At 68.8% G+C, this 43112-nt stretch carries 41 protein-coding genes; 27 read left to right on the forward strand and 14 right to left on the reverse strand.

All coding sequences use genetic code 11. The annotated features are described in order from the left end of the window. Nucleotides 1–207: 207 nt before the first annotated feature. The 3 genes from AC6LJ2_RS22950 to AC6LJ2_RS22960 all read right to left on the reverse strand — a co-directional run bounded on the left by AC6LJ2_RS22950 (nucleotide 208) and on the right by AC6LJ2_RS22960 (nucleotide 2420). The gene (locus tag AC6LJ2_RS22950) at nucleotides 208–852 is read right to left on the reverse strand and encodes a VTT domain-containing protein (RefSeq protein ID WP_498152252.1); all 645 of its coding nucleotides are present in this window, start codon (nucleotides 850–852) and stop codon (nucleotides 208–210) included. Nucleotides 853–1014: 162 nt separating this feature from the next. Continuing rightward, nucleotides 1015–1815 carry an ABC transporter permease gene (locus tag AC6LJ2_RS22955; RefSeq protein WP_263915080.1) on the reverse strand — a complete coding sequence of 267 codons (801 nt, stop codon included), beginning with the start codon at nucleotides 1813–1815 and terminating at the stop codon, nucleotides 1015–1017. After that, entirely contained in the window at nucleotides 1806–2420 is a 615-nt protein-coding gene (locus tag AC6LJ2_RS22960; protein ID WP_498152253.1) for an ABC transporter ATP-binding protein, read from the reverse strand. The genes AC6LJ2_RS22955 and AC6LJ2_RS22960 overlap by 10 nt, the downstream gene beginning before the upstream one ends. Before the next feature lie 394 nt (nucleotides 2421–2814). On the opposite strand from AC6LJ2_RS22960, the gene AC6LJ2_RS22965 reads away from it, so the two are divergent. From AC6LJ2_RS22965 to AC6LJ2_RS23020, 12 genes are all read left to right on the forward strand, one after another. Then, a complete protein-coding gene (locus tag AC6LJ2_RS22965) occupies nucleotides 2815–4212 on the forward strand; it encodes a lysine N(6)-hydroxylase/L-ornithine N(5)-oxygenase family protein (RefSeq protein WP_445656413.1) in 1398 nt (465 codons plus the stop codon). A 13-nt stretch (nucleotides 4213–4225) separates the two neighbouring features. Further along, entirely contained in the window at nucleotides 4226–4831 is a 606-nt protein-coding gene (locus tag AC6LJ2_RS22970) for a GNAT family N-acetyltransferase (protein WP_498152254.1), read from the forward strand. After that, nucleotides 4828–6681 carry an IucA/IucC family protein gene (locus AC6LJ2_RS22975; RefSeq protein ID WP_263915084.1) on the forward strand — a complete coding sequence of 618 codons (1854 nt, stop codon included), beginning with the start codon at nucleotides 4828–4830 and terminating at the stop codon, nucleotides 6679–6681. The genes AC6LJ2_RS22970 and AC6LJ2_RS22975 overlap by 4 nt, the downstream gene beginning before the upstream one ends. Further along, nucleotides 6678–7427 (forward strand): siderophore ferric iron reductase, encoded by a 750-nt coding sequence (locus tag AC6LJ2_RS22980; RefSeq protein ID WP_445656416.1) that lies wholly within the window; start codon nucleotides 6678–6680, stop codon nucleotides 7425–7427. Before AC6LJ2_RS22975 ends, AC6LJ2_RS22980 begins: the two co-directional genes overlap by 4 nt. Nucleotides 7428–7468: 41 nt before the next feature. Beyond that, complete coding sequence (locus AC6LJ2_RS22985; RefSeq protein WP_263915086.1) at nucleotides 7469–8635, forward strand: aromatic ring-hydroxylating oxygenase subunit alpha; 1167 nt, start codon at nucleotides 7469–7471, stop codon at nucleotides 8633–8635. A gap of 205 nt (nucleotides 8636–8840) precedes the next feature. Further along, nucleotides 8841–9755 (forward strand): helix-turn-helix transcriptional regulator, encoded by a 915-nt coding sequence (locus AC6LJ2_RS22990; RefSeq protein ID WP_445659168.1) that lies wholly within the window; start codon nucleotides 8841–8843, stop codon nucleotides 9753–9755. A 102-nt stretch (nucleotides 9756–9857) separates the two neighbouring features. Further along, nucleotides 9858–11093 carry a multidrug effflux MFS transporter gene (locus AC6LJ2_RS22995; RefSeq protein ID WP_498152255.1) on the forward strand — a complete coding sequence of 412 codons (1236 nt, stop codon included), beginning with the start codon at nucleotides 9858–9860 and terminating at the stop codon, nucleotides 11091–11093. 116 nt (nucleotides 11094–11209) lie between these two features. Continuing rightward, the gene (gene fauA, locus AC6LJ2_RS23000; protein WP_498152270.1) at nucleotides 11210–13432 is read left to right on the forward strand and encodes a TonB-dependent alcaligin siderophore receptor FauA; all 2223 of its coding nucleotides are present in this window, start codon (nucleotides 11210–11212) and stop codon (nucleotides 13430–13432) included. 37 nt (nucleotides 13433–13469) lie between these two features. Further along, a complete protein-coding gene (locus AC6LJ2_RS23005) occupies nucleotides 13470–14540 on the forward strand; it encodes an ABC transporter substrate-binding protein (protein WP_445656417.1) in 1071 nt (356 codons plus the stop codon). Beyond that, nucleotides 14537–15541 carry a FecCD family ABC transporter permease gene (locus tag AC6LJ2_RS23010; RefSeq protein WP_498152256.1) on the forward strand — a complete coding sequence of 335 codons (1005 nt, stop codon included), beginning with the start codon at nucleotides 14537–14539 and terminating at the stop codon, nucleotides 15539–15541. The genes AC6LJ2_RS23005 and AC6LJ2_RS23010 overlap by 4 nt, the downstream gene beginning before the upstream one ends. Continuing rightward, entirely contained in the window at nucleotides 15538–16596 is a 1059-nt protein-coding gene (locus tag AC6LJ2_RS23015; protein ID WP_263915091.1) for an iron chelate uptake ABC transporter family permease subunit, read from the forward strand. Before AC6LJ2_RS23010 ends, AC6LJ2_RS23015 begins: the two co-directional genes overlap by 4 nt. Then, nucleotides 16593–17399, forward strand: coding sequence for an ABC transporter ATP-binding protein (locus AC6LJ2_RS23020; protein ID WP_498152257.1), 807 nt, complete (start codon nucleotides 16593–16595; stop codon nucleotides 17397–17399). The genes AC6LJ2_RS23015 and AC6LJ2_RS23020 overlap by 4 nt, the downstream gene beginning before the upstream one ends. A 54-nt stretch (nucleotides 17400–17453) precedes the next feature. Here the strand turns inward: AC6LJ2_RS23020 and AC6LJ2_RS23025 are convergent, their stop codons facing one another. The 4 genes from AC6LJ2_RS23025 to AC6LJ2_RS23040 form a co-directional block, all read right to left on the reverse strand. After that, a complete protein-coding gene (locus AC6LJ2_RS23025) occupies nucleotides 17454–18206 on the reverse strand; it encodes an amino acid ABC transporter ATP-binding protein (RefSeq protein WP_263915130.1) in 753 nt (250 codons plus the stop codon). A gap of 25 nt (nucleotides 18207–18231) precedes the next feature. Next, nucleotides 18232–18885, reverse strand: coding sequence for an amino acid ABC transporter permease (locus tag AC6LJ2_RS23030; RefSeq protein ID WP_183005576.1), 654 nt, complete (start codon nucleotides 18883–18885; stop codon nucleotides 18232–18234). 70 nt (nucleotides 18886–18955) lie between these two features. After that, complete coding sequence (locus AC6LJ2_RS23035; RefSeq protein WP_263915093.1) at nucleotides 18956–19750, reverse strand: amino acid ABC transporter substrate-binding protein; 795 nt, start codon at nucleotides 19748–19750, stop codon at nucleotides 18956–18958. Between the two features lie 127 nt (nucleotides 19751–19877). Next, the gene (locus AC6LJ2_RS23040; RefSeq protein ID WP_498152258.1) at nucleotides 19878–20789 is read right to left on the reverse strand and encodes a LysR family transcriptional regulator; all 912 of its coding nucleotides are present in this window, start codon (nucleotides 20787–20789) and stop codon (nucleotides 19878–19880) included. 147 nt (nucleotides 20790–20936) lie between these two features. On the opposite strand from AC6LJ2_RS23040, the gene AC6LJ2_RS23045 reads away from it, so the two are divergent. The 6 genes from AC6LJ2_RS23045 to AC6LJ2_RS23070 are packed head-to-tail and all read left to right on the forward strand — an operon-like array spanning nucleotide 20937 to nucleotide 25323. After that, nucleotides 20937–21788: a transporter substrate-binding domain-containing protein gene (locus tag AC6LJ2_RS23045; RefSeq protein ID WP_263915095.1), complete on the forward strand. Its 852-nt coding sequence runs from the start codon at nucleotides 20937–20939 to the stop codon at nucleotides 21786–21788. A gap of 13 nt (nucleotides 21789–21801) precedes the next feature. Continuing rightward, entirely contained in the window at nucleotides 21802–22482 is a 681-nt protein-coding gene (locus tag AC6LJ2_RS23050) for an ABC transporter permease subunit (RefSeq protein ID WP_263915096.1), read from the forward strand. Then, nucleotides 22472–23134, forward strand: coding sequence for an amino acid ABC transporter permease (locus AC6LJ2_RS23055; RefSeq protein WP_263915097.1), 663 nt, complete (start codon nucleotides 22472–22474; stop codon nucleotides 23132–23134). Before AC6LJ2_RS23050 ends, AC6LJ2_RS23055 begins: the two co-directional genes overlap by 11 nt. A 26-nt stretch (nucleotides 23135–23160) precedes the next feature. After that, nucleotides 23161–24120, forward strand: a complete 960-nt coding sequence (locus tag AC6LJ2_RS23060; protein ID WP_263915098.1) for an agmatinase — start codon at nucleotides 23161–23163, stop codon at nucleotides 24118–24120. A 14-nt stretch (nucleotides 24121–24134) separates the two neighbouring features. After that, nucleotides 24135–24860: an amino acid ABC transporter ATP-binding protein gene (locus tag AC6LJ2_RS23065; RefSeq protein WP_175193799.1), complete on the forward strand. Its 726-nt coding sequence runs from the start codon at nucleotides 24135–24137 to the stop codon at nucleotides 24858–24860. Between the two features lie 40 nt (nucleotides 24861–24900). Further along, nucleotides 24901–25323: a RidA family protein gene (locus AC6LJ2_RS23070; RefSeq protein ID WP_175193705.1), complete on the forward strand. Its 423-nt coding sequence runs from the start codon at nucleotides 24901–24903 to the stop codon at nucleotides 25321–25323. A 7-nt stretch (nucleotides 25324–25330) separates the two neighbouring features. Here AC6LJ2_RS23070 and AC6LJ2_RS23075 read toward each other — a convergent pair whose 3' ends face one another. Next, nucleotides 25331–26407 (reverse strand): NAD(P)H-dependent flavin oxidoreductase, encoded by a 1077-nt coding sequence (locus AC6LJ2_RS23075; RefSeq protein WP_498152259.1) that lies wholly within the window; start codon nucleotides 26405–26407, stop codon nucleotides 25331–25333. A gap of 208 nt (nucleotides 26408–26615) precedes the next feature. Between AC6LJ2_RS23075 and AC6LJ2_RS23080 the strand changes: the two genes are divergently transcribed. Together AC6LJ2_RS23080 and AC6LJ2_RS23085 are read left to right on the forward strand one after the other, a co-directional pair. Further along, nucleotides 26616–27437, forward strand: a complete 822-nt coding sequence (locus tag AC6LJ2_RS23080; protein WP_498152260.1) for a TlpA family protein disulfide reductase — start codon at nucleotides 26616–26618, stop codon at nucleotides 27435–27437. 30 nt (nucleotides 27438–27467) lie between these two features. Continuing rightward, complete coding sequence (locus AC6LJ2_RS23085) at nucleotides 27468–28841, forward strand: S41 family peptidase (RefSeq protein WP_498152261.1); 1374 nt, start codon at nucleotides 27468–27470, stop codon at nucleotides 28839–28841. Between the two features lie 63 nt (nucleotides 28842–28904). Here AC6LJ2_RS23085 and AC6LJ2_RS23090 read toward each other — a convergent pair whose 3' ends face one another. Genes AC6LJ2_RS23090 through AC6LJ2_RS23105 form a run of 4 tightly spaced genes read right to left on the reverse strand, consistent with a single transcriptional unit; the run spans nucleotide 28905 to nucleotide 33336 of the window. Further along, nucleotides 28905–29219 carry a PhlB family protein gene (locus AC6LJ2_RS23090; protein ID WP_498152262.1) on the reverse strand — a complete coding sequence of 105 codons (315 nt, stop codon included), beginning with the start codon at nucleotides 29217–29219 and terminating at the stop codon, nucleotides 28905–28907. After that, nucleotides 29216–30367, reverse strand: a complete 1152-nt coding sequence (locus AC6LJ2_RS23095) for a thiolase family protein (RefSeq protein WP_498152263.1) — start codon at nucleotides 30365–30367, stop codon at nucleotides 29216–29218. Before AC6LJ2_RS23095 ends, AC6LJ2_RS23090 begins: the two co-directional genes overlap by 4 nt. Then, on the reverse strand, nucleotides 30364–31677 hold the full coding sequence (locus AC6LJ2_RS23100; RefSeq protein ID WP_263915104.1) for an MFS transporter: 1314 nt from the start codon (nucleotides 31675–31677) through the stop codon (nucleotides 30364–30366). The genes AC6LJ2_RS23095 and AC6LJ2_RS23100 overlap by 4 nt, the downstream gene beginning before the upstream one ends. Before the next feature lie 21 nt (nucleotides 31678–31698). After that, complete coding sequence (locus tag AC6LJ2_RS23105; protein ID WP_498152264.1) at nucleotides 31699–33336, reverse strand: ATP-dependent acyl-CoA ligase; 1638 nt, start codon at nucleotides 33334–33336, stop codon at nucleotides 31699–31701. A gap of 138 nt (nucleotides 33337–33474) precedes the next feature. Here AC6LJ2_RS23105 and AC6LJ2_RS23110 point away from each other — a divergent pair, with 138 nt between their 5' ends. After that, nucleotides 33475–34392 (forward strand): LysR substrate-binding domain-containing protein, encoded by a 918-nt coding sequence (locus AC6LJ2_RS23110; protein WP_263915106.1) that lies wholly within the window; start codon nucleotides 33475–33477, stop codon nucleotides 34390–34392. Nucleotides 34393–34433: 41 nt separating this feature from the next. Here the strand turns inward: AC6LJ2_RS23110 and argC are convergent, their stop codons facing one another. Continuing rightward, nucleotides 34434–35378: an N-acetyl-gamma-glutamyl-phosphate reductase gene (gene argC, locus AC6LJ2_RS23115; protein WP_498152265.1), complete on the reverse strand. Its 945-nt coding sequence runs from the start codon at nucleotides 35376–35378 to the stop codon at nucleotides 34434–34436. A gap of 170 nt (nucleotides 35379–35548) precedes the next feature. Between argC and AC6LJ2_RS23120 the strand changes: the two genes are divergently transcribed. Continuing rightward, nucleotides 35549–36451 carry a LysR substrate-binding domain-containing protein gene (locus AC6LJ2_RS23120; protein ID WP_263915108.1) on the forward strand — a complete coding sequence of 301 codons (903 nt, stop codon included), beginning with the start codon at nucleotides 35549–35551 and terminating at the stop codon, nucleotides 36449–36451. A gap of 66 nt (nucleotides 36452–36517) precedes the next feature. Here AC6LJ2_RS23120 and AC6LJ2_RS23125 read toward each other — a convergent pair whose 3' ends face one another. Further along, nucleotides 36518–38323: a chloride channel protein gene (locus AC6LJ2_RS23125; protein WP_498152266.1), complete on the reverse strand. Its 1806-nt coding sequence runs from the start codon at nucleotides 38321–38323 to the stop codon at nucleotides 36518–36520. A gap of 114 nt (nucleotides 38324–38437) precedes the next feature. Between AC6LJ2_RS23125 and AC6LJ2_RS23130 the strand changes: the two genes are divergently transcribed. From AC6LJ2_RS23130 to AC6LJ2_RS23150, 5 genes are all read left to right on the forward strand, one after another. Beyond that, the gene (locus tag AC6LJ2_RS23130) at nucleotides 38438–38890 is read left to right on the forward strand and encodes a MarR family winged helix-turn-helix transcriptional regulator (protein ID WP_498152267.1); all 453 of its coding nucleotides are present in this window, start codon (nucleotides 38438–38440) and stop codon (nucleotides 38888–38890) included. An 89-nt stretch (nucleotides 38891–38979) separates the two neighbouring features. After that, nucleotides 38980–40146 carry an HPP family protein gene (locus AC6LJ2_RS23135; protein ID WP_445656429.1) on the forward strand — a complete coding sequence of 389 codons (1167 nt, stop codon included), beginning with the start codon at nucleotides 38980–38982 and terminating at the stop codon, nucleotides 40144–40146. 113 nt (nucleotides 40147–40259) lie between these two features. Beyond that, a complete protein-coding gene (locus AC6LJ2_RS23140) occupies nucleotides 40260–41768 on the forward strand; it encodes a sensor histidine kinase (RefSeq protein WP_498152268.1) in 1509 nt (502 codons plus the stop codon). After that, entirely contained in the window at nucleotides 41765–42379 is a 615-nt protein-coding gene (locus tag AC6LJ2_RS23145; RefSeq protein WP_498152269.1) for a response regulator transcription factor, read from the forward strand. The genes AC6LJ2_RS23140 and AC6LJ2_RS23145 overlap by 4 nt, the downstream gene beginning before the upstream one ends. 158 nt (nucleotides 42380–42537) lie before the next feature. After that, the gene (locus AC6LJ2_RS23150; RefSeq protein WP_263915112.1) at nucleotides 42538–43026 is read left to right on the forward strand and encodes a GlcG/HbpS family heme-binding protein; all 489 of its coding nucleotides are present in this window, start codon (nucleotides 42538–42540) and stop codon (nucleotides 43024–43026) included. Nucleotides 43027–43112: the final 86 nt, after the last annotated feature.

Below are 43112 nucleotides of genomic sequence, written 5' to 3' on the forward strand. Positions count from 1 at the left end.
TATTGATTATAGTGCCAACCCCCGAATCCAACCATAGGCCCGTTTGGTGGGCAGCGTAAGATGGATTTAAGGGACGCGGGCGGTCCCTTGCGGGGCCGCCGGTTTTTTCCATGCCCAAACCTCCGGGTCGTCCCCGCCTGCGCACCCCGTGAGAGCCGATTCTCGAACCCCAGCCGCTCTGCGCAAGCCCCTGGCGGCATCCGCCTCTTACGACTGCTGCGCCAGCTTGCGCGCCCGGCGCAGATGCAGCCACTGCCACACGACCGGTATCAACGACAGCCCGATGATGATGACGGATACCCAGTGCAGGTTGGTGCGGACCCAGGCGATGGAGCCCAGCCAGTAGCCGGCCAGGATCATCGAGCCGACCCAGACGATGCCGCCGACGATGTTGTAGGCAAAGAACGTGTGGCGCGGCATCTGCGACAGGCCGGCGACGAACGGGGCCACGGTGCGCACGATGGGCACGAAACGCGCCACGGTGATGGTCATGGCGCCGTAGCGGGCGAAGTAGGACCGCGCCCGTTCCAGGTGGTCGGGCTTGACCCATCGACTGTGCGCGAGCTTCTGGCCCCACCTGTATGAAGCGATGGCGTAGTTGAGCGCGTCGCCGGCGATGGCGGCCGCGGTGATGGCGGCGATGGACACGATGGGATCGATGCCGGCCAGGCCCAGGAAGGCGCCGGCAGCGAACAGCAGGGAATCACCGGGCAGGAACGGCATGACGACGAGGCCGGTCTCGATGAAGATGATGGCGGCGATGATGCAGGTGCCCAGCACCCAGTTCTGCGCCAAGAGGGCCATCAGGCCCTGTTCGCTGGTCAACCACGCGAACATCTCGGTAATACTCATTCGAATTCCTGTGCGGGGCCGGCGGAGCCGGCGTTGATGTCAGGGGCGCATTATGCAGGATGCCCCGTTGATATTTCATCAAATCGGCCAACAATGCCGCCCCGCCAACATCCGAGCCGCGAGGCGATTGCGCCCGGCGGTCGATCCGACCAGCCCAGGCGCTCAATGGTCCGCGTTCAGGCGGTCCAGCCGCAGCCGGCCGCGCTCGTCCGTCAGGCGTCGCATGGCGCCGTAGGCGGCGCCCATGGCGGCCATGCCGCTGGCGCCGCAGAGCAGGAACATGAGCAGGATCTGGTACTTGGCGGCATCGATGGGGTCCATGCCGGCGATGATCTGGCCGGTCATGATGCCGGGCAGCGTGATGATGCCGGCTGCCGACATCTGGTTGATGCTGGGCACGATGCCGCGGCGCACGGATTCGCGCAGCAGCGAGGCGAAGGCCTGGTGCGCGGTGGCGCCCAGCGACAGGCGCGCTTCGATGGCGAGCTTTTCGCGGCGCACGCCGGACAGCACGCCGTCCAGCGCCAGGCTGGCGGCGTTGAGCACGCTGCCCAGCACGATGCCGACCAGGGCGATGGTGTAGCGCGGGTCGTACCAGGGCTCGGGCCGCAGCGCGGTCGACAGGATGAACAGCGCGGTGATGACGGTGGTGGCGACCACGGCCAGCGTGCCGACATAGCCGTTGCCGTGGCCGGCCAGGCGCGCCTTGGGCCGGGCGGCGACCTCGCGGGCGGCCAGCGCCATCATCACGGCCACCACCAGCGCGGTCAGCCAGGGCGCCGCGTGCGCGAACACGATGCGCAGGATGTGGCCCACCAGCAGCAACTGCACCACGGTGCGCAGCGCCGCCCACAGCACCTGCTTTTGCAGGTTCAGGCGCAGCGCAAACGAAATGCCGGCCGACAGCACCACCAGCAGCGAGGCAATGATCAGGTCGGTAGCCTGCAGTTTGATTACGTCCATTGCGGCTCCAGCCTGCCCTGCTCCATGCGCCAGCCACGGCGGGCCATGCGCCGGGCCTGGTCGGGGTTGTGCGTGACCATCAGGATGGCCGCGCCGCCGTCCAGATAGCGGCGCAATTCGGTTTCCACCAATTCGGTGGCGGCGGGATCGAGCGCGGCGGTGGGTTCGTCCAGCAGCAGCGCGCGCGGCGACAGCGACAGGGCACGCACCAGGGCAGCACGTTGGCGTTCGCCGGTGGATAGCTCCTGCACCAGCGCATCCATTTTCTCGGCGGCCAGGCCCATGCGCTGCAACAGCTCGGCAGCCCGCGCGCGGTCGGTGAAGTGCGGGGCAACGCGGTCGTCCCACCAGCCGGCCTCGGCCTGGCAGTAGATCACCTGGCGGCGCCATTGATAACCGCGCATGCCGGAACGCGGCGCGCCGTCGAGTTCGATTTCGCCATGGCCGGGGTCCAGGTCGGCGACCTGGCGCAACAGCAGCGATTTGCCCGACCCCGAGGGGCCGGTGATGGCGGCGCATTCGCCCGCCGCGAGGTCCAGGCTGACGGGCGACAAGCGCTCGCTATAGACACCGCGCAGCCTGAGCACGGGACGTGTATCTGACATGGCGGCAAGCATAACCCGCGCAGGTTCACGCGGCACCCTCGTGCGGCGCCCTGTCCTGGTGCGGGGTCGCTTTCACGCCATAACGATATGCCCGTCGGCCGTGTCCCTATGCGCTTTGCCACCCTGCATATGGGCGCCGCCTGCATGGGGCGGCCGATGCGTCGCACCCAAAAACCATTTGCTAGAGTGTCTATATTGCAAATGAAAATCATACCTATACAGATGTTCAATTCATGCAATACCGGCGATGGACATGTTTTGTGCTTGCAGTGGACCGACGGCCCAACGAGTCGGTCGCGTCCCGTTCCGCCTGATTAGCCGGCCCTGTTCCGAGTATGCCCTGCCCCGGGCATCGTCCGTGCAACGAGAGACTCCGCAAAAAGGCGTAACCATCATGAACCGTGAAATCTATGACTTTGTCGCGATCGGCCTAGGCCCCTTCAATCTCAGCCTGGCGTGCCTGTCGGCGCCGCTGCCCGGCGTGCGCGCCCTGTTCCTGGACAAGAAGCCGGGCTTCGATTGGCATCCGGGCATGCTGATCGAGGCGTCCACCTTGCAGAACCCGTTTCTGGCGGACCTGGTCAGCCTGGCCGATCCGCGCAGCGAATACAGCTACCTGAACTACTGCAAGCAGACCGGTCGCATCTACTCGTACTACATGCGCGAGAACCACTACCTGACCCGCGCCGAGTACAACCGCTATTGCAAATGGGTGGCGGCCCGCCTGCCGAACCTGCGCTTCAACAGCGACGTGCAAAGCGTGCTGCACGACCCGGAAACCGACACCTACCTGGTGACCGGCCAGCACACGGTCAACGGCGAACGCTTCATGGTCCGCTGCCGCAAGCTGGTGCTGGGTCTGGGCTCGCACCCCGTGCTGCCCTCCTGCTGCGACCGGCGCGAGGCGCCGTACATCCATAGCGCCGATTACCTGCGCCACAAGACCGAGTTGCAGCGGCGCGCGTCGATCACCGTGATCGGCAGCGGCCAGAGCGCGGCCGAGGTGTTCCACGACCTGCTGCGCGACAGCGACGAGCACGACTACAGCCTGGCGTGGATCACGCGGTCGCCGCGGTTCTTCCAGATGGAGAACACCAAGCTCACGCTGGAACTGATCTCGCCGGACTACACCAACTATTTCTACGACCTGCCGGAAACGCGCCGCCGCGAGATCCTGGCCGAACAGAGCAGCCTCTACAAGGGCATCAACGCGTCGCTGATCAACCAGATCTACGACCTGCTGGACGAGAAGATCCACAACGGCGACAAGCGCTACACGCTGTTGACCAACGCCGAACTGCGCGCCAGCCGTCACGATCGCGCCAGCGGCCGCTACCAGCTGGAATTCCGCCACGTCGATACCGGCCAGCCGTTTTCGCACGCGACCGACGGGCTGGTGCTGGCCACCGGCTATGCCCGCAGCATTCCCGCGTGCGTCAACCCGATCCACGACCGCATTGCCTGGGCCGAGGACGGCGGCTACCAGATTGCGCGCAACTACACGATCGACCACGGCGGCAACGAGATCTTCGTACAGAACAGCGGCCTGCTCAGCCATGGGGTGACCAACCCCGACCTGGGATTCTGCTGCTACCGCAATTCGCAGATCCTGCGCGACCTGACGGGGCACGAGCATTACGCGATCGAACCGCGCACCGCCTTGCAGGAATTCCGGCCGCCGGCCAATGGCGTGCTGGCCCACCGCGCGCCGCAAGCCGCGCCCGCCTGCCGCGGCAGCATCGCCCCTGAACTGATGCCCATGCTGGACGGGCATCGCGCCGCCACCGTCTGACCCCGGAGCCGCCATGATCACCATGACATCCGCCTTTCTGGGCGAAATCGACCGCCAGGCGCGCAGCCACTACGACGAAGGCCAGGGCCTGGCGCTGCGCCCGCTGGACCCGGCCAAGGACGCCGCCCTGCTGCGCCAGTGGTTCTCGATGGATTACGCCCGCTTCTGGTCGATGCAGGAATTCTCCGAAGCGCAGGTGCGCGAATTCTACGAAGCCCTGCAAGGCAGCGGCCACGCCGGCGCCTGGCTGGGCAGCCACGACGGCCGTCCGGCGTTCCTGGTGGAGTGCTACGACCCGGCGCACGACCAGGTCGGCGAGCATTACCCGGTACGCGACGGCGACCTGGGCATGCACATCTTCATCGGCCCGCCCCAAGTCCGCATTCCCCACTTCAGCCGCAACGTGCTGGCCTTTGTGATGCGCTTCATGTTCGAGCGCCTGCAAGCCCGCCGCGTGGTGGTCGAACCCGACAGCAACAACAGCAAGATCCATGCGCTGAACCTGGCCATGGGTTTTGTCTACGCCGGCCAGGCGCGTTTTCGCGAGAAGACCGCCAGCATCGCCTTCTGCACCCGGCAGCAGTTTGAACAGGCCCAACTCCAGGAGTCCACCGTATGAGCACCCAACCCCACCCCGCCCAGATCGCCAGCCACCTTGCCCCCGAGGTCTGGGAAAAAGCGAACCGCCTGCTGGTGAAGAAGGCCATTTCGGAATACGCCCACGAATGGCTGCTGCAACCCGAGCGCCTGGGCCCGTCCGAGGCGCCCGGCTTTGACCGCTACCGCCTGGTGCTGGCCGACGGCCATGCCGAATACCAGTTCGATGCCCAATTGATGGCAATGCGCCACTGGCGCATTCCGGCCGAGTCGATCAGCAAGACCATGGCCGGCACGCCGGCGCCGCTGGACGCCTTGCAGTTCGTGATCGAGATCCGCGACAAGCTGGGCATGCCCGAAGACCGGCTGCCGATCTACCTGGACGAAATCACCAGCACCCTGCACGGCAGCGCCTACAAGCACACCCGCGCCGCGCTGCCAGCGGCCGAGCTGGCGCTGGCCGACTACCAGACCATCGAAACGTCGATGATCGAGGGCCACCCCAGCTTCGTGGCCAACAACGGCCGGCTGGGCTTTGACGCCGAGGACTACCACGTCTATGCACCCGAGTGCGCCAGCCCGATCCGCGTGATGTGGCTGGCAGTGCACAAGGACAACGCGCACTTCGCGTGCCTGTCGACCATGGACTACGACAGCCTGCTGCGGGACGAACTGGGCGCGGCCACCGTTGCCCGCTACACGCAGGCGCTGCGCGACCAGGGGCTGGACCCGGCCGACTACTTCTTCATGCCGTCGCACCCGTGGCAGTGGTTCAACAAGCTGTCGCTGGCGTTCGCGCCCTATGTGGCCACGCGCAAGATCGTGTGCCTGGGCTATGGCGACGACGAATACCTGGCGCAGCAGTCCATCCGCACCTTCTTCAACATCAGCCAGCCGGGCAAGCACTATGTGAAGACGTCGCTGTCGATCCTGAACATGGGCTTCATGCGCGGGCTGTCGCCGTATTACATGTCGGGCACGCCGGCCATCAACGAATACCTGCACGGGCTGATCGCGTCCGACCCGTGGCTGCGCGAGAACGGCTTCACCATCCTGCGCGAAGCGGCGTCGCTGGGGTTCCGCAACTACTACTACGAAGCGGCCATTTCGGTCGATACGCCGTACAAGAAGATGTTCTCGGCGCTGTGGCGCGAGAACCCCACGGAACTGATCGGGCCGCAGCAGCGCCTGATGACCATGGCGGCGCTGCTGCACGTGGACCCGGACGGCCGCGCGCTGCTGCCGGCGCTGATACGCGCCTCGGGCCTGGACGCGGCCGCGTGGCTGGAACGCTATGTGGACGCCTACCTGACGCCGCTGGTGCATTGCTTCTATGCGCACGACCTGGTGTTCATGCCGCACGGCGAGAACGTGATCCTGGTGATCGAAGACCACGTGCCGGTGCGCGCCTTCATGAAGGACATTGCCGAGGAATCGTCGATCCTGAACCCGAACGCCGTGCTGCCCGAGAACGCGCGCCGCCTGGCCGCCGACGTGCCCGAGGAATTCAAGCTCTTGACCATCTTCGTGGATGTGTTCGAAGGCTATTTCCGTCACCTGTCGCAGGTGCTGGCCGACAGCGGCGTGATGCAGGAAGACGCGTTCTGGAAGCTGGTGGCCGGCCGCGTGATCGCCTACCAGGAGGCGCACCCCGAGCGCCTGGACAAATACCGCCAGTACGATCTGTTCGCGCCCGAGATGATCCATTCGTGCCTGAACCGCCTGCAGCTGGCCAACAACCTGCAGATGGTCAACCTGGCCGACCCCATCGGCAGCTTCCAGATGGCGCCCAACCTGGCCAACCCCATTGCCCCCTATCGGCCCCAGTGGCTGGGCCAGGGCGTGGGCGACACCGCGCGGGCGCTTGCGTGAACCGCGACCTGGACGATCTGCTGGACCTGACCGACCGCCTCGTGCCCGGGCTGTCGGGCCAGGTCGCGCCGGCGGCGGCCCCGGGCATTCGCCCGGGCGCCGACAACGGCGCGCTGATCGTGCAACTGCGCGACTGCTGGCAGCGCCGCTATCCCGAGGCCGGGCCGCACTACCTGGCGCTGCGCTGCTGGGGGCTGCTGATCTGGCAGCCGGTGTACCTGAGCGTGTTCGCCGCGCACCGCAGCCCGATCGTGCCGGACCTGTCCCGCATGAGCCAGCCGGTGCCGCCCGACGGCTTCGTCATCGGCTACACGCTGGACCGCCATGAACCCCTGCGCGGCAACCTTCGCGAACGCATGCAGGCCGCCGCCGCACAGTTGCGCAATATCTGCGCCACCTTCTATCGCGAGCTGACCCAGGTGCTGCGGGTCAGTCCGCGCGCCGCCGAAAGCATGCAGGCCGATTGTGTGCTGTACGCCCTGCTGGCCGCGCGCCAGGGCGACTGCGCCGCGGCCAATGCCTGGGCCCAGGAACAGGCCGGCCATTGGCTGGGCCTCTTGGGCATCGACGGACGCAGCGGCTACCTGACCTACGAGCGCGCAACGCTGCCGGTCATTGCTGTCGACCGGCAGGTCTGCTGCCACTATTTCCGCAGGCGCGACGGCGACTATTGCAGCACCTGCCCCAAATTGGATCTTGCCGAACGCATCGCCCGGATCGACGCCGAGAGCGCCGTGCCCGCCTGAGAGGCGGGCCGGGCCTTGCGCGACGGCACAAGGAGTCGGATATGACGGACATTGGCCGCCTGGAGCACGTGCAACAGGCGTTGAGCCCGCTGCACGTTCGGGCCTATTTCGACGAAGCCCTGTTCGCCCGCGAACAGGAAATGATATTCAAGCAATCGGCCCTGTACGTGGGCCACGAGAAAGGCGTGCCCGAGCCGGGCGACTGGCGCCGCCTGCCCCACGAGGAAGGCGGCCGGGTGCTGGTGCGCAATGCGCACGGCGTGGAACTGGTGTCCAACGTGTGCCGCCACCGCCAGGCGCTGATCCTGGGCGGCGAAACGGGCGCGGTGACCGGACCGGCCAACCCGGCGGGCAATCTGTCGGCCACCGGCGGCAACATCGTCTGCCCGCTGCACCGCTGGACCTACGACAACCAGGGGCAGATCCTGGGCGCGCCGCAGTTTCCCAGCACGCCGTGCCTGAACCTGCCGCGCTTTCCACTGAAGCACTGCCACGGCCTGCTGTTCGAGGGCCCGCGCGATCCGCAGCGCGACCTGGGCAATCTGTTCACCCGGCCCGAGTTCGATTTTTCGGACTACGTGCTGGACCACGTCGAGGTGCACCAGTGCAACTACAACTGGAAGACCTTCATCGAGGTGTACCTGGAGGACTACCACGTCGGCCCGTTCCACCCTGGCCTGGGGCGCTTCGTCACCTGCGACGATCTCAGTTGGGAATTCGGCCAGCAGTACAGCCTGCAACGCGTGGGCGTGCACGACGCGCTGGAAAAGCCGGGGTCTGACGTGTATGCCGACTGGCACGACACGCTGATGCGCTACCGCGGCGGCTCAGCGCCCGATTTTGGCGCGATCTGGGTGACGTACTTTCCCACCCACATGATCGAGCTGTACCCGCACGTGCTGGTGCTGTCGACGCTCTACCCCAAGAGCCCGCAGGAAACCATCAACATCGCCGAGTTCTACTACCCGGAAGAGATCGCGCTGTTCGAACGCGAATTCGTCGAGGCCCAGCGCGCGGCCTACATGGAAACCGCCATCGAAGACGACGAGATCGGCGAACGCATGGACGCCGGCCGGCTGGCGCTGCTGCGTCGGGGCGTATCGGAAAGCGGACCGTACCAGTCGCCCATGGAAGACGGCATGCAGCACTTTCACGAGTGGTACCGCGACATCATGGGAGATCAGCTGGGCGACTGCGCGGCGCCTTGAATCCGGGCCGGGAGGCAGGCCGCTGCCGGCAAATCGGTGGCGGAACGAGGGGCGAATTTGCCGGCAACAATGCGAATATATGTTATTCTCATTTGCACATTTGGCGGTGCTTTCCGCGCCGCCAAGGGCTCATCCCGTAACGCGAGTGACGATCTTGAACCCATCTGCCTCCCCCGCCCAATTCACCGTCGCCGACTTCAACCGCATGGGCGACCAGAGCGGTTTCCGCTATCGGCTGCCGCAGCTGGACCGCGCGGTGCGCGGCGACCCCGACCATCTTTGCATCGCCGAGGGCCGCGTCGAGAAATGCGCCATCCGTCCCGGCCTGACCCTGGTGCTGTCCGACGTGCGGGTGCACCAGCACTACGAGGCCACATCGATGATGTCGCCGCGCTTCTCGGCCATCGTCATGCTGCAAGGCCATGCCCGCACCCGCATCGACCGCCACGACGACGTGCGCCTGGCCGCGCATAGCGGCGTCAGCGCGCTGTATGGCGATACCGTCGCCATGACCGGCATCCATGAACCCGGGCAGCGCCTGCGCAGCGTCAACCTGTCGCTGTCGGACCCTGACAGCGCGGGCGACGACCGCACCAGCGAGATGATCTGGAAGGCGCTGCGCTCGCCTGCCCTGCGGCTGCGCCGCTGGCAGGTGCCGGGCCACCTGCTGCAGGCCATCGAGCACCTGCTGGACTGCGCCTGGGACGGGCCGCTGCAGGACATGTTGCGCGAAGGCGTGGCGACGCAGCTGCTGGCCCACGCCCTGGCCTCGCTGGAATCCGGCGCGCCCACGGAAAGCGCGGTGTCCGAACGCGACCGACTGCTGCTGGAACGGGTACGCGAACGCCTGCACAACGCGCCCGGCGAAGAACACACGCTGGACGACCTGGCGCGGCTGGCCTGCATGAGCCCCAGCACCCTGCGCGCCAAGTTCCAGGCCACCTACCAGCGGTCGGTGTTCAGCTGGCTGCGCGAACGCCGGCTGGAGGTGGCGCGCGAACAATTGGCCCAGGGCTGCAGCGTGCAGCAGGCGGCACATTTCGTGGGCTACCGCCACGCCACCAACTTCGCCACGGCGTTTCGCGAACGCTACGGCATCGCGCCCAGCGAGCTGAACTGAACGTCCGGCGCTGCCCATTGCTCTTGCAGCGTTCCCCATTCATGCCCGGGCGCCGGGCAGGCGACCATGCGGCAGAGCCTCCCATCCCGGGAGGCGCCTGCCATGGATGCCGTCGTGCCGCACCCCGAATCCCCGCCGTCTTTTCCCGTCATGGTGCTGATGCTGGGCCTGTTGGCCTGCGTCGCGCCCGCCACCATCGACGCCTACCTGCCCGCCTTCGGGGCGCTGGGGCGGGAATTTTCGGTGTCCCAGGAAACCGTGCAGCTGACGCTGGGGGTCTACATGGCCTGCTATGCGTCGATGCTGCTGCTGCACGGCACGCTGTCGGATTCGCTGGGGCGGCGGCGCATCGTGCTGACGGCGCTGGGGGTGTACATCTGCGGGGCGCTGATGGCCGCGCTGGCGCCCAGCTTCGGCTGGCTGCTGGCCGGGCGCGCCGTGCAGGGCCTGTCGGCCGGCGCAGGCATCGTGGTGGGCCAGGCCATCATCCGCGACTGCTACGACGGGGTGCCGGCGCGCCGGGCCATGTCGTACCTGATCCTGGTGTTCAACCTGTCGCCCGCGCTGGCGCCCATCATCGGCGGCTACCTGGCGGCGCACCAGGGCTGGCGGTCGGTGTTCCTGCTGCTGACGGCGCTGGCGGGCGCGGCCTGGCTGCTGTGCGCGCGGCGCCTGCCCGAAACGCTGCCGCCCGCGCAGCGCCAGCCGCTGGCCTGGCGCACGCTGGGCGCCAACTACGCCCGCGTGCTGGGCGAGCGGCGCTACATGTCGCTGGGGCTGGCCTTCAGCCTGCTGTTCGCGGCCCAGGGCTTTCTGATCGGCGCGGCGCCCGATTTCATCGCCAACGTGCTGGGGCTGCCGGAAACGGATTTTGCCTACCTGTTCGTGCCGCTGGTGGCGGGCGCCATGGCCGGCGCGCTGTTCGCCGCGCGCAAGGCCGGCAAGTGGCCCGATTCGCGCATCACGCTGCTGGCCTATCTGCTGATGGGCGGCAGTTGCCTGGCCAACGTGCTGTATGTGGCCGCCGCGGAAACACCGCGCCTGCCCTGGGCGGTGCTGCTGCCGGGCGTATTCACCTGCGGGCTGGCGATGTCGGTGCCGGCGATGACCCTGCGCATCTTGGCGCGGGTGCCCGATCTGTCGGGCACGGCGGCGTCGGTGCTGGGCTTTTTGCAGATGCTGACCTTCTCGGTGGTCAGCGGCTGGTGCGTGCCGCTGGTCTATGGCCAGCCGTTGCGGCTGGCGGTGGCGATGCTGGCCTGCGTGGCCGCCAGCGCGGCGGGCTGGGCCTGGCTGCACCGTGGCGACCCGGCGCTGACCAAAGCGCAGGCGGGATAGGCCGGCGGCGTTTGCCATATGCATCGCATCGTTCGGCATACAAAAGGGCAGCGGTAAAAATCAATAATTCTCATCACCAAACATTTCCGCTGGAGCTCGCCCTCATGCCGTCCGTTCTGCCCTCGCCCGCCGCCCGTTTGCGCCGGGTGCGTCCTCTTGTCTATGCGATCCAGACGGCCTTGTTCTGCTCCGCCCTGACCCACCAAAGCGCCGCCGCCCAACGGGCGGCGACGCCGGCAGCGTCTTCATCCGAAAGCACGTCCGGAGTGCCCCAGCTGCCCGCCGTGACCGTCAGCGGCGCCGGCATCCCCGGCACCACGGAAGGCACCCATGCCTACACCACCGACGCGATGAACACGGCCACCGGCCTGACGCTGTCACCGCGCGAGACGCCGCAGTCGGTCAGCGTGGTGACGCGCCAGCAGATCGAAGACCAGGGCTTGCAGGACACCGGCGCGATCCTGGCCAGTGCGCCCGGCATCTCGGTCACGCGCAGCGACAGCAACCGGCTGTCGTTCTCGTCGCGCGGCTTTTCGATCGACAATTTCCAGTTCGACGGGCTGAACTCGCCGATCCTGAGCCTGTGGAACTACGGCGCCACGGACCTGGATTCCGCCATCTACGACCGGGTCGAGATCGTGCGCGGCGCCACCGGCCTGATGACCGGATCGGGCAACCCGTCGGCGGCAGTGAACTTCATCCGCAAGAAGCCGCTGCGCGAATTCGCGCTGTCGGGCAGCGCCAGCGCAGGCAGCTGGGACCATCTGCGTGGCGACCTGGACCTGTCGGTGCCGGTGACCGAGAACGGCCGCATCCGCTCGCGCTTCGTAGCCGCCTACAGCCAGGGCGACAGCTACGTGACCTTCCTGGATTCGCGCAAGCGCACCTTCTACGGCGTGATCAGCGCCGACCTGACGCCGGACACGGTGCTGACGGCGGGCCTGGAATACCAGCGCAGCCAGAGCAATGGTTTTGGCAGCGGCTTCCCGCTGTTCTACAGCGACGGTTCGCGCACCGACTTCAATCGATCGGTGGCCAACAATACGCGCTGGGCTCGCATGGATACGGAGTCGACCACCACCTTCGTGGACCTGACCCACCGCTTTGCCAACGACTGGAAAGCCCGCGCCGCCTATAGCCACAATGACGGCAATTACCTGATGAAGCAGCTGTTCCGCGGCGGCTATCCCAACCGGACCACCGGCGCGGGCATGACCAGCGCATTCAACAACTACGACGGCGACCGCTCCCGCGACGACATCCACCTGACCCTGTCGGGTCCGTTCCAGCTGCTGGGGCGCAAGCACGAACTGGCGCTGGGCTGGATGAGCGTGAACGACCACAGCAATATCGGCCAGTATCTGCAGACGGGGGCCAAGCCGGCCATCGGCAGCTTCATGGACTGGCGCCAGGATCACATCGCCGAACCGACCTGGTCCGGCACCAAGACGCCAGCGGACGACATGCGGGTCAAGCAGACCGGCGCCTACGCGGTGGGCCGGTTCTCGCTGGCCGACCCGCTGCACCTGATCGTGGGCGGTCGCTGGAGCAACTGGGAAACCAGGCAGACCTACTTCGGCAGCAAGCGTGAATACAAGATCGACGACCAGTTCACGCCCTATGCCGGCCTGATCTACGACATCAACAGCACCTACACGGCCTACGCCAGCTATACCGAGATCTTCCAGCCGCAGAATGCACGCACGCCCAGCGGTTCGATCCTGCCGCCCATCGATGGCAAGAGCTACGAAGTCGGGTTGAAGGCCGCCTACCTGGACGGCCTGCTGAACGCCTCGGTGTCGCTCTACCAGACCCGCCAGAACAACCTGGCGCAGGCCATCCCGGGCGAATCGGTGAGCGGCATGCCCGGCACGCAGGCGTACCGCGCGGTCTCGGGCGCCAAGGTCGAAGGCTTTGAGCTGGAAACCAACGGCCAGCTCGCGCCCGGCTGGAACATTGGCGCCAGCTATACGCATTTCACGGCCAAGGACGCCGACGGCAAACCGATCAACACCAGCCACCCGCGCAGCCTGTTCAAGCTGTACACCACCTATCGGCTGCCCGGCGACCTGCATCGCCTGACGGTGGGCGGCGGGGTCGATTGGCAAAGCCGCATGTTCCAGTCCGCGGCCAGCCCGCGTGGCAACGTCGACGTGGAGCAAGGCAGCTACGCGCTGCTCAACCTGATGGCGCGCTTCGATGTTTCCAAGCAGGTCTCGGCCACGCTGAACCTGAACAACGTCCTGGACAAGAAGTACTACGACCAGATCGGCTTCTATAGCCAGGGCTGGTACGGGGCGCCACGCAACGTCATGCTGACGGTGCGCGCGCAGTACTGATGCAAGCCACCGACACGCCAAGGAGCACAGCGCCGCGATGCGTTTGAATCTGGGGAATACGGCGCCGTGGCGCCGGGTCGCCGCGGCGCTTGCCGCGGCGTGGGTGCTGGGGTTGGCGGGGTGCGATCGGGCGCCGCCTGCGCCGGGCGCAGGATCGGTGCCGCCTACCGCCTCACCTGCCGGCTTTCCCGTCACGATCGACAGCGCCCTGGGCCAGGCCGTCATTGCCGCGCCGCCTCGCCGCGTGGTCACGCTGGGCCTGGGGGCCGACGACCTGGCGCTGGCGCTGGGCGTGGTGCCGGTGGGCACCAGCCGGGCCGACTGGGGCGGCGATGCCGACCACTATTGGCCCTGGGTGCGCGCAGCCATCCAGGCCCAGGGGCAGCCGCTGCCCGAACGCATCACGGTCTATCCCGAACTGGATATCGAAAAGATCATCGCGCTGCGGCCCGACGTGGTGCTGGCGCCCTTTTCGGGCGTCAGCCGCGAGGCCTACGCGCAGTTGTCCCGGCTGGTGCCGGTGGTGGCCTACCCCGACCAGCCCTTCCTGACGCCGGTGGACACGCAGATCGACCTGATCGCCGCCGCGCTGGGCAAGCGCGCCGAGGCCGATGCGCTCAAGGCCCGCATTCACGACGCCCTGGCACAGGCGGCCCGCCAGTATCCCGAGCTGGCCGGCAAGACCTTTGCCTACGTGCGAGCCGATCTGGGCTCGGGCAATTTCGCCGCCTATGTGGCCGGCGACCCGCGCGTGGACACGTTGAGCGCGATGGGGCTGACGCTGGCCCCGTCCGTGCGCGGCCTGCGGGCCAGCGCGGGCCACTTTGCGCACTACCTGGGCTTCGAACATGCCGACGCGCTGGGCGACGCCGATATCCTGGTGTCGTGGTTCTACACCCCCGAAGAGCGCGACCGCACCGGCGCCCTGCCGCTCTACGCGTCGATTCCCGCGGTGCGGCGCGGCGCCTATGTGGCGCTGAGCGATCCGGCGCTGGTCATGGCGTCGTCGTCGGGCACGCCGCTGGCGGTGGCCTGGATGCTGGACCGGCTGGCGCCGCAGTTGGCGCAGGCGGCGCAGCGGGCGCAGAGCGGCGGGGCCGGCCGATGACGCAGGCGCCACGGCCCACGCGCCTGCGCGCGCTGGTGTGGCTCGCCGCCTGTATGGGGCTGGCCACCGCCGCGCTGGCCAGCCTGTGGATCGGCTCACGCGGGCTGTCGGCCGGCGCGGTATGGCAGGCCCTGCTGCGGCCCGACGACAGCTATGCCGCGTTCGTGGTGGCCTCGCGCATTCCTCGCACCTTGCTGGCCCTGCTGACCGGCGCGGCGCTGGCCGTGGCCGGCGCGCTGATCCAGGCGCTGACCCGCAACCCGCTGGCCGAGCCCGGCCTGCTGGGGGTGAACGCGGGCGCGGCGGCCTCGATCGTGACGGTGGCGCTGATGGCCGGCGGCCTGCCCGCCCACCCCTTCTGGGCCGCCCTGCCCGGCGCGCTGGCTGCCGCCGCGGCGGTCTACCTGATCGGCGCCGGCGGCCGCGGCCTGCAGCCGGTACGGCTGATCCTGGCCGGGGCGGCGGTCAACGCCGTGCTGTTCGCCTATGTGCAGGCCGTGGCGCTGCTGCGCAGCGATATCTTCGATGCCTACCGCTTCTGGGCCGTCGGGTCCCTGGCTGGGCAAAGCCTGGACGCCGCGCAGCGCGCCGCGCCCTATATCGGCGCGGGCCTGCTGCTGGCAGCGGCGCTGGCACGGCCACTCAACCTGCTGGCCCTGGGCCAGGCGCTGGCCCAGGCACTGGGGCTGCGCGCCGGCCTGTACCGCCTGCTGGGACTGCTGTGCGTGGCCATCCTGGCCGCGGCCGCGACCGCCGCGGCCGGCCCGATTGCGTTTGTCGGCCTGGCCGTGCCGCACATCGCGCGCCGCTACGCCGGGCCGGACCTGCGCTGGCTGCTGGCCTATTGCGTGGTGCTGGGCCCGCTGCTGATGCTGGTGGCGGACATTCTGGCCAGGGTGCTGCGGGCCCCGGCCGAGCTGTTGACGGGCGTGGTGGTGGCCTTCATCGGTGCACCGTTCCTGCTGGCGGCGCTACGCAGCCGTGGCCGGAGTCTGGCATGACGCCGCCCACTCATGCGTCCGTGCCTGCCCCCCCGCCGATGCTGCGCGCGGGCCGCTGGCTGGCGTGGCCGCTGGCGCCGCGCGCACTGGCCTATGGCGCCATCCTGTTCGTGATGGCGGCCGCCCTGCTGGCCGCCACGCTGCGCACGGGCGACCCGACCCTGTCCTGGCACACGCTGTGGCAGACCCTGTGGGGCGGCGGCAGCGCCGTGGAGCAATGGCTGGTACACACCGTGCGCCTGCCGCGCGCCCTGTCGGCATTGGGCGCCGGGGCCGCACTGGGCCTGTCGGGCGCGCTGTTCCAAAGCCTCACCCGCAATCCGCTGGGCAGCCCCGACGTCATCGGTTTGACCGCCGGCGCATCCGCGGGCGCGGTGGCCGTCGCCATGGTCTGGCCCGGCCTGATGCCGGTGGCCTGGGGCGCCGCCACCGGCGCCCTGCTGGCGACCGCCGGGGTCTGGTTCGGGTCCGGGGCAGGCTTTGCCGCGCCGCAGCGCATGGTGATTGCCGGCATCGCGGTGGGCGCCATCGCCTTCGCGTTCGTGCAATTCGGGCTGTCCAACCTGCGGCGCGAGCAAGCCTACCTGGCGGCCACGTGGCTGAACGGCAACCTGGCCGGCAAGACCTGGCACGACGTGGCGCTGATCAGCGTGGCTTGCGCGGTGCTGCTGCCGCTGGGCCTGGCCTTGTGCGCCCGGCTGCGCCTGCTGGAAATGGGCGACGACCTGGCGCAGGCGCTGGGCGCATCGCCGGCGCGCAGCCGCCTGGCCGCGACGCTGGTGGCCGTGCTGGCGGCGGCGGCCGCCGTGGCGGTGGCCGGCCCCATCGCGTTCATCGCCCTGGCCGCGCCGCAGATCGCGCGCCGTGGGGTACGCGCCAGCGGCCCGCAGCCGCTGCTGGCCGCCCTGACCGGCGCGGTGCTGCTGGCCGCCGCCGATCTTCTGACCCGCGCCGCCGGCCCCAACGGCCTGCCGGTAGGCGTTCTGACCGCCGGCATCGGCGGTGTTTATCTGGCTTTCCTGCTGGTGCTCGAATGGCGCAAGGCGACAACGTGAACGATGCTTTTCCCGGCGCCTCTGCGCTGCAGCTGCAAGAGGTGGACCTGTCGTACGGCGATACCGCCGTGCTGCAAGGGCTGTCGCTGGCCATCGAACCCGGCGCCTTCACGGCCGTGGTGGGCCCCAACGGCTGCGGCAAATCGACCTTGCTGCGGGTGCTGGGCGGCGCGCTGGCGCCCACCCGGGGCCAGGCCTGGCTGGACGGCGCCAACCTCGCCACGCTGCGCCGCAAGGCGGTGGCCCGGCGCCTGGCCTACCTGCCGCAAAACCCGGTTGCCCCCGAAATGATCAGCGTGCGCGACCTGGTGGCGCGCGGCCGCTACCCGCACCAGACGCTGCTGCGCCAGTGGTCGGCGGCCGATGCCGCGGCGGTCGACGCGGCGCTGGCCGACACCGACCTGGCAGACCTGGCCGACAATCCCGTGCACACGCTGTCGGGCGGCCAGCGCCAACGGGCCTGGCTGGCGCTGGTGCTGGCGCAGGATGCCGGCATCATGCTGCTGGACGAACCCACGACCTTCCTGGATATCCGCCACCAGATCGACCTGCTGGAATTGTGTGCGCGCCTGCACCAGGCCGGCCGCACGCTGGTGGTGGTGCTGCATGACCTGAACCTGGCCTTTCGCTATGCCGATCGGGTGGTGATGATGCGGTCCGGCCGCATCGCCGCGCAGGGCGAGGTGCGGCAGGTGGTGACCGAAGCCGCGATGCAACAGGTGTTTGATCTGGATTGCCGGGTGCTGCCCGATCCGGAGACCGGCAGCCCGATGATCGTGCCCCGGCGCGGCGGCCGGGCTTGAACGCGCCGTAAGACGACGACGGCGACGACGGGGCCGCAGCCCCGCCCTGTCGCCCTACAGCATATGCGCCAGGAATTCCCGGCTGCGCGGATGCTGCGGCGCGCGGAAGAATTCCGCCGACGGCGCCTCTTCGACGATGCGGCCTTCGTCCATGAAGATCACGCGGTGCGCGACTTCGCGGGCAAAACCCATTTCGTGGGTCACGACCAGCATGGTCATGTGCTCGTCGGCCAGCTGGCGCATGGTGCGCAGCACTTCGCCCGTCAGTTCGGGGTCCAGCGCCGACGTGGGCTCGTCGAACAGCATGATGTCCGGTTCCATCGCCAGCGCGCGGGCGATCGCCACGCGCTGCTTCTGGCCGCCGGACAGGCGCGTGGGATAGTTGTCGCGCTTGTTCAAGAGGCCGACCTTGCGCAGCAGTTCCTCGGCCTTGGGCACGATGGCCGCGCGCGCCATGCCCTTGACGATCATGGGCGCTTCGATGATGTTCTGCAGCACGGTCATGTGCGGGAACAGGTTGAACGACTGGAACACCATGCCCATCTTGCGGCAGATGCGGCGCACGTCGGCGTCGCTGGCGTACTGGCTGCGTCCGCCCGGGACGGCGCTGACCAGGGCCTCGCCTTCGACGTCGATGGCGCCTTCGTCGATGGTTTCCAGGTGGTTCAGGCAGCGCAGGAAGGTGCTCTTGCCCGAACCGGACGGCCCGATCACAGCCACCACTTCGCCCTTGCCGAGTTCGAGCGACACCTGGTCCAGCACCCGGTTGGCGCCGAACGACTTGACGATGCCGCGGGCCGAGATCATGGCGTGGCGCGCGCCGGCGGACGGATTACTGGTCGTATTTGGCATAGCGCTTTTCCATATGCTGGAAGAACCACGTCAACACCAGCGTCATCAGAAGATAGAAGGCGGCCGCCACCAGGAACGGCGTGGTCGTGAAGTCGCGCTGCACGATGCCGCGCGCGGTGCGCAGGATGTCGTTGAGCGCCAGCACGTAGATCAGGGACGTGTCCTTGACCAGGGTGATGGTTTCGTTGCTCATGGGCGGCAGCACCCGCTGCACCATCTGCGGCAGCACGATGCGGCGCAGCGTCTGCAGGTAGGTCATGCCCAGCACCTTGCTGCCTTCGTACTGGCCCCGGTCCACCGACTGGATGCCGGCGCGGAAGATCTCGGCGAAATACGCGGCGTAGTTCAGCGCAAACGCCACCACCGCCGCCGGAAAGTCGGGCAGGCGCACGCCCACCACCGGCACGAACGGCAAGGCGAAATAGATGAACAGCATCTGCAGCATCAGCGGCGTGCCGCGCATGAGCCAGATGTAGCCATTGACCAGCCGGCTGACCAGCGTCCATTTCGAAATGCGCAGCAGCGCCAGCACCAGGCCCAGCGGAACCGCCAGCGCCAGGGTGATGAAGAACAGCGTCAAGGTCACCTTGGCGCCTTGCGCCAGGGGACCCAGAAGGGAAATTACATAGTCCATGCGGGAAGGTTCGCGCCGTAGAACTGCAAAACGCCCGGACCGCCATGCGGCCCGGGCGTTTCAAGGGGAATTACTTGATGATGTTGGCGCCGAACCACTGGGTGGCGATGCGGCCGGCGGTGCCGTCCTGCTTCATCGAATCCAGGGTCTTGTCCAGCTTGGCCAGCAGGTCGGTGTCGTCCTTGCGCACGCCGACGCCGTAGTCTTCGGTGCCGAAGTTCTCGTCCAGCACGCGGTATTCATTAGCGCGCTTGCTGATCAGGTAGCGGCCCACCACTTCGTCGACCACGATGGCGTCCAGGCGACCGGCGGCCAGGTCCATCAGGGCCGTGACGTTGTCGCCGAACTTCTTGACTTCCTTGATGCTGCCGGCAACCGGGTCCTTGGCGATGGCGTCGGTGGCGCTGCTGCCATCCTGTGCGCCGACCACCTTGCCGGCCAGGTCGGCCTTGACCTTCACGGGCGAGGCGTTGCCCACGATGATGATCTGGTGGTTGGCCATGTACGGCGCGGTGAAGCTGATGTTCTTCTTGCGCTCTTCGGTGATGGTCAGGCCGTTCCAGAGCACGTCGACGCGCTTGCCGTTCAGTTCGGCTTCCTTGGCGCTCCAGTCGATGGGCTTGAATTCGACTTCCATGCCCAGGCGCTTGCTGGCTTCCTTGGCCATGTCGATGTCAAAGCCGACGATCTGGTTGCTGGCGTCGCGGAAACCCATGGGCGGGAAGTTGTCGTCCAGGCCGACCACGACCTTGCGGGCGGCGGCCGGGGCCTGCGCGCCGGCGGCGGCGGGCGCGTTGTCGGACGGGCCGCAGGCGGTCAGCATCGTGGTTGCGGACACGAGAAGAACAGCAGTCAGTTTTTTCATATTTATGGGCGCGCGAGGCGCAGGGATGAAGAATGCCGGGAGGCTCGCCGTCCGGATCGACAGAAGCCGCGAGCCGGTATTTTAGCCTTCCCGGCGAACGACGCCAGCCAGGGGGCCACGCGCCCCGCTACGGCGCGGGATGAAAGCGCTCGAGCAGGCGCAGAAACAGTTCTACGGCCCGCGAGGCCGGCCGCGATGCTTCGGTGATGGCGCTGATGGTGTTTTCGTATACCGGCCCGCCTGGCACGCGCGTCAGGGCAAAGCGGCGCGATATCGAATCCGCGTAGTGCTGCGGCAAGAGGCCCACGTAGTGGCCCGAGGACACCAGCATGGCAATGGCTTCCAGGCCCGAGGCCTCTGGCCCGCGGGTAAACCCATATTCGCCCAGTGCATCGTGCACGAACGGGTGCGAGCGATACACCAGCGGCAGCGCGCGGGCCTGGCGGGCGCTGCGTCGCGCGACGAACATGCGGTGCCGCTCGACATACAGGCGTTGGTAATTGAAGGCGTTCTCGCGCCGGTACATGCCGCGAATGGCGATCTGCACCCGGCGTTCACGCAGCGCCTGGTCCAGATCGTTGAAGGTCATCACGGTGATCTCGACCTTGACGTCGGGCGCCTCTTCCAGCATGGCCGCCAGCGCGGTCGGGATATGGCAATCGGCGTCGGTGATGACGTGCTCGACCATGCCGATGGACAAGGTGCCGGACAGCACCCCGCGCACTGCGTCGATTTCGGGACGGATGCGTTCCAGCGCCTTGAGCGCCTCGCGCGCCAGGTCCAGCGCCACCTTGCCGGCCTGGGTCAGTTCAAAGCCGGACGGCCCGCGGTCGCACAGCCGCACGCCCAGGGTTTCCTCGACCTCGCGCACGTGCCGGCTGATGGACGCCTTGGACATGTGCAACTGCTTTTCCGCCGCCGCAAAGCCGTTGGCCTGCGCCACGGCGCAGAACACCCGCAAGGAACGCAGGTCGCGCTCGGTGAACTCGGGACGGGACAAAGTCGTTTCTTTTTGAAAGGTATCAATTTTTGAAACCATACCACTAAAAAAATCATTTTTCATGACCGTGCCGGCGCAATACAGTGGTTCCAGCAGTGGCAGCACGGGGCACAGACCCCGGCGCCCGCTCCCGCGACGGCTACCGGCCCCGCGCGGCCAACGATCACGACATACAAGGGAAAAATCATGCGCAACCTGTCCAGAAGGCGCTTTGTCGCCACTACGCTCGCCGCCGGGGCGGCGCTGGCGCTGCCGGGCCTGGCCTTCGCCGAAGGCGGCTCGCTGGCCGACATCAAGAAACGCGGCAAGCTTACGGTGGGCACGGAAGCCGCCTACGAACCGTTTGAATTCGTCGAGAACGGCCAGGTGGTCGGCTACGGCCATGACCTGCTGCAATTGATGGCAGCCAAGCTGGGCGTGCAGCTGGAACAGATGAACCTGCCATTCCAGGGCCTGCTGCCGGGGCTGATGTCGCGCAAATTCGACCTGGTGGCCACCAGCGTCGGCATCACGCCCGAGCGCGCCCGGCGCTTTGCCTTCACCCAGCCCGTGGGCGTGGTCAAGTCGGTGCTGATGGTGCGGCTGGACGACGCGACCATCAAGCAGAGCATGGACCTGGCCGGCAAGATCATCGGCACCCAGATGGGGTCGTCGTCGCAGCCGGTGGCCGAGGAATTCGAGAAACGCCTGAAGGCCCAGGCCGGCAAGGGCTATGCCGACACCAAGCTGTTCCAGGCCTACCCGGATGTGTCCAACGCCCTGGCCAACAAGACGGTGGACGTGGCGCTGATGCCGTCCAACATCGCCGCGGTGCAGATGCGCAAGCAGCCGAACGCCTTCCGTATTGCCGGCGAAATCGGCGACGCCAAGCTGCTGGCCTGGGTGGCCAACCCGAAAGACCTGGAAATCCGCCAGTTCGTCAACGACACGCTGGACGAACTGCGCGCCAATGGCCAGTTGCTGACCTTGCAGCAAAAGTGGTTCGGCGGCCCGATGGAGACCCCGCGCGCGGGCTACCTGCCTGACGGCGCAGTCTGAGCGAGGGACTCCCATGCTGGATTGGTTGAACCAGAACGGCGCGCTGGCGCCGTTCCTGCACGGTGTCGTCTCGGGCACGGCGATCACGCTGGCCGCCTCGGTGGCGGCGTTCGCGATCGGCATCGGGCTGGGGGTGGCGCTGCTGCTGGCGCGCCTGTCGCCCTACGCCCCGGTGCGCGGCCTGGTCATGCTGTGGGTCAGCGCCATCCGCGGCACGCCCGCGCTGATCCACCTGCTGCTGGCCTACTACGTGGTGCCACCGCTGCTGGACATCTCGGTGTCGCCCCTGGCAGCCGGCATCGGCGCGCTGGCCTGTAATACCAGCGCCTACATCGTGGAGATCCTGCGCGGGGCGCTGGGCACGCTGTCGGCCGGCCAGGTGACCGCGGCGCGGGCGCTGGGCATGCGCCACCGGCAGATCTGGCGCTACGTGCTGCTGCCGCAGGTGTTCTACCGCGCGATTCCACCCCTGACCAGCGAACTCACCATCCTGCTCAAGGCCTCGTCGCTGATGTCCATCATTGCCGTGCCGGAGCTGGCCACCGTGGCGCGCAACGCCACCCTGCAAAGCGACCTGCCGCTGCAGGTTTTCACGGTGACGGCCTGCGTGTACTTCATCATTCTTTTCTGCCTGTCGGCCGCCTCGCGCCTGTGCGAGCGGCGCGTCTCGAGGATGCTGCCCCATGCCCATTGATTTTTCTCTTGTCGGGCAGGCCATTCCCGTGCTGCTCAAGGGCCTGCGGATCACGGCCCTGGTCAGCCTGATCGGCATTCCGCTGGGCATGCTGATCGGCACGGCCGCCGCCTATGCCGCGCAGTCGCGCACGCCGCTGCGGCCACTGGCGCTGGCCTACGTGGAACTGGTGCGCAACATTCCGTATCTGATCCTCGTGTATCTGGCGTTTTTCGGCCTGCCCAAGCTGGGCGTGCCGGCCTCGGCGATGTCGGTGGCCATCGGCTGCACCGCCTTCTATACGGGCGGCTACTTCTGCGAAGTGCTGCGCGCCGCACTGCAAAGCGTGCCGCGCGGGCAGACCGGCGCCGCCCTGTCGCTGGGCATGACCTATTGGCAGACGCAGCGCCACATCGTCGTGCCGCAGTTGTTCGGCTATCTCATCCCGCCCACCACCAGCCTGGTCATCATGATGTTCAAGGACTCGGCGATTTTCTCGGTGATGAGCCTGCCGGAAATGACCTACCAGAGCAACCTGCTCACCGCCAACACCTTTGCCTACCTGGAAGTCCTGGGCACCACCGCCCTGATTTATTGGCTGTGCAGCGTGGCGATGGCCGGCGCGGGCCGCCGCCTGGAGACCCTGGCGCGCCGCCGCGCGGGCCAGGCCTGACCCTCTCATTCCACAAGGAAACCCTCATGACCTCGTACACCGTTGCGCCCAAAACCGGCCACCCCACCCTGCTCTATTCGACCCTGGCGCTGGACCTGGACAACCTGCAGGCCGATATCGCCGTGCTGGGCATGCCCTACGGCTCGCCCTATTCCGCGGCGGATTTCAGCAATGACCAGACCAATGCCCCCACCGCGATCCGCCAGGCCACCGACCGCGTGGTGCGCCGCCCGGGCCATTACGACTTCGACATCGACGGCCCCTTGCTGCAAGGCCGCGACGACATCCGCTTCGTGGACTGCGGCGACATCATTCCCGACCTGTCCCAGCCGCGCGGAGAACATTACGCGCGGGCCGAAGCCGCCGTGCGGTGCATCGCCGCGGCCGGCGCCGTGCCCATCGTGCTGGGCGGCGACCACGGCATCACCACGCCCATCCTGCGCGGCCTGGACCAGAAAGGCCCGATCACGCTGGTGCACATCGACGCCCACCTGGATTGGCGCGACGACGTCAACGGCGTGCGCGATGGCCTGTCCAGTCCAATCCGCCGGGCCTCGGAAATGGCGCACGTGGACCGCATCATCCAGATCGGCCTGCGCGCCCAGGGCAGCGGCCGCCCCGAAGAACTGGTAGCCGCGCGCGCCTACGGCGCCGAGCTGGTCACGGCCTACGAGCTGCACGACATCGGCATGGATGCGGTGCTGGCGCGCATTCCGGACGGCGGCAACTATTACCTGACCATCGACGCCGACGGCATGGACCCGGCCACGATGCCCGCGGTGGCCGGGCCGGCGCCGGGCGGCGTCACCTTCGTGCAGGCGCGCAAGCTGATCCACGGCCTGGTGGCCAAGGGCCGCGTGGTGGGCATGGACATCGTCGAGATCCAGCCCGAAAAAGACCTGAACCAGATCTCGTGCATCACTGCCGGCCGCCTGATCCTGAACCTGATCGGCGCGTCGATCCGTGCGGGGCACTACGACAAATGAACGCTACCGCACCCATCATCGAGATCCGCGGGGTGGACAAATACTACGGCAGCCACCACGTGCTCAAGCAATGCTCGACCCGCGTGGACAAGGGCGAGATCGTGGTGGTCTGCGGGCCGTCCGGCTCTGGCAAGTCCACGCTGATCAAGACGGTCAACGCACTGGAACCGATCCAGGGCGGCGACATCCTGATCGACGGCGCCTCGGTCACCGCCGCCACCGACCTGCCCAAGCTGCGCACCAAGGTCGGGATGGTGTTCCAGCATTTCGAGCTGTTCCCGCACCTGGACATCCTGCGCAACCTGACCCTGGCGCAGCAGATCGTGCTGGGGCGCGGCATCGACACGGCCCGCGCCAAGGCCGGCGCGCTGCTCGAACGCGTGGGCCTGTCGGCGCACGCGGGCAAGCATCCGGGCCAGTTGTCCGGCGGCCAGCAGCAGCGCGTGGCGATCGCCCGCGCACTGTCGATGGACCCGATGGCGATGCTGTTCGACGAACCCACGTCCGCACTGGACCCCGAAATGGTCAATGAAGTGCTGGACGTGATGGTGGAACTGGCCGAGGAAGGCATGACCATGATGGTCGTGACCCACGAGATGGGCTTTGCCCGCCGGGTGGCCAATCGCGTGGTCTTCATGGAAGACGGCGCGATTGTCGAAGACTGCGCCACCGACCAGTTCTTTCGCGACGCAGCCAGCCCGCAGGCGCGCCGCTTCCTGTCCAAGATCCTGCCCCATTGACCCGCCGCCCGGCCTGCCGGGCGCATTCCACCACGCTGCCATGACGCAACCTCACGCCCATACCCGCATCCGCAAGTTCAATACCCGCCAGACCTATCCCGAACAGCAGCTGGACAATGACCTTTGCCAGGCCGTGGTGGCCGGCAAGACGGTCTACCTGCGCGGCCAAATCGGACAGGACCTGGACACCCGGGCCTCCGTCGGCGTGGGCGATGCCGCCGCCCAGGCGGAAAAAGCCATGGCCAACGTGGCGATGCTGCTGCGCGAATGCGGCAGCGACCTGTCGCACATCTGCAAGGTCACCGTGTACCTGGTGGACGTGCGCTACCGCGAGGCGGTCTACAACGTGATGGGCCGGTGGCTCAAGGGCGTGTTTCCCGTGTCCACCGGCCTGGTGGTATCTGCGCTGGCGCGGCCGGAATGGCTGGTCGAGATCGACGTGATCGCGGTCATTCCCGACTGACTGGCCGCTAGCGCTGCGCCCGGGCCGCCATGCCCGCGCGCAGGCCCGCCGCGCAATCCAATGCGTCGTCCCACAATTGGCGAGTCAACGCTTCGGCGTCGGTTTCCCGTGCCAGCGCAGCAGCTTCGCCCGACCACAGCAGCGAAAAGTCGCCGCTGCCGGTCTTCTCGACGGCCGCGCGCAGCGGGTCGACCGCGCCGGTGGCCAGCGGAAAAGCCGGCGCTACGGCGCTCATCGGCCCCTGTTCGCGCATGAAACGGGTCAGCAGGCCGCGCGCCGGGCGACCGGTATACAGATTGGTCAAGCGCGTCGTATCGTCACGCGCCTGGCGCACCGCCTGGCGATGAATGGCCGAGCGCCCTGCCTGCGGCGTCAGCAGATAGGCCGTGCCCAGTTGCGCGGCGGCGGCGCCCAACGCGAAGGCCGCAGCAATGCCGCGTCCGTCGGCGATACCACCGGCGGCAATCACGGGTACGCCCACCGCGTCCACCACCTGCGGCAGCAAGGCATACAGGCCAGGCTGCGCGCCGATGTCGTCGGTCAGGAACATGCCGCGATGGCCGCCGGCCTCGACCCCTTGGGCGATGATGGCGTCCACCCCGCGGGCGTCCAGCCAGCGCGCCTCTTCGACCGTGGTGGCGGACGACAGCACCAGGGCGCCAGTGCGGCGCACACGTTCCAGCAGCGCCTCATCCGGCAGCCCGAAATGGAAGCTGACCACTGCGGGGCGCAGGTCTTCGACGACCTGGCACATGGCGTCGTCAAATGGCGCGCGGCCCGGGCCGCTGCCCGCGGCGGACAGGTCCAGCCCGGCTTCGCGGTAGTACGGCGCCAGCGTGTCGCGCCAGCGCGCCTGGGCGGCCTCGTCCGGCTGGGGCGGCGTGTGGCTGAAGAAATTCAGGTTGAACGGCGCGTCGGTCTCGGCGCGAATGGCGGCGATCTGCTCGCGCAGCGCATCCGCACTGAGCGCGGCGCAAGCCAACGACCCCAGCGCGCCCGCGCGGCAGGCCGCGGTGGTCAAGGGGCTGAACGAACCGACCATCGGGGCTTGAATCAGGGGCAACAACGAGGGCAGTGATTTCATAGGCGTGGACAGCGGATGACCGAAGGCGTTCAAGCATATCCCAAGGCCTGCCGGCCAAGCCGCTGCGACCCGCTTGCGCGCAAGGGCTTTGCGGCCGCCGCCGGACGTGACGGCTCGCCCCGGCCGGTCATGCTAGGCTTGGGCGCATGACACGACGCAGCCCCCCTCCGCTTGCCAGCCTCCCGGCCACGCGCCCGGAGCTCGCCGCATGAGCCCCGCCATCCGCCTGGGCCCCCTGGTCTTTCCCACCGAGCTGGCCGTGCTGATCGTGGCCGGCGCCGTCGGTCTGCAGGCCGCGCGCCTGTTCGGCGGCAAGCGTGCGCCGGACATCAGCACGGTGCTGTGGCGCGCCTTGGTGATCGGCCTGGTCGCCGCGCGCCTGGGTTTCCTGTGGCAGACCCGCGAACATATTCTGCAAGACCCGATCCAGGCGCTGGATATACGCGACGGCGGCTGGACGGGCATGGTCGGGCTGGCGGCCGCCTGCGCCTATGTGGCCTACGCCGCACTGCGGGCCATGGCGCCCCGGCCGGCGCTGCTGGGTGCGCTGGCGCTGGCCGCGGCCACCTGGCTGATCGGCGGCCAACTGCTGGCGCCCACACCACAGCCCCAGCCCGCGCTGACCGCAGTGGCCTTGCAGCACCTGAATGGCAAGCCCGCCGCCCTGGCCGCCTTCCAGGGCAAGCCCACCGTGGTCAATCTGTGGGCCAGCTGGTGCCCGCCGTGCCGCCGCGAGATGCCGGCCTTCGAGCGCGCCCAGGCGGCCAACCCCGATATCCACTTCGTTTTCCTGAACCAGGGCGAAACGTCCGCCGCGGTGCGGCAATATCTGGATCAGCATGCGCCGTCACTGGCCAACGCCTTGCTGGACCCGGCCGGCGAAGCGTCGCGCACGATGAGCAATCGCGGCCTGCCGGCCACGCTGTTCCTGGATGCCGACGGCCGGTTGATGGATGTGCGGGTCGGTGAACTGTCCAGCGCCACGCTGGCACAGCGGCTGGAGGCGATCCGCCCGGTTGCTGCCCCCTGATTCTGGACGGCTGGGCACCTGGGAGCCACCATGCGACGATCTGCGCTTGCCATCTTTGCCGCCAGCCTGGCCGCGTTTGCGGCGCCCGCCAGCGCCCAGCCGCGCGAGCAGGTCGAAAGCACGCTGACGGCAACCTTGACCCAGTTGATGAATCAGTACGTAGACCCGGTGGATACGCGCGCGTTGGCGCTGCACGGCCTGCGCGCGCTGCAAGCCCTGCCCGGCCAGGCCGGCGAAGCCAGCGCATCGCGCCAGTCGGCCATCGACCAGGCCGTCGCCGCCGAAGGCCGCGCCACCGACATCCCGGCGCAAAGCCGCATCCTGGCCGATGAGATTCTGCGTTTCGCCGATGGCGCACCGCGCGACGCCGCGTTGAACGCCGCCTTGCGCGGCATGATGGCCAGCCTGGACGCCTACAGCCGTGTCGCGACGCCGGCCGAGATGACGCCACCGCCCGCGTCCGTCGGCCTGGAACTGTCGATCCAGAACGGCGCCTTGACCGTGGTGCGGCCCCTGCCCGGCGGGCCTGGCGAACGCGCCGGCCTGCGCACGGGCGACGTCATAAGCCACATCGACGGCCGTGCCACGGCCGGCCTGCCGCTGTCCGAAGCGGTGGCCTTGCTGCGCGGCGCTACGGGCACCCGCCCGACATTGCGCATCCAGCGGCCGGGGGCCCCGGACCTCCTTACCGTGCAGCCCGTGCGTGGCCCGGTGCAGGCCCCGCCCTCGGTGCGCTGGGACATGAACGGCGCTGTGGCCGTCGTCACGCTGGCGGCCTTTGACAGCAAGACGGACAGCCAACTGCGGGCCGCGCTGGACGCCGCGGCCGCACGCGCCGGCTCGCGGCTAGGCGGCCTGGTGCTGGACCTGCGCGGCAATGCCGGTGGCTTGCTCGACGTGGCCGAACAGGTGGCCGGCGTGATGCTGCGCAAGGGTTCGCGGATCGGCAACCTGTACGGCCGCACGCCCGCCGATTCACGCGCGCTGGTGGCGCGCGACAGCCTGTTGCCGCATGACGTGCCGGTGGTGGTGATCGTCGACCGCCGCACCGGCGCAGGCGCCGAGATCGTGGCCGCGGCATTGCAGGACCACGGCCGCGCCCTGGTGATCGGCGAAAAGACCGCCGGCGCGGGAACCATACAGACCGTGCTGCCGCTGCCCGCGAACGAAGGCGCGCTGGTGGTGACCAGTGCGCGCGTGCATCGGGCCAACGGCGCGCGGCTGGAGGGCGCGGGCGTGACGCCGCAATTGTTGATAGACGCCGCCACGGGCAAGATGTCCTTGCGCGCCGACGTCGCGGCCGATTTCAATGCCGACATGGCTGAACGCCTACGCGCGGCGCTGGCATCGGCGCCCGCGAACAGCGACCCTGCCCTGCTCGCCGCGTTGACGGCGTTGAAGTAGGCGGCTGGGCGCCGGCCCGCGACAAGCGCGGATTCAGACGCCGCCGCGGGCCGCGCCAGACGACTAGCCGGAAACCGGCTCGGCCCACGGCAGGGCCACGCCCTGCTCGACCTTTGTCATCAGCCGCAGGCGTTGTCCAATGTGCCCCGCCTTGGCATCCAGTCGCACGACCAGCACCGGCCCCTGTGGCAAGGCCTGAGCGGTGGCGATGAGGCGGTCGCCTTCGTCCCCAGCCCCCGGCACGCGGGTCCAGGCCAGCAGTTCGGCCTCGTCCACCATCACCTCGTTGGCCTGGTCGTGCCCGCAGGCCGGGCACCAGAGTCGGGCCGGATACGCCCGGTGCGCGCATTGCGCGCACGCCATCACGCTGAAACTCATGTGTCCTCCCTGGCCAGCACGGCCGCGTTGGCGCACATGCCGTAACGCAGTTGCACCATGCCATAGCCGGTGGCCACGCCATGGCGCGCGCGCGCCACCTGCCGCGCACCGGCACAGCCCAGCAGTTGCCGCGCCACTTCCACAAGCCCGTGCATGCCGCCCGCCGTGCCCGCCTGCCCCGCCGACAACTGTCCGCCCGCGGTGTTGACCGGCAGCGCGCGCGTGGCGATGCGGCGGGCGATGAAGCCCGGCAGGTCATCGGCCGGCGCCAGGCCCAGGTCACACAATTGCGCCACGGCCATCGCCGGGTAATCGTCGTACACGCCCACCACATCCATATCGTCGGGCCCCAAGCCCGCGTCAGCCCACAGCGCGGGCGCGAAGTCGGCGATGCCCGTGACCAGGCCATCGCCTTCCTGCTGGTCGCCGTTGTAGCGCGCCCCGCTGGCCCGCAGCGTGACATGCACGCCGTTGGGCTGCGCCTGCAACACCAGCGCGCAGGCGCCGCTGACGACAGGCACGCAGTCCATCCGCCCCAGCGGCGCGGCCACCATCGGCGCGTCCAGGTATTGCGCCAGCGTCAATGGCTGGCGATAGGCGGCGTTGGGATTGTCGGCCGCCCACGCACGCTGCGCCACGCACAGCGCGCCGTAGTCTTCGCGCCGCAAACCGGTCTGCGCCATCTGCCGCTGCGTCAGCATGGCGAACAGTGGATTCGGGCCGGCGCTGCCCAGCGGGCTCAGGTAGTCCTGTGCGCTGCGGTTGTAGCCGCGCACCAGTGACGCGAAATCGGCGCCGGTGAAATGGTCGCCCGCCGCCAGGACAATGGTGCGTGCCTGCCCCGCCTGCAAGGCCAGCCAGGCGTGGCGCAGCATATTGATGGCGCTGGCGCCGCCCATTTCGTCCTGCATGCACCAGCCCAGCGTCAGCCCCAGGCGCCAGGCCAAGTCGATGGCGCGGTCGGGCCGCAAGGTGAACGAGGCCACGCCCAGGCCGTCGACGTCCGCCGGCCGCAGCCCGGCGTCGTCCAGCGCCAGGCTTACGGCCTGCGCGATCAGCCCGGCCGTGCTGATATCCGGCCCGGGGTGACGCAGCGCGGGGGTTTCACCCACGCCGACAATGCCGGGCCTGGCGGGCTTGGGGCTCATGCCGAATCCTCGCGCGGCGGTTCACGCGTCAGCAGCAAGGTGATGACGGTGATGACCGCCATGCCGACCAGGAACCACGCCACCGGCGTGGCCGATTCATACTTGCGCAGCAGCGCCATGGCGATCAGCGGCGACAGGCCGCCTGCGAACACCGAGGCCAGTTCGTGACCCAGCGCCAGGCCGGTGTAGCGGACTTCGGGCGGGAACAGTTCGGCAAAGTACGCCGGCTGGGTGCCGATCATGGCCGCGTGGCACACGGTGTTGCCCATGAAGAACGCCAGGAAGATCCAAATAGGCTCTTTGGTCTGCACCAGCCAGAAGAACGGAAACGCCGCCAGCGCCAGCCCGGCCGAGCCGATCAGGTAGACCGTGCGCCGCCCGATGCGGTCGGACAGGTGGCCGAACCACACCAGCGTGCCCAGCTCGATGAACATCGACGCCAGGACGCCGCCCAGCATCACGTCGTTGGGAATGCCCAGAAACTTGCCGTAGGCCAGCGCAAACGCCAGGAAAATATACGAACCGCCGTTTTCCGCCACCCGCAGTCCCATCGCCGTGAACACCTGGCGCGGATAGCGGCGAAACACTTCGACGGCCGGCATGCCGCGCTTGGCGGTCTTGGTGGCCTGAATGAATTCCTCGCTTTCCGGAATGTGCTTGCGGATGTAGAGGCCCACGCCGAAGATCAGCACGCTCAGCAGGAAAGGCAGGCGCCAGCCCCAGCTCATGAAGTCGTCCTGCGGCAGTTGCTGGGCCAGCATGAAAACGCCCGACGACAGTACGAAGCCGCCGGCCACGCCCAGCTGGCTGAACGACGAGAAATAGCCGCGGCGCTTGCCGCCCACGGCCTCGCTGATCAGCAGCACGCCGCCGCCCCATTCGCCGCCGGCCGCCGCGCCTTGCAGGATGCGCAGCAGCACCATCGCCGCCGGCGCCCACAGGCCCACCTGTTCATAGGTGGGCAGCAATCCAATCAGGAAGGTGGCCGCGCCCATGATGCCCAGCGTCCATTCCAGCGCCAGCTTGCGGCCATAGCGGTCGCCGATGTGGCCGAACACCACGCCGCCCAGCGGCCGCGCCAGAAAGCCCACGGCAAAACCCGCGAAGGCGCCCATGGTGCCCAGCAGCGGATCGGTGCCCTTGGGAAAGAACAGCTCGCCGAACACCAGCGCCGCCGCCGTGCCGTAGATGAAAAAGTCGTACCACTCCATCGCGTTGCCGGCCACGGACGCCATCACCACCTTGCGCGTGCGCTTTCTGCGGGCTTCTTCGTCGGCGCTGCGCGCCGCCCCTTGGTATGCCAACGTCATGCTGTTTCCCCTTGTTGTGGTCTACCTCGTCACGCGATAGCCGGCGGCGTCGCGGTCCCACGTGTCGGCGGTGATGCCGTCGTCGCGCAGGCGGAACTTGCGGACCTTGCCGTTTTCGGTGCGCGGCAGGTCGTCCAGCACCCGCAGGTAGCGCGGCACCGCGAAGTACGGCATGCGCGGCTGGCAGAAATCCAGCAGCGCCTCGGGCGCCAGCGCGCAGCCGGGCTTGTAGACCAAGGCCGCCATGACCTCGTCTTCGGCGAGTTCCGAACGCACCGCGTACACGGCCGCGACGGCCACCGACGGATGCGCCAGCAGCACCTGTTCGACTTCGTACGAAGAAATGTTCTCGCCGCGCCGCCGGATCGCGTCTTTCATGCGGTCCAGGAAACGGAAATAGCCGTCGGCGTCGCGCACCACCCGATCCCCGGTGTGGAACCACAGGTTGCGCCAGGCCTCGACCGTCTTGTCGGGCATGCCGAAATAGCCGGTGGCGATGGCAAATGGCGGGCGCGCGCGCAGCAGCAGTTCGCCGGCCTGGCCGTCGGGCAGCGGCGCATCGTGTTCGTCCGCAACGATGGCGTCGAACTCGGGCGCCACGCGGCCCATCGTGCCGGCGCGTTGCTGGGCCAGCGGGCCGCCCAGCGCGAAATTGGTTTCGGTGGAACCGTAGCCTTCGAGCAGGGCGATGCCGGTGCGGCCGGTGAATGCGGCGTGAAAGCGTTCGGGCACGCCCGGGGCCAAAGCGATACGGGTGCGGTGGCCGCTTTCGGCGGCCGACGCCTCGCGCGCCAGCAGCATGGGCACCATGGCGCCCAGCAGATAGGTCACGGTGGCCTGGGTGGCCGCCAGCCGTTCGAAATAACGGCTGACCGAGAAACGCGCGTCGCAGACGATAGCCGCGCCGGTCACCAGCGCCTGGAAACAGGCGTTGAGCGCATTGGTGTGAAAGAGCGGCAGGCTGGTGTGCAGCACGTCGTCCGCCGTGATTTCCAGGTTGCGCGCGGCGATGACGCCCCACCAGTGGAACTGCGCGTGCGGGCAGCACACGCCCTTGGACAGGCCCGAGGTGCCCGAGGTGTACAGAATGGCCAGCATGTCGCCCGGCCCCAGGTCGGCGGCGGGCGCCAGGGCATCGGGCAAGATGGGCAAGGGTTCGGCGGGCGCGGGCAAGTCGGCCATGGCGACCGGCGCGGCGGGTGCTTGCACAGTCTCGCCATCGGCAGCCAATGCCGCATCGTCCAGCAGCCAGATGCGCCGCAGCGCCAGGGCGTCGGCGTGCTGCCCTGCCCCGTCCATGGCCGCCAACCCCGCCAGCGCGGGACAGGACGCGGCATCCGTCACCAGCAGCACGCAGCCGCTGTTGGCCAGGATGTGCCGCAACTGCATGCCGCGCGACGCGGTATTGATGGGCACCACCACCGCGCCCAGCCAGCCGCAACCCAGCACCAGCGACAGGAATTCGATGCGGTTGCCGGCCATGAGGCCGACGCGGTCGCCACGCGCCACGCCGGCCGATGCCAATAGCGCCGCCCAGCGGGCCGCCACGGCCGGCGCCTCGGCAAAGCGCAACGCGCCACCCGGCGCCTGGACCCACAGCCGGTCGCCCTGGCGGGCGGCCTGGTCGCATAGCAGCGACGGCAGTGTCAATGCGTGCATAGAACGTGCTTCCCCTTGTCGAAAGCGGCCACGGGTCGTTGCCCGGGCTCGTGAAAATTAGTCTAGGAATCAACTATTTATGTGTCAAATTTATGGGTATTATTTCCTGCATAAATCACACTGATATCAAGGGCAAGCGTGGACTTCGATCTGAATCTCATGCGGGTTTTCCTGACGGTGCTGCATGAGCGCAGCGTCACCCGCGCGGCCGAACGGCTGCAGTTGACGCAGCCCGCGGTCAGCTACGCGCTGGGCCGCCTGCGCGAGAAATTCGATGATCCCCTGTTCGTGCGCACGCCGGCCGGCATGCAGCCCACGCCCGTGGCGTTTGCGCTGGCCGGCCCGATCGAGCGCGGCATGAACAGCTTTGCCGAAGCCGTCAGCCTGCGTCAGCACTTCGACCCGGCGCGCAGCACGCGGCGGTTCCGCCTGTCGATGTCCGACATCGGCGAAATGGTCTTCCTGCCGCTCTTGATGGAACGCGTGCACGCGCGGGCGCCGCGCCTGCAGGTCGAAGTCGTGGAAATTGCGCTGGAACGCCTGCCCCAGGCTTTGCAAGAGGGCGAGGTGGATCTGGCGATCGGCAACCTGGCCGGGCTGGGCCGGCACACCCATCATGCCGACCTGTTCAGCGAACGTTACGCCTGCATGGGACGCCGCGGCCATCCGGTGCTGTCCGCCGGCCTGACGCGCGGCCAGTTCAAGCGGCTGGACCACATTCTGGTGGCCTCGCGCGCCAGCGCCCATCGCTTGCTGGACGATGTGCTGGGCGAAGCCGGGCTACACCGCCAGCCGTACCTGACGCTGCCGCATTTTTCGGCCGCCGCCGAGATCGTGCGCCGCACCGACCTGACCGTGACGCTGCCCTACCGCGCCGCCGTCTGGTTCAACCGCGACGGCGCCTTCGAGATCCGGCCGCTGCCGCTGGCGCTGCCGCCGCTGAGCGTGACCGTGCACTGGCACTCGCGCTTTGAAAGCGACCCGGGCACGCGCTGGCTGCGCACGCTGGTGGTCGACACGCTGGCGGACCGGCCCGCCGCGCCGGCCGACACGTAGCGCGATTGCGACGACGCCAGGCGCCAGCGTGCCCCTGCGGTTCAAGCCTCGGCCAGCGCCATCGCCTCGAGCATCAGGTCCAGGTTCTGCACCGCGGCGCCCGACGCGCCCTTGCCCAGGTTGTCGAACACCGCCGTCAACAGCACCTGCCCATGCGTGTCGTTGCCGTAAACCGCCAGGCGCAGATTATTGGTGCCATTGAGCACTTGCGGATCCAGGTGCGTGTGCGCGGCGGCCTCTTGCTGCGCCACCACCTGCACATACTGCTGGCCGTCGTAATGGCGCGCCAGGCAGTCGTGCAACTGCTGCGCCGTGACCCCGGCGGGCAACAGGCGCAGCTGCAACGGCACGGTCAGCACGATGCCCTGGCGGAACGAACCGTACGACGGCACGAACACCGGCCGCTGGCTCAAGCCCGCATGGCGCTCGATTTCCGGAGTGTGCTTGTGCGCCAGGCCCAGGCCATAGACCTGAAAAGCCGGGCCGCCCGTCGCGCCCGGCGCCTCGTAGGCGTCGACACTGGCACGGCCGCCGCCCGAATAGCCCGACACCGCCTGCACGGCCAAGGGGTAGTCCGCGGGCACCAAACCTGCCTGCACCAGCGGGCGCAGCAAGGCGATCGCGCCGGTGGGGTAGCAACCGGGGTTGCTGACCCGCTTGGCCTGGGCAATGCGCTCGGCCTGGCCCTCAGCCATTTCCGGAAACCCGTAGACCCAGCCCGCCGTGGTGCGATGCGCCGAACTGGCGTCGATGACGCGCACGTCGGGGTTGACGATCGAGGCCACCGCCTGGCGCGCCGGCTCGTCCGGCAGGCACAGGATGGCGATATCGGCCGCATTGATCGCGTCGGCGCGGCGCTGCGGGTCCTTGCGGTCGGCGGCAGGCAGCGTCACCAGGCGCAGATCGGTGCGGCCCTGCAAGCGTTCGTGAATCTGCAGACCGGTGGTGCCCTGGTCGCCGTCGATGAATACAAGGGGGGGGGTCATGAGCGTGGCCATCCTGAAATGCCGGCGCGGCCGGCGGGTCGTCGATAGAGTCCGGAGCCGGGTCTGTTGACCGCAGCCTTCCGGGTACGTGCTCATCATTGCCCAATGCACTTCATAGTAAAAGTCGAATATCATGACGATTCAATTCAGCTTTACTGAACGTCGCCACCATGCGTGAAATCAACCTGGACCGCCTGCGCACCCTGGTCGCCATTGCCGACCTGGGCTCGTTCGCCGACGCCGCCCGCGCGCTGCATCTGGCCCCGCCCACCGTCAGCCTGCACGTGGCCGACCTGGAAACGCGCATCGGCGCCCCGCTGCTCACGCGCAAGCGCGGCCAGGTGCGCCCCACGCCCATCGGCGACACCCTGCTGGAACGCGCGCGCCGTCTGCTGGCCGAAGCCGACCAGGCGCTGGACGACGTGCAGCGGCAGGTGCAGGGCCTGGGTGGCCGGGTGCGGCTGGGCGCGTCCACCGGCGCCATCGCGCACCTGCTGCCGCAGGCGCTGGAGGCCTTGGGGCGCGACCATCCCGGCATCGACGTGCAGGTGGCCGTGTTGACCTCGCAGGAAACCTTGCAGCAGTTGAACGAAGGCGCGCTGGACGTCGGCCTGGTGGCGCTGCCGCAGCCGCCCGTGCCGGGGCTGGTGCTACGGCCGTGGCGGCGTGATCCCATCATGGCGTTCCTGCCGGCGGGCTGGAAGGCGCCGGCGCGCATCACGCCGGCCTGGCTGGGCGAACGGCCGCTGATCCTCAACGATGCCAGCACGCGGCTGTCGCGCCAGACCGGCGAGTGGTTTGCCGGCGCGGGTCTGAACCCGCGGCCGCGCATCCAGCTGAACTACAACGACGCCATCAAGAGCCTGGTGGCGGCAGGCTACGGCGCCACGCTGCTGCCGCACGAAGCCACCGCGCCGCAGCCGGACCCGCGCATCGCCATGCGGCCGTTGCGCCCGGCGCTGTGGCGGCCGCTGGGCATTGCACACCGGGCCGGCCAGGTCGAACGCGCCACGCAGCATGTGCTCGATGCCTTGTGGGCGCTGCGTGAAGCGGGTGGTTCGGCGGCGGCATGAGCGCACTCACCTGACGGGCTTGCGCCGCACTCAGGGTCGCCAGCCAGCCCCGCGTACGCCGCACCCTCAGGCATCAACGTCGCCTTTGCCCGCCACCGCAGGCGCACGCCGGAAGAACGCCGCCCGTTCGCTTTCCTCGCGCAGCCGCCGGGCGCGGCTGCGGAACAGGTCCTTGCGGCCCACGATGCCCAGCACCCGGCCGCTGGCGCGGTCCAGGATGGGCACGCGGCCCGCGCCCGACAGCGCCATGCGGTCGGCAATCTGGCTGGCCAGTTCTTCCGGATAGCCGTAGACCAACTCGCGGCCTTGCAGCGCCTGCGCCAAGGTCTGCGCCTGCGAGGCCGGGTCCAGCGCCCAGGCCAGGCTGTCAGCGCGCGTCACTTCGCCCACCGCCGCGCCGTCGGCATCCACCACCGGATAGCTGGTGTGCACGGGCTGCGTGTGTGTGAAATGCGCGATGGCCTGCGCCACCGTGAGCGTGTCGGGCAGCGTTTGCGCCGGGCTTGTCATGACCTGGCTTGCGCGCAGCAGATCGAACGGATCGACCCGATACTCGCGGTTGATGTGATGGCCGCGGCGCGCGATCTTTTCGGTCAGGATCGACCGGCGCAACAGCAGCACCGTCACGCCGTAGGCGAACACGCAGGCCGCCAATACAGGCAGCAAGGCGCCCAGGTTGCCGGTCAGTTCCACCGCGAACAGCGTGGCCGTGAGCGGTGCGCGCATCGTGCCACCCATCATCGCGGCCATGCCCACCAGCGCCCAGAAGCCGGGATCGGCCTGCGGCAGCAACGGCGCGGCCAATGCGCCCAGCGCGCCGCCAAAGATCAGCAACGGCGCCAGCACCCCGCCCGACGTGCCCGACCCCAGCGCGATCGCCCAGATCGCCACCTTGACCGCCAACAGCAGCAGCACCGCCTGCATGGCCAGGTCGCCCGCCAGCAGGTGGCGGATGTTGTCGTAGCCCACGCCCAGCGCCGCCGGGTCGATCAGCCCGCCGATGCCGATGGCCAGGCCGCCCAGGGCCGGCCACCACATCCAGTGGATGGGCAATTTCTCGAACAGGTCTTCGGCGGCATACACCAGCGACGTCAGCACGCCCGACCCCAGGCCGGCCAGCACCCCCACGGCGGCGCAGGCCACCAGGTGCCACGGCGTGAATGGCAAGGCGCCGGTGTAGGCGAAGATGGGGCCGCCATCCAGCACGAAGGCGCGAGCCACCGCGGCCACCAAGGCGGCCGTGGCCACCGGCAGGAAGCTGCGCGGCTTCCATTCGAACAGCAGCAGTTCCACCGCCAGCAGCACCGCTGCCAGGGGCGTGGCGAAGATGGCCGTCATGCCCGCCGCCGCGCCCGCCACCAGCAGCGTCTTGCGCTCGCCGTCGTTCAGGTGGATGGTCTGCGCCAGCAGCGAGCCGATGGCGCCGCCCGTCATGATGATCGGCCCTTCGGCGCCGAACGGGCCGCCGGTGCCGATGGAGATCGCCGACGACACGGGCTTGAGCACGGCGACCTTGGGCGCGATGCGGCTCTTGCCGATCAGGATGGCTTCCATGGCTTCGGGGATGCCGTGGCCGCGGATCTTCTCGGACCCATAGCGCGCCATCAGGCCGATGATGAGGCAGCCGATGACGGGGATGGCGACCGACGCCAAGCCCAGGCGCCCGGTGGTGATGGGCAGGTCGGCGAACGAGAACAGGCCGTGATAGGCCAGGTTGGTGCACAGCGCGATCAGGCGCAGCAGCGCCCAGGCGGCGGCCACGCTGGCCAGGCCCACCGGCACGGCCAGCGCCATCAGCAGCACGACGCGCCGGTCGGTGGTGAAGTCGCCCAGCCGCAAGGCGGCGCGGGCGGAAGTGGAAACGGGAGGCATGGTTCTTGGGACAGGAGATTGGGCGCAGGGCCCGGAAACCGGCGCAGGTGTTTTCTGCGCGGCGTTTGCGAAAGATCAAATATATCGTATCACGACATATATTAGAATCGGCCGGTGAAACGATCCCCGCCCCCCGCCCTGCCGTCCGCGTCCGACTACGAATTGCTGGCCGAATTCCGCTACGCGCTGCGCAAGTTCGCCGCCTTCAGCGAGAACGCCGCCGCCGGCCTGGACCTGATGCCGCAACAACACCAGGCGCTGCTCGCCATCAAGGGCAGCCGCGCCGGCGCCCCGGCCCGCCGTGGGCTGTACGTGGGCGAAATCGCCGAACGCCTGCTGATCCGGCCCCACACGGCGGCCGAACTGGTCAACCGCCTGGAACGGCTGGACCTGGTGCGCCGCGAGCCCGACCCCGAAGACGGCCGCCGCGTGGAAGTGGTGCTGACGGCCAAGGCCGAACGCATCCTGGAAAGCCTGTCGGCCTCGCACCTGGAAGAGCTGCGCGCCATGCGGCCGCTGCTGACCCGTTTGTTGACCCGCATCGACGACGACGCGCCCGCGCACTGATTTCCTGACCATTACCTGACTCGGCCCAACCCCCGCCGCGTGATAAATTATCGTCCCCCGATATATTTCACGGGGGCAAGGAGAGGGTCTTGGCTGTGGGTATCAAGCGCTGGCTTGGCGCGTTCGCACCAGCGCCGGTCGGCGTTAACGGGCGCGAGAAGCTCTATGGCGCCGTGGGCGCGCTGGTGGGGCTGTTCTGCACCGAATGGGTCGGCCGCCATGCGTTGGGCGTAGCCAGCCCCTGGTTCATCGCGCCGATGGGCGCGTCCGCCGTGCTGCTGTTCGCCGCGCCTGCCAGCCCTCTGGCCCAGCCCTGGTCCATTCTGGCGGGCAATCTGGTGTCGGCGCTGATCGGCGTATTCTGCGCCCGGTTCATCGGCGACCCCGGCCTTGCCGCCGCCACCGCCGTGGCGCTGGCCATCGGCGCCATGTTCTGGCTGCGCTGCCTGCATCCGCCCAGCGGCGCGGTGGCCCTGACCGCCGTGCTGGGCGGGCCGCCCGTGGCCGCGCTGGGTTACGGCTTCGTGCTGTGGCCGGTGGGGCTCAATACCGTCATCCTGCTGTGCATCGCCGTGGTCTTCAACGGCCTGCTCAAGCGCAATTACCCGCGCCGCCACGCCGAGCCGGCCGCCGGCCACCGCACCCGCGACCCCGTTCCCAGCGCGCGGCTGGGCTTTTCGCGCGCCGACCTGGACCAGGCGCTGGCCCAGCGCGGCGAGCTGCTGGACATCAGCAAGGAAGACCTTGAAGACATCGTGCTGGCCGCCGAGCTGCGCGCCAGCACCCGCCGCTTTGGCGACGTGCGTTGCGCCGACATCATGTCGCGCGACGTGGTGACCGTGCAGCGGCAAGATCCGCTGGACTACGCCGTGCGCCTGTTCGACAAGCATCGGCTGCAATGGCTGCCGGTGCTGGATTCGTCCGGCCACTACGCCGGCATGCTGGCGCAAGGCGACGTGCTGGCCCGCAAGAGCCGGCCGGCGCCCGTGGCAGCGGCCGGCGGCGCGCCGGCCGACCTGCTGGTGGCCGACTGCATGCGGTCCGAAGTGCCGTTCGCCACGCCGGGCCTGCCCGCCATCGAGCTGGCGCGACCGATGTCGGACCATCTGCATTGCGTGCCGGTGCTGGGCGAAGACCGCACGCTGGTCGGCCTGGTGACCCAGTCCGATCTGGTGGCCGCGCTGTACCAGATGACCGTGTCGGCGGCTGCGCAGACCGCGCCGGACCAGGACATCGGCGCGCGGCTGGCGGCCTGAGCGGCCCGCGCAACCCTGCGAGCGTTGATGCGCCGCGCCGTGGTGCGTCGTGCGCCGCCCTCCGTAGCCCTACGGATTCCGGACCGGATGATCCGCAGGGCATAATTCCAGGCGTGAATCCCCCCTTGCGCCATCGCGCCCTCTTCTACTGGCTGGTGCTGTTCCTGCTTGGCGCCCTTTGGCTCGGCCGCCAGGACTACGTCGGCCAATACGACCGATTTTTCCAGGACACCAGCATCGCCCAGCGCATGCTCAGCCAGAAAACCGGGCAGCACGAAGCCGTGCTGGCCACGCTGTCCGCCCTGTCGCATCCGCCCGCCCCGGAACGCCTGTTTCCCAGCCTGCAGCCGGCCATGCCGCAATTGCAGGGCCTGGGTTACCTGCCTGACGGCGCCTGGGCCGGCAGCACCGACGAGCCGCCCGGCCTGCGCGCGGCCGTCGAGCAGGCCCGCACGCTGGGGCGCCCGGTGGTGCTGCCGCTGGATGACGCCCGCTATTGGCTGGTGGCCCCATCCAGCTGGAGCCTGCTGGTCGACGCGCGCCACCTGGTTGCCCCCGCCGACCTGCCCGCGGGCCTGGCCAACCTGACCCTGGCGATCGGCCCCGCCCCGCTCACGCTGCTGGCGCGCCAGCCCGGCCCCGCCGGCCCGGGCTGGCCCTTGGCGCTGGCCAAGCCCTTGGGGGCAGCCAGCCAACCCTTCATGCTGCACAGCACGCGCATGCTCACGCCCGCATCGTGGCCCTGGCTGCCGTGGCTGCTGTGGGGCCTGACCAGCGCCCTGTTGGTGGCGGGCGTGACCGCCATGCGGCGTTCGCGCGCCGACGCCCGGCGCCAGCAGGAACAGGCCCGCCTGGCCGCCATGGCGCGCCTGAGCACGCTGGGCGAAATGGCCGCCGGCATCGCCCACGAACTGAACCAGCCCCTGACCGCCATCCTGGCGCAGACCCGCGCGGCGCAACGCCTGCTCGACGACGAAGACGAACGCCCGTCGGTGCGCCGGGCGCTGCTCGCCAGCGCCGAACAAGCGAAGCGCGCCGCCGACATCATCAGCCGCATGCGCGCGCTGGTGCAACCCACCGCGCCCAGCCGGCGCGAAGCGCTGGACCCGGACGCGCTGGTGGCCTCGCTGCGCTTTCTGCGCGAGCCTGAACTCGCCCGCCAGGGCATCCGCCTGACCTGGCGCAATGCCAGCCCGGGCGCGCAACCGCTGGGTGACCGGGTGGCGCTGGAACAGATCCTGCACAACCTGGTGCAGAACGCGGCCGACGCCTTGGTGCACACCGTGCCTGACCATCCCGGGCCCGCTTCGGGCGCCGCGCAACCACAGCCCCGCCGCGCCGCCGCAGCGGCCGACGCCCCGCCCGACATCACGCTGCAAGGCCGCCTGGAAGGCGACGCCTATGTCTTCAGCGTCAGTGACAACGGCCCGGGCATCGCGCCCGATGCGCTGTCCCGCCTGTTCACGCCGTTCTACACCACCCGCGCCCAGGGCATGGGCCTGGGGCTGGCGCTGTGCGAAACCCTGGCCGGCGCCATGGACGGCCGCCTGGCCGCGCACAACCTGCAACCGTCGGGCGCCTGCTTCACCTTGACGCTGCCGCTGGCCAAAGGCCCCGCATGAACGCCCCGGACCATTCCCCGCTGGTCTACCTGGTCGACGATGACGACGCGGTGCGCGAGGCGCTGGCGCTGCTGCTGCGCAGCGTCGGCCTGCGCAGCGAGGGCCACGCCGATCCGCAGGCTTTCCTGGCCGGCCTGTCGCCGCACACCATCGGCTGCGTGGTGCTGGACATCCGCATGCCGAGCATCAGCGGGCTGGACGTGCTGGCGCGCCTGGCCGACACTTCCGACCTGCCCGTGGTGATGCTGACCGGCCACGCCAACGTCGACCTGTGCCGCCGCGCGTTCAAGGGCGGCGCCATGGAGTTCCTGCAAAAACCGGTGGACGACGACGTGTTTCTCGATGCCGTGCAGGCTGCAGTGCGCACCCACATCGCCAGCCGTGAACGGCTGGCCGTCACCCAGGCCGCGGCCGACCGGCTGGCCCGGCTGTCCGCGCGCGAACGCGAGGTGCTCGAACGCGTGGTGCAGGGCCTGAGCAACAAGGAAATCGCCCGCGAATTCGACCTGTCGCCGCGCACCGTCGAAACCTACCGCGCCAACGTTTTCGCCAAGCTCGAAGCCGACTCGCTGGCACAGCTGATCCGCCAGTACGCCACGCTGCTCGACTAGCGTTCGCCGCCGCATGGCGCCCGCACCTCGCATCCGCCTCGCCCGCCCCGGCCTCCGTAGCGCTACGGAGGTGCCAGCGTAGTCGGGCGTATACCGCCGAGCCGGCCTTTTGGCCACACTGACGGCTCCTGACCTTCACTCCCTAAAAGGACGCAGACATGACCCGCCACACGCTCGCCGCACTGGTTTCCACCCTGGCATTGACCGGCGCCGCCCACGCTGCCGTGCTCAGCGAAAGCAACATCTCGACCGCTGACGCCCAAAAACTGGCCGCCGCCACGGTCGCCGCGTGCCAGGCCAAGGGCTACAACGTCAGCGCCTCGGTGGTTGATCGCGCCGGCCTGCTCAAGGCCTTCGTGCGCGGCGACAACGCCGGCCCGCACACCATCGAAGCCAGCCGCGCCAAGGCCTTCACGTCCGCCTCGGCCAAGGCGCCGACGCTGGCCATGATGGAAAACGCGCAGAAGAATCCCGGCGCCGCCAACCTGACCGACATCCCCGGCTTCCTGCTGCTGGGCGGCGGCGTGCCCATCAAGGCCGGCGCCAACGTCATCGGCGCCATCGGCGTGGCCGGTGCCCCGGGCGGCAACCTGGATGCGCAATGCGCCGACGCCGTGCTGGAAGAGAACGCCGCGCTGTTCAAGTAAGCAATGAGGCGCCCCCATCCCCCGACGCCGGTCCTGCGCGTCGGAAATGGGAGCTCGCCAGGTGTGATCCCGGGGCGGTCCGCGCA

The organism is Achromobacter sp. 1014246743, assembly GCF_059760725.1.

What these genes read in the sequence shown, in the direction of transcription:
- AC6LJ2_RS22950 (WP_498152252.1), bottom strand. Translation starts at nt 852, where the DNA reads ATGAGTATTACCGAGATGTTCGCGTGGTTGACCAGCGAACAGGGCCTG.
- AC6LJ2_RS22955 (WP_263915080.1), bottom strand. Translation starts at nt 1,815, where the DNA reads ATGGACGTAATCAAACTGCAGGCTACCGACCTGATCATTGCCTCGCTG.
- AC6LJ2_RS22960 (WP_498152253.1), bottom strand. Translation starts at nt 2,420, where the DNA reads ATGTCAGATACACGTCCCGTGCTCAGGCTGCGCGGTGTCTATAGCGAG.
- AC6LJ2_RS22965 (WP_445656413.1), top strand. Translation starts at nt 2,815, where the DNA reads ATGAACCGTGAAATCTATGACTTTGTCGCGATCGGCCTAGGCCCCTTC.
- AC6LJ2_RS22970 (WP_498152254.1), top strand. Translation starts at nt 4,226, where the DNA reads ATGATCACCATGACATCCGCCTTTCTGGGCGAAATCGACCGCCAGGCG.
- AC6LJ2_RS22975 (WP_263915084.1), top strand. Translation starts at nt 4,828, where the DNA reads ATGAGCACCCAACCCCACCCCGCCCAGATCGCCAGCCACCTTGCCCCC.
- AC6LJ2_RS22985 (WP_263915086.1), top strand. Translation starts at nt 7,469, where the DNA reads ATGACGGACATTGGCCGCCTGGAGCACGTGCAACAGGCGTTGAGCCCG.
- AC6LJ2_RS22990 (WP_445659168.1), top strand. Translation starts at nt 8,841, where the DNA reads ATGGGCGACCAGAGCGGTTTCCGCTATCGGCTGCCGCAGCTGGACCGC.
- AC6LJ2_RS22995 (WP_498152255.1), top strand. Translation starts at nt 9,858, where the DNA reads ATGGATGCCGTCGTGCCGCACCCCGAATCCCCGCCGTCTTTTCCCGTC.
- AC6LJ2_RS23005 (WP_445656417.1), top strand. Translation starts at nt 13,470, where the DNA reads ATGCGTTTGAATCTGGGGAATACGGCGCCGTGGCGCCGGGTCGCCGCG.
- AC6LJ2_RS23010 (WP_498152256.1), top strand. Translation starts at nt 14,537, where the DNA reads ATGACGCAGGCGCCACGGCCCACGCGCCTGCGCGCGCTGGTGTGGCTC.
- AC6LJ2_RS23015 (WP_263915091.1), top strand. Translation starts at nt 15,538, where the DNA reads ATGACGCCGCCCACTCATGCGTCCGTGCCTGCCCCCCCGCCGATGCTG.
- AC6LJ2_RS23025 (WP_263915130.1), bottom strand. Translation starts at nt 18,206, where the DNA reads ATGATCTCGGCCCGCGGCATCGTCAAGTCGTTCGGCGCCAACCGGGTG.
- AC6LJ2_RS23030 (WP_183005576.1), bottom strand. Translation starts at nt 18,885, where the DNA reads ATGGACTATGTAATTTCCCTTCTGGGTCCCCTGGCGCAAGGCGCCAAG.
- AC6LJ2_RS23035 (WP_263915093.1), bottom strand. Translation starts at nt 19,750, where the DNA reads ATGAAAAAACTGACTGCTGTTCTTCTCGTGTCCGCAACCACGATGCTG.
- AC6LJ2_RS23040 (WP_498152258.1), bottom strand. Translation starts at nt 20,789, where the DNA reads ATGGTTTCAAAAATTGATACCTTTCAAAAAGAAACGACTTTGTCCCGT.
- AC6LJ2_RS23045 (WP_263915095.1), top strand. Translation starts at nt 20,937, where the DNA reads ATGCGCAACCTGTCCAGAAGGCGCTTTGTCGCCACTACGCTCGCCGCC.
- AC6LJ2_RS23050 (WP_263915096.1), top strand. Translation starts at nt 21,802, where the DNA reads ATGCTGGATTGGTTGAACCAGAACGGCGCGCTGGCGCCGTTCCTGCAC.
- AC6LJ2_RS23055 (WP_263915097.1), top strand. Translation starts at nt 22,472, where the DNA reads ATGCCCATTGATTTTTCTCTTGTCGGGCAGGCCATTCCCGTGCTGCTC.
- AC6LJ2_RS23060 (WP_263915098.1), top strand. Translation starts at nt 23,161, where the DNA reads ATGACCTCGTACACCGTTGCGCCCAAAACCGGCCACCCCACCCTGCTC.
- AC6LJ2_RS23070 (WP_175193705.1), top strand. Translation starts at nt 24,901, where the DNA reads ATGACGCAACCTCACGCCCATACCCGCATCCGCAAGTTCAATACCCGC.
- AC6LJ2_RS23075 (WP_498152259.1), bottom strand. Translation starts at nt 26,407, where the DNA reads ATGAAATCACTGCCCTCGTTGTTGCCCCTGATTCAAGCCCCGATGGTC.
- AC6LJ2_RS23080 (WP_498152260.1), top strand. Translation starts at nt 26,616, where the DNA reads ATGAGCCCCGCCATCCGCCTGGGCCCCCTGGTCTTTCCCACCGAGCTG.
- AC6LJ2_RS23085 (WP_498152261.1), top strand. Translation starts at nt 27,468, where the DNA reads ATGCGACGATCTGCGCTTGCCATCTTTGCCGCCAGCCTGGCCGCGTTT.
- AC6LJ2_RS23090 (WP_498152262.1), bottom strand. Translation starts at nt 29,219, where the DNA reads ATGAGTTTCAGCGTGATGGCGTGCGCGCAATGCGCGCACCGGGCGTAT.
- AC6LJ2_RS23095 (WP_498152263.1), bottom strand. Translation starts at nt 30,367, where the DNA reads ATGAGCCCCAAGCCCGCCAGGCCCGGCATTGTCGGCGTGGGTGAAACC.
- AC6LJ2_RS23100 (WP_263915104.1), bottom strand. Translation starts at nt 31,677, where the DNA reads ATGACGTTGGCATACCAAGGGGCGGCGCGCAGCGCCGACGAAGAAGCC.
- AC6LJ2_RS23105 (WP_498152264.1), bottom strand. Translation starts at nt 33,336, where the DNA reads ATGCACGCATTGACACTGCCGTCGCTGCTATGCGACCAGGCCGCCCGC.
- argC (WP_498152265.1), bottom strand. Translation starts at nt 35,378, where the DNA reads ATGACCCCCCCCCTTGTATTCATCGACGGCGACCAGGGCACCACCGGT.
- AC6LJ2_RS23120 (WP_263915108.1), top strand. Translation starts at nt 35,549, where the DNA reads ATGCGTGAAATCAACCTGGACCGCCTGCGCACCCTGGTCGCCATTGCC.
- AC6LJ2_RS23125 (WP_498152266.1), bottom strand. Translation starts at nt 38,323, where the DNA reads ATGCCTCCCGTTTCCACTTCCGCCCGCGCCGCCTTGCGGCTGGGCGAC.
- AC6LJ2_RS23145 (WP_498152269.1), top strand. Translation starts at nt 41,765, where the DNA reads ATGAACGCCCCGGACCATTCCCCGCTGGTCTACCTGGTCGACGATGAC.
- AC6LJ2_RS23150 (WP_263915112.1), top strand. Translation starts at nt 42,538, where the DNA reads ATGACCCGCCACACGCTCGCCGCACTGGTTTCCACCCTGGCATTGACC.